Annotated in this window: 46 protein-coding genes and 3 pseudogenes; 20 read left to right on the forward strand and 29 right to left on the reverse strand. The window is 71.8% G+C overall.

All coding sequences use genetic code 11. The features are described 5' to 3' along the window. Positions 1–118 precede the first annotated feature (118 nt). The 3 genes and pseudogenes from QWM81_RS24375 to QWM81_RS24385 form a co-directional block, all read right to left on the reverse strand. A pseudogene (locus QWM81_RS24375) lies at positions 119–316 on the reverse strand (6-phospho-beta-glucosidase); the annotation flags it as partial. Positions 317–335: 19 nt separating this feature from the next. Then, positions 336–2105: a hydroxysqualene dehydroxylase gene (locus tag QWM81_RS24380; protein WP_290114478.1), complete on the reverse strand. Its 1770-nt coding sequence runs from the start codon at positions 2103–2105 to the stop codon at positions 336–338. 119 nt (positions 2106–2224) lie between these two features. Further along, complete coding sequence (locus tag QWM81_RS24385) at positions 2225–2731, reverse strand: EF-hand domain-containing protein (RefSeq protein WP_290114479.1); 507 nt, start codon at positions 2729–2731, stop codon at positions 2225–2227. Positions 2732–2890: 159 nt separating this feature from the next. Between QWM81_RS24385 and QWM81_RS24390 the strand changes: the two genes are divergently transcribed. Further along, the gene (locus QWM81_RS24390; protein WP_290114480.1) at positions 2891–3346 is read left to right on the forward strand and encodes a YchJ family protein; all 456 of its coding nucleotides are present in this window, start codon (positions 2891–2893) and stop codon (positions 3344–3346) included. On the opposite strand, the gene QWM81_RS24395 is transcribed toward QWM81_RS24390, so the two are convergent. Then, positions 3343–3603, reverse strand: a complete 261-nt coding sequence (locus QWM81_RS24395; protein WP_290114481.1) for a hypothetical protein — start codon at positions 3601–3603, stop codon at positions 3343–3345. The two genes, QWM81_RS24390 and QWM81_RS24395, sit on opposite strands and share 4 nt — an antisense overlap. Positions 3604–3820: 217 nt before the next feature. Then, positions 3821–4909, reverse strand: coding sequence for an ATP-dependent DNA ligase (locus tag QWM81_RS24400; protein WP_290114482.1), 1089 nt, complete (start codon positions 4907–4909; stop codon positions 3821–3823). A 94-nt stretch (positions 4910–5003) separates the two neighbouring features. Here QWM81_RS24400 and ligD point away from each other — a divergent pair, with 94 nt between their 5' ends. After that, complete coding sequence (ligD, locus tag QWM81_RS24405; RefSeq protein ID WP_290114483.1) at positions 5004–6014, forward strand: non-homologous end-joining DNA ligase; 1011 nt, start codon at positions 5004–5006, stop codon at positions 6012–6014. A gap of 31 nt (positions 6015–6045) precedes the next feature. On the opposite strand, the gene QWM81_RS24410 is transcribed toward ligD, so the two are convergent. Continuing rightward, a complete protein-coding gene (locus QWM81_RS24410) occupies positions 6046–8199 on the reverse strand; it encodes an OmpL47-type beta-barrel domain-containing protein (protein ID WP_290114523.1) in 2154 nt (717 codons plus the stop codon). A 47-nt stretch (positions 8200–8246) separates the two neighbouring features. Further along, the gene (locus QWM81_RS24415; protein WP_290114484.1) at positions 8247–10730 is read right to left on the reverse strand and encodes a ThuA domain-containing protein; all 2484 of its coding nucleotides are present in this window, start codon (positions 10728–10730) and stop codon (positions 8247–8249) included. 196 nt (positions 10731–10926) lie between these two features. On the opposite strand from QWM81_RS24415, the gene QWM81_RS24420 reads away from it, so the two are divergent. After that, positions 10927–11904, forward strand: coding sequence for a multicopper oxidase domain-containing protein (locus QWM81_RS24420; protein WP_290114485.1), 978 nt, complete (start codon positions 10927–10929; stop codon positions 11902–11904). A gap of 258 nt (positions 11905–12162) precedes the next feature. Then, positions 12163–12414: a WhiB family transcriptional regulator gene (locus QWM81_RS24425; protein WP_290114486.1), complete on the forward strand. Its 252-nt coding sequence runs from the start codon at positions 12163–12165 to the stop codon at positions 12412–12414. 217 nt (positions 12415–12631) lie between these two features. Here QWM81_RS24425 and QWM81_RS24430 read toward each other — a convergent pair whose 3' ends face one another. The 4 genes from QWM81_RS24430 to ssgD form a co-directional block, all read right to left on the reverse strand. Next, positions 12632–13606: an acyl-ACP desaturase gene (locus QWM81_RS24430; protein WP_290114487.1), complete on the reverse strand. Its 975-nt coding sequence runs from the start codon at positions 13604–13606 to the stop codon at positions 12632–12634. Positions 13607–13723: 117 nt separating this feature from the next. Continuing rightward, positions 13724–14497, reverse strand: coding sequence for a dimethylargininase (ddaH, locus tag QWM81_RS24435; protein ID WP_290114488.1), 774 nt, complete (start codon positions 14495–14497; stop codon positions 13724–13726). 151 nt (positions 14498–14648) lie between these two features. Beyond that, complete coding sequence (locus QWM81_RS24440) at positions 14649–16283, reverse strand: ABC-F family ATP-binding cassette domain-containing protein (RefSeq protein ID WP_290114489.1); 1635 nt, start codon at positions 16281–16283, stop codon at positions 14649–14651. Positions 16284–16607: 324 nt separating this feature from the next. Further along, positions 16608–17024 (reverse strand): spore wall synthesis regulator SsgD, encoded by a 417-nt coding sequence (gene ssgD / locus QWM81_RS24445; RefSeq protein WP_290114490.1) that lies wholly within the window; start codon positions 17022–17024, stop codon positions 16608–16610. Between the two features lie 154 nt (positions 17025–17178). On the opposite strand from ssgD, the gene QWM81_RS24450 reads away from it, so the two are divergent. The 4 genes from QWM81_RS24450 to QWM81_RS24465 all read left to right on the forward strand — a co-directional run bounded on the left by QWM81_RS24450 (position 17179) and on the right by QWM81_RS24465 (position 19982). Further along, positions 17179–18270 carry a WD40/YVTN/BNR-like repeat-containing protein gene (locus QWM81_RS24450; RefSeq protein ID WP_435372446.1) on the forward strand — a complete coding sequence of 364 codons (1092 nt, stop codon included), beginning with the start codon at positions 17179–17181 and terminating at the stop codon, positions 18268–18270. Between the two features lie 147 nt (positions 18271–18417). Next, positions 18418–18849 carry a hypothetical protein gene (locus QWM81_RS24455; protein WP_290114492.1) on the forward strand — a complete coding sequence of 144 codons (432 nt, stop codon included), beginning with the start codon at positions 18418–18420 and terminating at the stop codon, positions 18847–18849. Positions 18850–18918: 69 nt separating this feature from the next. Beyond that, positions 18919–19608, forward strand: a complete 690-nt coding sequence (locus tag QWM81_RS24460; RefSeq protein ID WP_290114493.1) for an endonuclease V — start codon at positions 18919–18921, stop codon at positions 19606–19608. Then, positions 19605–19982 (forward strand): VOC family protein, encoded by a 378-nt coding sequence (locus tag QWM81_RS24465; protein ID WP_290114494.1) that lies wholly within the window; start codon positions 19605–19607, stop codon positions 19980–19982. Before QWM81_RS24460 ends, QWM81_RS24465 begins: the two co-directional genes overlap by 4 nt. Positions 19983–20059: 77 nt before the next feature. On the opposite strand, the gene QWM81_RS24470 is transcribed toward QWM81_RS24465, so the two are convergent. Beyond that, positions 20060–21250: a saccharopine dehydrogenase family protein gene (locus QWM81_RS24470; protein WP_290114495.1), complete on the reverse strand. Its 1191-nt coding sequence runs from the start codon at positions 21248–21250 to the stop codon at positions 20060–20062. A 213-nt stretch (positions 21251–21463) separates the two neighbouring features. Between QWM81_RS24470 and QWM81_RS24475 the strand changes: the two genes are divergently transcribed. The 4 genes from QWM81_RS24475 to QWM81_RS24490 are packed head-to-tail and all read left to right on the forward strand — an operon-like array spanning position 21464 to position 27198. Then, on the forward strand, positions 21464–22606 hold the full coding sequence (locus QWM81_RS24475) for a CaiB/BaiF CoA transferase family protein (protein WP_290114496.1): 1143 nt from the start codon (positions 21464–21466) through the stop codon (positions 22604–22606). After that, positions 22603–23763 carry an acyl-CoA dehydrogenase family protein gene (locus QWM81_RS24480; protein ID WP_290114497.1) on the forward strand — a complete coding sequence of 387 codons (1161 nt, stop codon included), beginning with the start codon at positions 22603–22605 and terminating at the stop codon, positions 23761–23763. The genes QWM81_RS24475 and QWM81_RS24480 overlap by 4 nt, the downstream gene beginning before the upstream one ends. Before the next feature lie 3 nt (positions 23764–23766). Then, positions 23767–24984: an acetyl-CoA C-acetyltransferase gene (locus QWM81_RS24485; RefSeq protein ID WP_290114498.1), complete on the forward strand. Its 1218-nt coding sequence runs from the start codon at positions 23767–23769 to the stop codon at positions 24982–24984. A 33-nt stretch (positions 24985–25017) separates the two neighbouring features. After that, the gene (locus QWM81_RS24490; protein ID WP_290114499.1) at positions 25018–27198 is read left to right on the forward strand and encodes a 3-hydroxyacyl-CoA dehydrogenase NAD-binding domain-containing protein; all 2181 of its coding nucleotides are present in this window, start codon (positions 25018–25020) and stop codon (positions 27196–27198) included. On the opposite strand, the gene QWM81_RS24495 is transcribed toward QWM81_RS24490, so the two are convergent. Both QWM81_RS24495 and QWM81_RS24500 read right to left on the reverse strand, forming a co-directional pair. After that, positions 27188–27832, reverse strand: coding sequence for a gamma carbonic anhydrase family protein (locus QWM81_RS24495; RefSeq protein WP_290114500.1), 645 nt, complete (start codon positions 27830–27832; stop codon positions 27188–27190). The genes QWM81_RS24490 and QWM81_RS24495 overlap by 11 nt on opposite strands. Before the next feature lie 21 nt (positions 27833–27853). Beyond that, a complete protein-coding gene (locus QWM81_RS24500) occupies positions 27854–28657 on the reverse strand; it encodes a MerR family transcriptional regulator (protein ID WP_290114501.1) in 804 nt (267 codons plus the stop codon). Between the two features lie 183 nt (positions 28658–28840). On the opposite strand from QWM81_RS24500, the gene QWM81_RS24505 reads away from it, so the two are divergent. Further along, positions 28841–29719 carry an oxygenase MpaB family protein gene (locus QWM81_RS24505; protein WP_290114502.1) on the forward strand — a complete coding sequence of 293 codons (879 nt, stop codon included), beginning with the start codon at positions 28841–28843 and terminating at the stop codon, positions 29717–29719. On the opposite strand, the gene QWM81_RS24510 is transcribed toward QWM81_RS24505, so the two are convergent. From QWM81_RS24510 to QWM81_RS24525, 4 genes are all read right to left on the reverse strand, one after another. Further along, a complete protein-coding gene (locus tag QWM81_RS24510; protein WP_290114503.1) occupies positions 29691–31091 on the reverse strand; it encodes a GH1 family beta-glucosidase in 1401 nt (466 codons plus the stop codon). The two genes, QWM81_RS24505 and QWM81_RS24510, sit on opposite strands and share 29 nt — an antisense overlap. Before the next feature lie 66 nt (positions 31092–31157). After that, on the reverse strand, positions 31158–32066 hold the full coding sequence (locus tag QWM81_RS24515; RefSeq protein ID WP_435372443.1) for a carbohydrate ABC transporter permease: 909 nt from the start codon (positions 32064–32066) through the stop codon (positions 31158–31160). Further along, positions 32063–33013 carry a carbohydrate ABC transporter permease gene (locus tag QWM81_RS24520; protein WP_435372444.1) on the reverse strand — a complete coding sequence of 317 codons (951 nt, stop codon included), beginning with the start codon at positions 33011–33013 and terminating at the stop codon, positions 32063–32065. Before QWM81_RS24520 ends, QWM81_RS24515 begins: the two co-directional genes overlap by 4 nt. A gap of 458 nt (positions 33014–33471) precedes the next feature. After that, complete coding sequence (locus QWM81_RS24525; protein WP_290114504.1) at positions 33472–34782, reverse strand: ABC transporter substrate-binding protein; 1311 nt, start codon at positions 34780–34782, stop codon at positions 33472–33474. A gap of 251 nt (positions 34783–35033) precedes the next feature. On the opposite strand from QWM81_RS24525, the gene QWM81_RS24530 reads away from it, so the two are divergent. Beyond that, positions 35034–37805 (forward strand): glycosyl hydrolase, encoded by a 2772-nt coding sequence (locus tag QWM81_RS24530; protein WP_290114505.1) that lies wholly within the window; start codon positions 35034–35036, stop codon positions 37803–37805. 69 nt (positions 37806–37874) lie between these two features. Here QWM81_RS24530 and QWM81_RS24535 read toward each other — a convergent pair whose 3' ends face one another. Together QWM81_RS24535 and QWM81_RS24540 are read right to left on the reverse strand one after the other, a co-directional pair. Continuing rightward, a complete protein-coding gene (locus tag QWM81_RS24535) occupies positions 37875–38915 on the reverse strand; it encodes a LacI family DNA-binding transcriptional regulator (protein WP_290114506.1) in 1041 nt (346 codons plus the stop codon). 150 nt (positions 38916–39065) lie between these two features. After that, positions 39066–40628, reverse strand: coding sequence for a M1 family metallopeptidase (locus QWM81_RS24540; RefSeq protein WP_290114508.1), 1563 nt, complete (start codon positions 40626–40628; stop codon positions 39066–39068). A gap of 203 nt (positions 40629–40831) precedes the next feature. Between QWM81_RS24540 and QWM81_RS24545 the strand changes: the two genes are divergently transcribed. The 4 genes from QWM81_RS24545 (at position 40832) to QWM81_RS24560 (ending at position 47848) form a co-directional block, all read left to right on the forward strand. Then, entirely contained in the window at positions 40832–42805 is a 1974-nt protein-coding gene (locus QWM81_RS24545) for a Xaa-Pro dipeptidyl-peptidase (protein ID WP_435372445.1), read from the forward strand. Further along, positions 42802–44100: a M14 family metallopeptidase gene (locus QWM81_RS24550; RefSeq protein ID WP_290114510.1), complete on the forward strand. Its 1299-nt coding sequence runs from the start codon at positions 42802–42804 to the stop codon at positions 44098–44100. The genes QWM81_RS24545 and QWM81_RS24550 overlap by 4 nt, the downstream gene beginning before the upstream one ends. 120 nt (positions 44101–44220) lie before the next feature. Beyond that, a complete protein-coding gene (locus QWM81_RS24555) occupies positions 44221–45951 on the forward strand; it encodes a BCCT family transporter (protein ID WP_290114526.1) in 1731 nt (576 codons plus the stop codon). A gap of 259 nt (positions 45952–46210) precedes the next feature. After that, positions 46211–47848, forward strand: coding sequence for an ABC-F family ATP-binding cassette domain-containing protein (locus QWM81_RS24560; RefSeq protein ID WP_290114511.1), 1638 nt, complete (start codon positions 46211–46213; stop codon positions 47846–47848). A gap of 6 nt (positions 47849–47854) precedes the next feature. Here the strand turns inward: QWM81_RS24560 and QWM81_RS24565 are convergent, their stop codons facing one another. From QWM81_RS24565 to QWM81_RS24585, 5 genes are all read right to left on the reverse strand, one after another. Beyond that, positions 47855–48028 carry a hypothetical protein gene (locus QWM81_RS24565; protein WP_290114512.1) on the reverse strand — a complete coding sequence of 58 codons (174 nt, stop codon included), beginning with the start codon at positions 48026–48028 and terminating at the stop codon, positions 47855–47857. 145 nt (positions 48029–48173) lie between these two features. Further along, positions 48174–50585 (reverse strand): Tex family protein, encoded by a 2412-nt coding sequence (locus tag QWM81_RS24570; RefSeq protein WP_290114514.1) that lies wholly within the window; start codon positions 50583–50585, stop codon positions 48174–48176. A gap of 85 nt (positions 50586–50670) precedes the next feature. Beyond that, positions 50671–50802: an LPFR motif small protein gene (locus QWM81_RS24575; protein ID WP_260604312.1), complete on the reverse strand. Its 132-nt coding sequence runs from the start codon at positions 50800–50802 to the stop codon at positions 50671–50673. A 61-nt stretch (positions 50803–50863) separates the two neighbouring features. After that, complete coding sequence (locus QWM81_RS24580; protein ID WP_290114515.1) at positions 50864–51727, reverse strand: SCO6745 family protein; 864 nt, start codon at positions 51725–51727, stop codon at positions 50864–50866. A gap of 106 nt (positions 51728–51833) precedes the next feature. Then, a complete protein-coding gene (locus tag QWM81_RS24585; protein WP_290114516.1) occupies positions 51834–52580 on the reverse strand; it encodes an enoyl-CoA hydratase/isomerase family protein in 747 nt (248 codons plus the stop codon). 356 nt (positions 52581–52936) lie between these two features. On the opposite strand from QWM81_RS24585, the gene QWM81_RS24590 reads away from it, so the two are divergent. Together QWM81_RS24590 and QWM81_RS24595 are read left to right on the forward strand one after the other, a co-directional pair. Beyond that, the gene (locus QWM81_RS24590; protein WP_290114528.1) at positions 52937–53482 is read left to right on the forward strand and encodes an HdeD family acid-resistance protein; all 546 of its coding nucleotides are present in this window, start codon (positions 52937–52939) and stop codon (positions 53480–53482) included. Positions 53483–53613: 131 nt separating this feature from the next. After that, positions 53614–54072, forward strand: a pseudogene (locus QWM81_RS24595) (ATP-binding protein); the annotation flags it as partial. 100 nt (positions 54073–54172) lie between these two features. Here QWM81_RS24595 and idi read toward each other — a convergent pair. From idi to galE, 4 genes and pseudogenes are all read right to left on the reverse strand, one after another. After that, positions 54173–54784 carry an isopentenyl-diphosphate Delta-isomerase gene (idi, locus tag QWM81_RS24600; RefSeq protein WP_290114518.1) on the reverse strand — a complete coding sequence of 204 codons (612 nt, stop codon included), beginning with the start codon at positions 54782–54784 and terminating at the stop codon, positions 54173–54175. A 124-nt stretch (positions 54785–54908) separates the two neighbouring features. Continuing rightward, positions 54909–55424, reverse strand: a pseudogene (locus tag QWM81_RS24605) (GNAT family N-acetyltransferase); the annotation flags it as partial. A gap of 78 nt (positions 55425–55502) precedes the next feature. Then, positions 55503–56444, reverse strand: a complete 942-nt coding sequence (locus QWM81_RS24610) for a cation diffusion facilitator family transporter (protein WP_290114520.1) — start codon at positions 56442–56444, stop codon at positions 55503–55505. A 139-nt stretch (positions 56445–56583) separates the two neighbouring features. Continuing rightward, entirely contained in the window at positions 56584–57561 is a 978-nt protein-coding gene (gene galE, locus QWM81_RS24615) for a UDP-glucose 4-epimerase GalE (RefSeq protein WP_290114521.1), read from the reverse strand. Positions 57562–57671 lie beyond the last annotated feature (110 nt).

The following is a 57671-nucleotide window of genomic DNA, read 5'->3' on the forward strand; positions in this document are numbered from 1 at the left end:
TCGACGAGGCGCTGCGCGGCGCCGACTTCGTGTTCTCGGCGATCCGCGTCGGCGGCCTCGCGGGCCGGGCGGCGGACGAGCGGGTGGCGCTCGCCGAGGGCGTGCTCGGCCAGGAGACGGTGGGCGCCGTCACCACCGGCGCGTCCGCCGCCCCCGCCGCCTGCTCGGCCAGCACCCTGCCGATCGCCCCGAGCCGCCCGGCGTCCACGTCGTGCAGCGTGACATGGGTGACCCGCCCCTCCGCACGGTCCGCGAGCAGCGCCCGGTACACCAGCGGTACGCGGAATCCGCCACCGCCCAGAATCGTCAGCCTCATGGCGGCAACGCTACTCGGATCACCCCACGTCGAGGGCGTTGCGCAGACCCAGCCGGTAGCGGGTGCGGTCGTGGCGCTTGAGGGCCTCCATCTCCGGGGCGCGGAACAGCGGCGTGACCGCGCAGCGGGGGGCGTTCGAACCCATGCGGTCCAGCAGGGCGTTGACGGCCTGGCGGGCGGCCGCGTTGGCGCCCTCCATGGTGGCCAGGTCGATGTCGACCGACACATAGTCGCCGGCCAGGAAGAAGTTGGGGATCTTCGTGCCGGCCGAGGGGCGCTGGTGGAAGGTGCCGACCGGGTGGATCAGCAGCTCGTCCTCGTTGGTGGGGTTCGGGGTGCCGAGGCCGGACACACCCGGGTCGAGGAACCACGAGTGCAGCGCGCTGTCCTTGAGCGCCGGGTGACCCGTGTCGTTGAGGGCCGCCTTGAGCTGGGCCCACACCTCACGCGCCACCTGCTCGCGGGTGCACTGCTTCGCCGTCTTCCCGTAAAGGATGCCCGGCTTGTCCCACTCCGAGATGTCCACGGACAGGCAGTCCACGGCCACCCCGTCCCCGTACAGGGCGGGGAAGTCGCGCTCCGGCCAGTGCTCGGCCTGGGCGATGGCGGTGAGCGACCAGGGCGAGTCGACGCAGTTCAGATGGCCGTGCACCAGCGGCGGCCGCTCCGTCAGATAGAACTGGATGCCCGTCATCCAGTCCGTCTGGAGCTTGTCGCACCGCGCCAGCTGCGGGTCGGCCGCGCGCAGCGCCGCGCCCCAGGTACGGCGGGCGTGCTCGACGGGCAGCGCGCAGACGTAGTGGTCGGCGGTGACGGTCCGGCGTACGCCGCCGGGGTCCTCGACCAGCGCGCCGGTGACCCTGCCGTCGCCGTACAGCACCTCACGCAGCGTCCAGCCGACGCGGAACTCCACGCCGAGGGACGTCAGGTGGTCCACCCACGGGTCGATCCACGCCTCGTTGGTGGGCGCGTTGAGGATCCGGTCGGGCGGGCCGTCCGCGCCGCGGCCGAGCGCGTTGAAGACGAACGCCTCGCCCAGTGTGCCGACCGTGCGGGTGCTGGCCTCCTCGGCCTTGGTGGCGACGATGTTGCGGGTGATGCCGACGGCCAGGAGGCGCTGGTAGTTCTCGGACATCTGCGCGGCCCGGGTGAAGTCCCACCACGGCGTGTGCTCCCACACCTCGTCGCGTCGCTCGTCGCAGCTGGTCAGGAACACCAGGGCGCGGTTGACGAAGTACGCGACCTCGTGGAGCGGGAGGCCCCCGACCGTTTCCAGCAGGGCCGTCAGGGCGCGGCCGATCTCGTCGAGGGTGAGCCGCTCCGGCCGGTGGCCGGGCCAGGGGATGGGCAGGCGGATGTCCTCGCGGCCGGTGCGGGCGAACATCATCTCGCGCGGGGCGACGAGGTTGTCGAAGACCCCGCGGGGGTTGCCCGGGAACGGGATGCGCCGCATCGTGTCCGGGAGGTTGTGGTAGATGCCGGGGATGAAGCGGAAGCCGTGCTCGCCCGGCAGCGGGCCGCGCCCGCCCTTCGCGCTGCCGGGTACGCCCATGCTGCGCGCCTTGCCGCCGAGCGCCCGCCGCTCGTAGACGTTCACCGCGAACCCGCGCTCGGCCAGCTCGTGCGCGGCGGTGAGCCCGGCGACGCCGCCCCCGAGCACGGCGACGGTGGGGCGGGGCGTTGCGGTGGCGGCCGTGGTCGTCATGGGGAGGGCGCTCACCCCGATGGCCCCGGTGACGGCGGCGGCGCCCGCCATGAAGGTGCGTCGCGTCCTGCCCGTACGGTCCATGAGCCCACCCCTTACCCGCGGTAACTGTCACGTCGGTCGCAGGAGCATAGGGCCGCCCCCGCCGTCCCCGGAACCACCATGAGCGCCCCTCCGCACAATGGCCGGATCGCTCCGGCGGGTCAGCTCGTGTAGAAGCGCTTGACGGCCTTCAGGAACTCCTGCGCGTCGAGCCGTCCGCTCGCGTCGGCGTCGAGCCGCGCGAAGAACTCACCGGCCTCCTCGGCGGACATGCCCAGGAAGTCGGCCGCGCGCAGGAACTCGTCCCGGTCGATCGAGCCGTCGTCGTCGGCGTCGAGCACCGCGAACAGCGTCCCGGACACATCCCCCCTGCCCTGGCGCTCGGGTGAGCGGAAGGCGGGGGAAGTGCGGGCGGCCGCGTACTCCTCCACGGACAGGATCCCGTCGTTGTCGGCGTCGCCGATCGAGAGCACGAAGTCCCACTGCTTCTCGTTGGCTTCCAGGAGGGCGCGGCCCTTCGGCGAATCCTCCGCGACGCCCAGTTCGGCCAGGAGCCTGCGCGGAGCCCGAAGGAAGTCGTTCCGGTCGACGGAGCCGTCCTCGTCCGCGTCCATGCGCTGGAACTCCTGGACGGCCGAGAGCCGGGCCTTGTTCGTCATGTCGGTCATGCTCCGAAAGCGTGCCATCCGCGGGACCGGCGGCCGGCGAGCCCGCGATCATTTCGCTCTGACGAGTGATGGCGTGCGATGCGGCGCGGGCCGGGGAGCCGCCGGCCCCCGCGGGGCCGGCCGGGCGGGCGAACGCCGCTTCGCGGCAGAATGGACGCCATGTCCCGACGCACCGCCCGCCGTACCGCCGGTCCGCGCCCCCGCCCCCGGCCGGCTCCTGCCCTCCAGGCCGACTCGCCCTGCCCCTGCGGGCTGGACGCCCGGTACGCGGCCTGCTGCGGACGCTTCCACTCCGGGCAGGCGGCCGCCCCCACCGCCGAGCTGCTGATGCGCTCGCGCTACAGCGCCTTCGTCGTCCGCGACGCGCCGTACCTGCTGCGCACCTGGGCACCCGCCACTCGCCCCCGGAGCGTCGACTTCGACCCGGACATGCGCTGGACCGGCCTGGAGATCCTCGGCACCAGCGACGGCACCCTGTTCCACACCACCGGCACGGTCACCTTCGTCGCCCGCTACACCCACCGGGGCGACCCCGGTGAACTCCGCGAACACAGCCGGTTCGAGAGGTCCGGGGGCGCCTGGGTGTACGTGGCCGGCACCTTCACCGACGGCTAGCGCCAGGCCCCGCCCGGCCGCAGGAGCAGGCCCGGGTTGTACGCGCCGAGCACCTTGTTCGCCCGGGCCAGCACCGCCAGGGCGTGCTCCCGGTCCGCCTGGTCCTCCGGGCACAGGGGCGCCCGGAACCGGCGCACCTCACGCGCCGCGCACTCGGCGTCGAGCTCCGCCTGGAGGATGCCGAGCGGCATGCACGACCCGATGAGGGCGGCGACCCGATCGGGGATCGGGACGGGGACGAGGGGCGACGCGGTCACGTGGAGTCCTTCGCTGCTGTGCGCTGCTTGTGGCAGCAGTCCGTTTGCTGTGCTCCCTCCATGGGTACAGCATCAGGTTCGCGATTTCCCCAAGGGTTTGTATCTGTGCTGCAACCGTTTGCCCAGAGGCCGTTGTTTTTACCGATGGCCCGTACGACGACAAGGGACCCGTTCCTCAACCCCGGGGGCGGGCCGACGAGGGCGCGCGGGCGACGGGTCAGCGCCCCGCACCGCCACTGCCGCTGCCGCTTGACAGCACCTCGGCCAGGTCGTACGAGACGGGCTCCTCCAGCTGCTCGTAGCCGCAGCTCTCCGGCGTGCGGTCCGGGCGCCACCTGCGGAACTGGGCCGTGTGCCGGAACCGGTTGCCCTCCATGTGGTCGTACCCCACCTCGCACACCCGCTCGGGCCGCAGGGGCACCCACGACAGGTCCTTCTTGCCGGACCAGCGGCTCGGCGCGCCGGGCAGCCGGGCGGTCTCGTGGGCGGCCTCGTCCGCCCAGGCCGCCCAGGGGTGGCCATCGGGGGAGTCCATGCGGAGCGGCTCCAGCTCGTCGACCAGCTCCGCGCGCCGCCTGTCGGAGAACGCGGCGCAGACCCCGACGTGCTGGAGGGCGCCCTGCTCGTCGTACAGGCCGAGCAGCAGCGAACCGACGACCGGGCCCGTCTTGTGGAAACGGTATCCGGCCACGACGACATCGGCGGTCCGCTCGTGCTTGATCTTGTACATCAGCCGGGCGTCGGGCCGGTAGGCCAGGTCCAGGGGCTTGGCGATCACCCCGTCGAGCCCCGCGCCCTCGTACTGCTCGAACCAGTGCCGCGCCACCTCGATGTCGGTGGTGGACGGCGCCAGGTGGACCGGGGCGCCGACGCCCTCCAGGGCCTGGGCCAGCTTCGCCCGGCGCTCGGTCAGCGGGGTGTTCATCAGCGACTCGTCGCCGAGCGCCAGCAGGTCGAAGGCGATGAAACTGGCGGGCGTCTTCTCGGCGAGCATCTTCACCCGGGAGGCCGCCGGATGGATGCGCTCGGTGAGCTTGTCGAAGTCCAGGCGCCCCTCGTGGGCGATCACGATCTCGCCGTCGACGACACAGCGCTCGGGCAGGCGTTCCAGCAGGGCGGTGGCCAGCTCAGGGAAGTACCGGGTCAGCGGCTTGCCGGTGCGGCTGCCGATCACCAGCTCGGGTCCGTCCCGGTGGACGATGGCACGGAAGCCGTCCCACTTGGCCTCGTAGTGCATGCCCGGCGGGATCTTCTTCACGGACTTGGCCAGCATCGGCTTCACGGGCGGCATCACCGGCAGATCCATGGCTCGATTCTGCCCGAGAAGCACCAGGTGTGCCCGGTTGTGTTCCTCTGAGTCCGATATGCGTGCTTCATTCGCGCGTCCTACTGTGGCGCGTATGGGAAACGCGGTGGAGCTGGAGGCCGGCGGGCGGACCGTACGCCTGTCCAACCCGGACAAGATCTACTTCCCGGAGCGCGGCTTCACGAAGCTGGACGTGGCACGGTACTTCCTCGCCGTGGGGGAGGGCATCACCCGCGCCCTGCGCGACCGGCCCACCACCCTCGAACGCTTCGTCGACGGCGTGGAGGGCGAGTCCTTCTTCCAGAAACGCGCCCCCAAGAACCTGCCCGACTGGATCCCCACCGCCCACATCACCTTCCCCAGCGGCCGCTTCGCCGACGAGATCCGGCCCACCGAGATCGCCACCGTCATCTGGGCGGCCAACCTCGGCACGCTGACCTTCCACCCCTGGCCGGTACGCGGTGACCGCACCGACCACCCCGACGAACTGCGCATCGACCTCGACCCGCAGCCGGGCACCGGTTTCCCCGAGGCCGTGCGTGCCGCCCACGAGCTGCGCGGCCTGCTGGAGGAGTACGGCCTGCGCGGCTGGCCCAAGACCTCCGGGGGCCGGGGCGTGCACGTCTTCGTCCCGATCGAACCGCGCTGGGAGTTCACCGGCGTCCGCCGCGCGGCCATCGCGCTCGGCCGGGAACTGGAGCGGCGTATGCCGGGGCGGGTGACCACCGCCTGGTGGAAGGAGGAGCGGGGCGAGAAGATCTTCTTCGACTACAACCAGACCGCCAGGGACCGCACCATCGCCTCCGCCTACTCGATCCGCCCCAAGCCGCACGCCCCCGTGTCCGCGCCGCTGCGCTGGGAAGAGCTCGACGACGTCGACCCCCGCGACTTCGACCTGGCCACCATGCCCGTCCGCTACGCCGACCACGGCGACGTCCACGCCGACCTGGACGACCACGCCTTCTCCCTGGACAGCGTGCTGGAGCTGGCCGCCCGCGACGAACGCGACCACGGCCTGGCCGACCTGCCGTACCCGCCGGACTACCCCAAGATGCCGGGGGAGCCCAAGCGGGTACAGCCGAGCCGCGCCAAGAAGGCGGACTAGGACCTGAGGAAGGCGGACCAGGGCCTGCCGGTCACAGCTCCTTGATCCGGATGTCGCGGTAGGAGATCACATCCGTCGTGCCGTGCACCTGGAGCCCGACGTAGCCGGTGGCGTACCGCCGGCCGTCCGTGCCCGGGTCACCGTCACGCGGAGGGGAGAACTCCTGGCCGCCGTTGTTGTCGAACTCGTTGATCAGCACGCCGTTGCGGAAGACCGAGTAGTGCTGGCCCACCACCCGGATCTCGTAGTCGTTCCAGGTGCCCTTCGGGGTGACGCCCGCGCCACCCAGACCCACCCGGTCGAACCCGTAGATCGAGCCGGTCTTGTACATGTCGCCGTCCGGCCGGTCCAGTACCTGCACCTCGTGCCCGAACGTGATGGCCACCCACTCCGGCCGTGGCTCCTCCGGGTGGTCATGGACGTTGGGGAAGCGGACGAAGACACCGGAGTTGGCGTTCCCGGAGCCCGGCGCGTCGTCCCGCCACTGGAGCTTCAGCGAGAAGTCCCCGTACTGCCGCTGCGGGAACCACAGCATGCCCATGCCCGGAACCGTGGTGCTGCTGGTCATCGAGCCGTCGCCGTTCAGCGCGAACCTGCCGCCGCCCACGTGCTGCCACATGGCGAAGGTCTCCGCCGAGCCGTCGAACAGGGTGCGGTACCCGGATGTCCGGCCGGGCTTTCCTATGCCGGACTCCCTGGCAGCGCGGTAGATCACCTTGTGCTCGCGGGCGTCGATCACACCGTCGGCCAGCAGCTTGTCCAGGACCGCGTCCACGTGCTTGAGGAACAGCGCGTGCGACGACCAGTCCTTCTCGTCCTCGATCAGCTCATTGATGGTGCACCGGCCGCTGGTCATCCGGTTCGGCACGCCGGTGTCGACCGTGCCCACGATGACGGTGAGCCGCTCGTCGTACTCGGGGCAGTTGGGTGCCGGCACGCCACCGCCCTCCGCGACGCTGAAGCTGACCCGCTGCGCCGCCGAGGTGTTGCCCGCCTTGTCGGTGGCCCGGTGCAGCACGGTGTGGTAGCCCACCCGGTCCACGACGACCGGCGCCGTGTACGCGAGGTACGGTCCGCCGTCGAGGGAGAACTCGACCTTCTCCACGCCCGAGCCGGCGTCGGTCGCCGTGAGTGTCACCGTGGCGCTGCCGACGTACGCGCCGTCCGCGTTCTTGCTCCCGGTCACCATGGCCGTCGTCTCGGGCGGGGCCGTGTCGTCCGTGGGCGGTACGACCACCGTGAACCGCACGGACTTCTCCGCGGCCACGTTTCCGGCCCGGTCCGTGGCCCGGTAGCGGACCGTGTGGGTGCCGGTCTCGTGGACCATCACCGGGGCGGTGTACGCCTGCCAGGCGCCGTCCGCCCCGCGGGCGTACTCGATGGTGTTGACGCCCGAGCCGGTGTCGGACGCGGTGACGGTGACCGTCGCCATGTCCAGGTACTGGCCCTGCTCGTTCGTCTCACCACTGACCGTCGCCGAGGTCTCGGGCGGGGCCGTGTCGTCGGTCGGCGGGGCGACGACGGTGAAGTCGACGGCCTTCTCGGCGGAGGTGTTGCCCGCCTTGTCGGTGGCCCGGTAGCGGACCGTGTGGGTGCCGGCCTCGTGGACCATCACCGGGGCGGTGTACGCCTGCCAGGCGCCGTCCGCCCCCCGCGCGTACTCGATCCGCTGCACGCCCGACCCCGAGTCGGTCGCCGAGACGGTGACGTTCGCGTGGCCGATGTACGCGCCATCGGCGTTCCGCTCGCCCTCGACCTTCGCCGACGTCTCGGGTGCGGTGGTGTCCTCGCCGCCGCCCGCCTCGGTGACGGTGAGGATGCCCTGCATCGAGCCGTGGCCGGGGATCGTGCAGAAGAAGCGGTACCGGCCGGGGGCCAGCGTCACCTGGGCGGTGTGCTTGCCGCCCCGGTCGTCAGTGGGGCTGGCCAGGATGTTCAGCGGGACGTCGTTGTTGTACTCCGGGTCCGAGACGTCGAACGTGAGCGTGTGCGGCATCCCGGTGGTGTTGCCGGTGGCCGCGCTGTTCTCGAAGACGATCGTCGTCGGCCCCGCCACCGCGGTGGTGGGGAAGGTCAGATAGCGGTCGATGGGGTCACCGGCGGTCCAGGTGAGCACCTGTTCCGCAGCGGCCGCCCCGTTGTCGGGCCGCCCGTGCGCCGCGGTCGACGTCAGTCCCAGGACCATCAGCAGCGACCCGAGCAGGGCCGTCCACAGCCGCAGGGATCGGTGCCTCACTGTGCTGCCGCCTTCCTCGCCAGGCCATCGGCGGCGGGCGTCGCCTCGCCACCCCGGTACGTCACGCGCCACAGCGCGGACGTGGAGTGGGAGGTGAAGAAACCGCGCCCGTAGTCCAGGACGTACAGCGAACCGTCCGGCGCGAACTTCCAGTCCATCAGGTTGCGGATGCCGTCCGCCCCGACCGGGACGATCTTCTTCAGCGACTCGGCGTGCACGGGCAGACCTCCCTTGCCGACCGTCCTCGGGTCGGTCAACACCGCGTGCCGCGGCTGGTCACCGTCGTAGAAGTCACCGACGAACCACTTGCCGTCCCAGTACGAGGGCCACTTGACCGTGCTCGTGCTCGTCGCGTCGTACCGGTACACCGGGCCGTTCATCGTGGCCTGGCCACCGCCCTTGAGCCACGGCAGGAGCAGCTTCTGCTCCTCCGTGCGGTAGCTGGGGACGCCGTTGGCGTCGCGCGGATAGTCCACGCCACCGCCCTGCGGCGAGTACCAGATGGTGTTGGGCGTGACGGGCGGCAGGTTCACCAGGCCGTCGTTGTGGGGGGACTCGTTCTTCGGCCTGGCGCAGTCGTACCAGCCGAGCGGCTTGCTCGGGTCGGGCAGATTGCGGTCCCGGTACGGCTGGTTGTTGCCCATGCAGTAGGGCCAGCCGTGGTTGCCGGCCTTGGTGATCGCGGCGAACGTGTCGTACTTGGCCGGGCCCCATGTGGTGGACGGGGCACCGGCGTCGGGTCCGACCCACCCCGCGTACAGGATGTCGGTCTGCTGGTCGACGAAGATCCGGGCCGGGTTGCGCACGCCCATCACATAGATCTCGCCGCGCGTCTTGCCGCCGCCCTCGTCCGGTTCCTTGCCGGTGAAGAGATTGCCCCCCGGAATCGTGTACGTCCCGTCGTCCTCCGGGTGGATACGCAGGATCTTGCCGTTGAGGTTGTTGGTGTTGCCCGAGGTGCGGCGCGCGTCGGCGAACGAGACGCCCTTGAAGTGCGGCTCCGGATTGTTTCCCGCATAGCCCCCGCTGAAGCCGCTGGAGTTGTTGTCACCGGTGGCGATGTACAGGTTCTCCTGGGAGTCCCAGGCCATGCCGCCGCCCGCGTGGCAGCAACTGTGGATCTGCACCGGCCACTTCAGCAGGACCTTCTCGCTCGCCAGGTCCAGCTTGTCGGTGGCGAGGTCGAGGGTGAAGCGGGAGACGTACCGCTCCGCCATATGGGTGTCGCGGTTGATCCTGGAGTGCGGCGTGTAGTGCAGGTACACCCAGCCGTTGGACAGAAAGTCCGGGTCCAGTTCGATGCCGAGAAGCCCCTCCTCGTTCTTGGTGAGCTCACCGCCGCCGCCCTTGTTGCCGAACACGGTCAGCTCGCCCGCCAGCTGCACCTTCCCGGTCTTCGGGTCGTAGACGTGGATCTCGCCCTTGCCCTTGCCGATGCCGGGGTCGTCCCAGTCGGTGACCACGGGCAGGGAGGAGTCGGCGCCGCCGCGCCCGATGTACAGGATGCGGCCGTCCGGGGCCGCGACCAGACCGTGCGGTTCGCCGATCTGGTCGTTCCGGCCCGGCTGGTTGGGCCGGGTGACCCGCTCGGCGGTGTAGTGGGCGTTGATGGTGGCCTTGCAGTCGGCGCGGGCCAGCCGGGTCGTCCACATCAGGGCGCCGCGCAGATGGTCGCGGAAGTCGGTCTCGGCGAACGACTCGGCCGTACCGCCCATGCCGGTGTAGAAGGACCGGCCGCCGTCGTAGTCACGGCACCAGGAGACCGGGTGGTCCCAGCCGTTGGCGCTCGTGCCCGGCCGGTACGTGCTCTCCTTGACGCGGGCCACCGTGTGCACGCGGCCCGATGGGTTGACCGTCCAGTTGAGCCACTTGTCCGGCCGCTTCCAGTTGAGCGGCAGCTGCCTGGTCGCGGGGTGCTGACGGTCGCCCACCTCGACGGTCGCGCGCTGGACGGTGGTCGGGCCGCCCGGCGCGGGGCGGGCGCCGACCAGGCCGGTGAACCAGTCCGAGTACGGTTCGGTGCGCGCCGCGTCATGGATGCCGAGGAAGCCGCCGCCGGCCTCCATATAGGCCTCCAGGCCCGCTTCCTGCTCAGGGTCGAGCACATCGCCGCCGCCGGTGAGGAACACGATCGCGTTGTAGCGCCCGAGCTTGCGGGCGTTGGTGAAGACGGAGGCGTCGTCCGTGGCCTCGGTGGCGAACTGCTGGGCCGCCGGGCCCGATTGGCCGATCGTCTCGATGGCCGCGATACCCGCGTTGACGGTCGGCGACTCGGCGGTGGCCGAGGCGTGGAAGACCAGCACCCGCACATGGGCGCCGCCGGGCGGCGACGGGATGGACAACGTTGTCCGCGGCTCGCCCGGCTGGGGCTCGGCGGTGGCCGCCGTACCGCCGAGCAGGGACGCGGCCATGGTGACGGCGGCGAGCGCCGCGGCCGCCCCTCGGCGGGATCTTGACCGGTGATGTGGTGCACGGTGCATGTGTTCACCCACCCCTCTGTGGTCACAGCAAACGACGACGAAGCTAGACCTCTTTCCGTGACACGCCAATAGCTTGACACCAATCACGCGAACTTTGTCCTGGCTGTGGATAAACCTCGCTTCCCCCGGTTACGGTGTGGCCGTTCCCGGGGGCACCTCGCCCCGTCAGCCTCCGCACCGCACTGGGGAGTTCGGCATGGACAGACGGAGCTTCAATCGGCGCCTGCTGACCGGGGGAGCGGTTGCCGCGACCGGCGTGACATCGTTGTCCCTCGCTTCCGCGCCCGACGCGGTATCGGCCGAGACACCACCGCCGACCGCCCCGGCGGGCGGTCAGGTACGTCATCTCAAGCTGTACGCCGAGAAGCTGGCGGACGGTCAGATGGGCTATGGGCTGCGGAAGGGCAAGGCCACCATCCCCGGGCCGCTGATCGAACTGAACGAGGGGGACACGCTCCACATCGAGTTCGAGAACACCATGGACGTCCCGGCCAGCCTGCACGTCCACGGCGTCGACTACGACGTGGCGAGCGACGGCACGAAACTCAACCGCAGCCACGTGGAGCCCGGCGGCACCCGCACCTACACCTGGCGCACCCACGCCCCCGGCCGCCGCAAGGACGGCACCTGGCGGGCCGGCAGCGCGGGCTACTGGCACTACCACGACCACGTCGTGGGCACCGATCACGGCACGGGCGGCATCCGCAAGGGCCTGTACGGGCCGGTCGTCGTGCGGCGCAAGGGCGACATCCTGCCCGACAAGCAGTTCACGATCGTCTTCAACGACATGACGATCAACAACAAGCCCGGCCACCAGAGCCCCAACTTCCAGGCGACGGTGGGGGAGCGCGTCGAGATCATCTCGATCACGCACGGCGAGTTCTACCACACCTTCCACATCCACGGTCACCGCTGGGCGGACAACCGCACGGGCATGCTCACCGGCCCCGACGACCCGAGCCGTATCGTCGACAACAAGATCACCGGCCCCGCCGACTCCTTCGGCTTCCAGGTCATCGCGGGCGAACACGTGGGCGCCGGGGCCTGGATGTACCACTGCCATGTGCAGAGCCACTCGGACATGGGCATGGCCGGCCTCTTCCTGGTCGCCAAACCGGACGGCACGATCCCCGGCTACGAACCGCACCACCCGACGACACCGACCGCCCACTGACCCCGCGCCTGGTCCGCCCGACCGCCATACGGGGCGCACCACCCCCGGCGCATCCTGTCTCCGGTGTCCCACAGCCGGCCCGCCGAGCGGGGCGGCCGGGTCCCGGGCACTCGGCCGGGTTCCGGACACTCCGGTCGAACGCCTTGCCGATCACCTGTCGGCGGCCCATGCTTGACCGGAGCGAGCCCCGCGTCGCCCGCCCCGGTCGTTGATCGTTCATTGACGACCCGTTTATCGGGGCGAGGCAGCGTGTCCGGTATGCCGATCAACCGCACCACTGCGACCGCCCACGAACTGTCCTGGCGGGAGAACGCCCTGTGCGCCCAGACGGGCCCGGACTTCTTCTTCCCCGACCCGGGCTCCTCCACCCGCGAGGCCAAACGCCTCTGTGCCGCCTGTGACGGCCGGGAAGCCTGCCTGGAGTACGCCCTCAGCCACGACGAACGCTTCGGCGTCTGGGGCGGCCTCTCGGAGAAGGAGCGGTACCGCCTCCGGCGCGAGGGCCGTTGAGTCACGGAGCCGGTACGCGGCTCCGGTGCGAGGGCCATCGAGTCACGGAGCCGGTACGCGCGGCCGCGGAAACGCCGCCCCCGCTCTGGGCGGCGCGGCCCGCGCTCACGACCCGGGCGTGCGGGGTGAGGCGGGCGCGCCGGCCACCACGGTGTTGCTCAAGGACCACCGGCCGGCCGCGTGGTGTTACGGCGGCCGGGCGGGTTCCCGGCTGGGGTCAGCGGGCCTCGCGCGCCAGCAGTCGGGCCTTGCGCGCCGCGAGCTTCTCGTCGAACTTGCTCGCCTCCGAGTCCAGCCCGTCCATGTACAGGCCCAGCTCCTCCTGCGCCTTCAGGCCCTCCGGGCCCAGCCCGTCGATCTCCAGGACCTTCAGGAAGCGCAGCACGGGCTGCAGTACGTCGTCGTGGTGGATGCGCAGGTTGTAGATCTCGCCGATCGCCATCTGCGCCGCCGCCCGCTCGAAGCCGGGCATGCCGTGTCCGGGCATCCGGAAGTTGACGACCACGTCCCGCACCGCCTGCATGGTGAGGTCGGGGGCGAGCTCGAAGGCCGCGCCCAGCAGGTTCCGGTAGAAGACCATGTGGAGGTTCTCGTCGGTGGCGATGCGCGCCAGCATCCGGTCGCAGACCGGGTCACCCGACTGGTGGCCGGTGTTGCGGTGGGAGATGCGCGTCGCGAGCTCCTGGAAGGCGACGTACGCGACCGAGTGCAGCATCGAGTGCCGGTTGTCCGACTCGAAGCCCTCGCTCATGTGCGCCATCCGGAACTGCTCCAGCTTGTCCGGGTCCACCGCGCGCGAGGCGAGCAGGTAGTCACGCATCACGATGCCGTGCCGGCCCTCCTCGGCGGTCCAGCGGTGGACCCAGGTGCCCCAGGCGCCGTCGCGCCCGAACAGGGTGGCGATCTCATGGTGGTAGCTCGGCAGGTTGTCCTCGGTCAGCAGGTTGACGACCAGCGCGATCCTGCCGATGTCGGTGACCTTGGACTGCTGGGGATCCCAGGCCTCGCCGTCCTCGAAGAAGCCGGGGAAATTGCGGCCGTCCGACCACGGGACGTACTCGTGGGGCATCCAGTCCTTGACGACCTTCAGATGGCGGTTGAGCTCCTTCTCGACCACCTCTTCCAGTGCGTACAGCAGCCGGGCGTCGGTCCACGCGTCCGAACTGCCGAGGTGGGGAGAGGTGAGGGTCATGCGTGTGCTCCTGGGGACGGGAGAATTACTTACGGCTTCGTAGGTTACGAGACCGTAGGTTAAGGGTCCCGTAAGCCTTAGCCAAGCCCGGGTCCGGGGATGGACGGTTACGTTCCGTTATGCGTGGAGGTCACGGAGGCGAACAGAGAGGCAGGTCACGCAGCCTTCGAGCTTTTCGAACTCGCCGATGTTGACCGGGACGGGCGAGTACCCGAGGTCCGTGAACAGCTCCGCCGACCTCGGCGCGCTCGCCGCCATCAGCAGCTTCCCGCCGCCCAGCAGCACCACATGCGCCCCCTGCTCCTCGGGGACCGGCAGGAACCGCGGGAACAGCGACGGCCGGTCGACCAGCGGCTCGCAGCCGATCACCGTGCCGTCCGGAAGCGCCGTCACCGCCGACTTCAGGTGCAGCACCCTGCTGACCGGCACGGCGACCACCCGCGCGCCCAGCGGCTCGAAGGCGGCCCGCAACTGCCGCACGCCCGCCGCGTTGGTCCGGCCGCCCCGCCCCACGTACACGGTGTCGCCGATCTTGAGGACATCGCCGCCGTCGAGGGTGCCCGGCTCCCGGATCCGGTTCACCGAGCAGCCGAGCCGCGCCACGCTCTCCTCGACCGCCGCCGTCTCCGGGCGGCGCGAGGGGGCGCCGGAACGGGCGATCAGCGCCACGTTCCGGAACATCACCACCGTGTCCTCGACGAAGACCCCGTCCGGGCAGTCGTCGGCCGGATCGACCTCCACGGTCTCCCAGTCGTGCTCGCGCAGCGCCCCGACGTACCCCTCCCACTGCTCCAGCGCCCGCCCGGGGTCGACGGGCGTGCGCTCGACATGCGTGACCAGGCCCTCCGCGAGGCGCGGGCTCGGGCGGCGGACCAGGGCTGTTCTGGGCACGGAAGCCTCCAGCCTCCAAAGGGAACGGACGCTCGCCGTCCCCTACCCCGTACGCCACGAGCTACGCGGGGTACGAGCCCCAGGGCGCCCGCCCAGCCGCTCCCCAGCCCCCCCGCCCAGCCTCCCGTCCAGGCGCCCGCCCAGGCGTCCTCTAGACGTCCGCCGCCGTCACCTCCTGCGCCGTCGTCGGGCGCAGTTCGCCGTCCAGCCGCAGCCACCTCGTGATGCCGATCGACTCCAGGAACGGCACATCGTGGCTCGCCACGATCAGCGCGCCCTCGTACGCCTCCAGTGCCGCCGTCAGCTTCCGTACGCTCGCCATGTCCAGGTTGTTCGTCGGCTCGTCCAGCATCAGCAGCTGGGGGGCCGGCTCGGCGAGGAGCAGGGCGGCGAGTGTCGCCCGGAAGCGCTCCCCGCCCGAGAGCGTCCCGGCCGGCTGGTCCGCCCGCGCGCCCCGGAACAGGAAGCGCGCCAGCCGGGCGCGGATCTGATTGTTCGTCGCCTCGGGCGCGAGCCGGGCGACGTTCTCCACCACGCTCAGGCGGTCGTCGAGGACGTCGAGCCGCTGCGGCAGGAAGCGCAGCGGGACGTGCGCCACCGCCTCGCCCGCCACCGGCTCCAGCTCACCGGCGATGGTGCGCAGCAGCGTCGTCTTGCCCGCGCCGTTCCGCCCGACGAGCGCGACACGCTCCGGGCCGCGCAGCTCCAGCTCGCCGCCGGCCCGCGCCCCGTGGCGCAGCTCAAGGTCGCGCAGCAGGAGCACGTCCCGGCCCGGCGGGACCGCGGTGTACGGCAGCTCGATACGGACCTCGTCGTCGTCCCGTACCGCCTCGACCGCCTCGTCGAGCCGCTCCTTGGCCTCGGCGAGCTTCTGGGCGTGCAGGACGCGGTGTTTGCCGGCCGACTCCTGGGCCGCCCGCTTCCGCGCGCCCATCACGATCTTCGGCTCCCGTTTGTCGTCAAACATCTTCTGCCCGTAGCGCTTGCGCCGCGCCAGTTTGACGTGTGCGTCCGCCAGTTCGCGCTTCTGGCGCTGTACGTCGGCCTCGGCGACCCGCACCATGCGTTCGGCCGCCTCCTGTTCGGCCGCGAGGGCCTCCTCGTACGCCGAGTAGGCGCCGCCGTACCACGTCACCTCCCCGTCGCGCAGATCGGCGATCCGGTCGACCAGCTCCAGCAGTTGGCGGTCGTGACTCACCACGACGAGCACGCCGGACCAGGCCTCGACGGCCGCGTACAGGCGGCGGCGCGCGTACAGGTCGAGGTTGTTGGTCGGCTCGTCGAGCAGCAGCACATCGGGCTCGGCCAGCAGGAGGGCCGCGAGGCGCAGCAGCACGCACTCGCCGCCCGACACCTCGCCGATGGTGCGGTCCAGGCCGATGTGGCCGAGCCCGAGCTGATCGAGCGTGGCGCGGGCGCGCTCCTCCACGTCCCAGTCGTCCCCGATGGCGGTGAAGTGCTCCTCGCTCGCGTCACCCGCCTCCAGGGCGCGCAGCGCACTGCGCGCGGCGGCGATACCGAGGGCCTGGTCGACGCGGAGAGCGGTGTCGAGCGTGGCGTTCTGCGGCAGGTAGCCGACCTCGCCCGCCGTGCGGACGGTGCCCTCCGTCGGGGTCAGCGCACCCGCGATCAGCTTGAGCAGGGTCGACTTGCCGGAGCCGTTGAGGCCGATGAGGCCGGTCCTGCCGGGTCCGATCGTGAGGTGGAAACCATCGAGTACGTCGGTGCCGTCCGGCCAGGAGAAGGAGAGGTCGGTGCAGGTGATGTACGGGGGAAAGGCAGACATACGGGTCTCCCGGTTGCGTGAGAAAGAAAAGGGGGCAACGGGTGAGACACCGGGACGGCTCGCGGGCCGAGGTCGCACACAACTGCGCGCACAGCGCTGCGGAACGCGGCTGTGCGACACGGTGTCTCGAGACCTCAGACGAGCAACGTCCTACTCCGTTCGACGACGACAAGAGCCGGGAACGACGCTACGGGCGGACCGCTCGGACGGGCAACGGAATTATGGGCGGGTGCGGGTGCGGGTGCGGGTGCGGGAACGGGTGCGGGAGCGGGCGCGAGAAGCGGGTGCCGGCTGACGCCCTGCTCAGTCCGGTGCGGTCGCCGGTCAGCAGGCGTCCCGCAGCAGGTCCGTCAGGTCCCGGTCCAGGTCCAGGAACTGGTGCTCGCACCCGGCCGGTACCAGGGCCTCGGCGCGGGTGAGGAAACGGCGCACGTCCGAGGTCCGGACGTGGACCATGGCGACGCCCTCGGGGGCGTGGAACTCCATGACCGTCCGGTCATGGCCGAAGGGCCGTACGCGCACGTCGCCGACCCCGGCCGGCTCGTCGACGCCCGTGGCGAGCAGCTCCCGCGAGAACGCCCAGGCAACCTCGACGCCCTCCAAGGTCGCGGGGGCCGGGAAGGTGATCTGTACGGCGAAGGGGTCGTCGCGGTCGTAGCGCAATGTCGCGGGCACGGTCTCCATGTGGGGCGCTGACGCGACCAGGCGGGCCTGCACGGCCTGCTCGATGACGGTGGACAAGGCCTTGCTCCCTCACACGCGGCTGCGGCGCTCTTACACCCGGAAGGACGACGAATTCCGCCGAGGCGTGCATTGGCCGGAAGCGTGAGCTGTGTCACTCGGGCGCCCTGGACGCCGGTGGCGGGGTGGGCTAGGTTCCCGCGCCATGGCGTCCATGGGGAAGACGAGACGAGCGCTGTCGGCGGGGCTCTGCGGGGCGGCGCTGGCGACCGCGCCGGCCGCCCCCGCTCATGCCGCCCCCGCTCAGGCGGCCACGGCCACCACGGCCACGGCGGGAGCCGTCTGGGCGGTGAAGCCGACCGGGACGGAGGTACGGCTGCGGGGCCTGGCGGCCGTCAGCCGCTCCACCGCCTGGGTGGCCGGCTCCCAGGGCACCGTGCTGTTGACGTCGGACGGGGGCCGCGGCTGGCGGAACGTATCCCCTCCCGGCGCCGGCGAGCTGGAGTTCCGCGACATCGAGGCGTTCGACCGGCGCCGCGCGGTGGTGCTGGCGATCGGCGAGGGCGAAGCGTCCAGGATCCTCCGTACCGATGACGGCGGCGCGACCTGGACCGAGTCGTTCCGCAACACCGACCCCCGGGCCTTCTACGACTGCGTGACCTTCTTCGACCGCCGCCACGGGCTCGCCATGAGCGATCCGGTCGACGGCAGGTTCCGGATCCTGTCCACCGCGGACGGCGGCGAGAGCTGGAAGGTGCTGCCGACCGCCGGGATGCCTGCCGCACTGCCCGGCGAGGCCGGCTTCGCGGCCAGTGGCCAGTGCCTGGTCAGCTCGGGGCCCAGGGACGTCTGGCTGGCCACGGGGGGCGGCGCCACCGCGCGCGTGCTGCACTCCTCGGACCGGGGCCTGAACTGGACGGCGGCCGATTCCACGGTCCCGGCCGGGGACCCCGCGCGGGGCGTCTTCGCCCTCGCGTTCCGCGACCGCGCGCACGGCCTCGCCGTGGGCGGCGACTACCGGACGGGCCGGCCGTCACCACGGGCGGCGGCCGTCAGCCGGGACGGCGGGCGCACCTGGCGGCAGGCGCGGACCCCGCCGCCCGCCTACCGCTCGGGCGTGGCCTGGCTGCCGCACAGCCGGTCCGCCGCGCTCGCGGTCGGCCCGGGCGGAACGGACCTGACGGCGGACGGCGGGCGCACCTGGCGGACGGTCGACACCGGCTCGTACGACACGGTCGACTGCGCGTCCGGCTCCGGCTGCTGGGCCTCGGGCGAGAAGGGCCGGGTGGCCCGGCTGGAGCCCTGACCTGACGTCAGCGCGTCGGTCGCGGCACGAGGGGACTGTGGCACGGATGCGCGCTTGCGGAGTCCATGATTCCTGGTGCGCGATGGTGCCGTCCGGTCTTACTGTGGGCGCGCCTTGACCCCTCATCACCGTCCGAAAAGGGAGACCATGCAGCGCCGACTCCTGAAGACCACGCTGGCCGCCGCGGGCGCCGCCCTCGCCGTCGTCCTCACGCCCTTCACGGCCCAGGCCGCCTCCTACAGTGGCGGAAACTACGGTGCCTACGCGTATGAGGGCTCCTACCCGACGATTTCCGGCTGCTCGGGCACCTTCGCGCAGAAGCACGCGGCCTCCGCCTCGGGCATCACGCTCAAGTACTTCTACTCGTCCCGGTGCGGCTCCTTCGCCCGGATCGAGAACGCGCCGCAGGGCTGCGTCGCGGTCGCCCAGCGCGCCGACGGTGGTGGCTGGGTCTCCGAGAGCGTCGACCCGGGCATCAACTACGCCTACACGAAGATCGCCAACAACCTCAACGGCCGCCTGTCCCGCGCGATCCTGTCCTGCAACGGCCACGACCTGGCGTGGACCCCCTGGTACTGATCCGCACCCGGCGGTACACCGGCGCCCGCGGTCCGGCTGTCACTGTGGCGATCTAGGCTGAGCGTCACTATGACGATCATCGAAACGCCCGCCGGCTGGCCGGCGAACGAGGCCGAGGCGCTGGCCGTCCAGGACGAGCTGCGCGGCCGCGTCGTCCTGGACGAGCCGGGTCCCGCGCCCGGCACGGGCCTGGTCACCGGCGTGGACGTGGCCTACGACGACGCCCGCGACCTCGTCGCCGCCGCGGCCGTCGTCCTCGACGCCCGTACGCTCACGGTCGTCGAGGAGGCCACCGCGGTCGGCCGGGTCTCCTTCCCGTACGTCCCCGGACTCCTCGCCTTCCGCGAGATACCGGCCGTGCTGGCCGCGCTCGGCGCACTGGGCGAGGCGCCCGGACTGGTGGTCTGCGACGGCTACGGCCAGGCCCACCCGCGCCGCTTCGGGCTCGCCAGCCACCTCGGCGTCCTCACCGGCCTGCCGGTCATCGGCGTCGCCAAGAACCCCTTCACGTTCACCTTTGAGGAGCCGGCCGAGGAGCGCGGCGCGTCCAGCCCGCTGCTCGCGGACGGCGAGGAGGTCGGCCGCGCGCTGCGTACCCGGACGGCCGTCAAGCCGGTCTTCGTCTCGACGGGCCACCGCGTCACCCTGGACAACGCCTGCGCCCACACGCTGCACCTGACGCCCCGCTACCGCGTTCCGGAGACCACCCGGCACGCCGACGCCCTGTGCCGGCGCGCGCTGAAGGAGGCGATGGCATGATCGGCCGGCTCCAGTGCACGGTTCTGGACTGCCCTGACGTCCTGGAACTGGCCCGCTTCTACCAGGGCCTGCTGGGCGGGGAGGTGAACCGCCCCGACCCCCGCTGGAGCGTCGACTCCGCGTGGGCGACCCTCCACCTGGGCGACGGCCACGTGCTGTGCTTCCAGCGGGCCGACCCGTACCGGCCGCCGGCGTGGCCCGACCCCGCACGGCCCCAGCAGTTCCACCTGGACGTCGGCGTGCCCGACCTGGCGCGGGCGCGGGAGCAGGTCCTCGCGCTCGGGGCCGAGCCGCTCGACGACGGCGACCCGGCCCGCGGCTGGCACGTCTACGCCGACCCGGCCGGGCACCCTTTCTGCCTCGTACGCCAGTGACCGGTACGGCAGTGAGCGCTACGCCACTGACCGGTACGCCCGCTGACCGGCTGACGTACGACCGCCCGAGCGGCGCGTCAGCGCGAGTCGGCGATCCGGAACCGGATCCCCGCCCGCGTCAGCCGTTCCAGGAGCGCGTCGCCCATCGCGACGGCCGTGGTGACCTGCCCGGCCGTCTTCGGCAGCGGGTCGAAGGCCACGCACAGGGCCGACTCGGCGAGGATCTTCGCCGTCTCGTCATAGCCCGGGTCACCGCCCGACACCTCCGTGAACACCCGCCGCCCGCCGCCCTCGCCGACGAACCGCACCGAGAACCAGCTGCGCGCGCGGCGCTCGGCGTCGGGCCCGCGCCCCGGCTCGTAACGCTCCATCAGCCACCGCCGCACCGCGGGCACCTGAGCCAGTGCGACACCCGCGCCGGCGGCCGCCGCGCCGCCGAGCGCCATCGGCAGGGTGCGGACGGCCGCGTACTGGCGGTAGCGGAAGTCCGGGCCGTACTGGGGCAGGGCCGCCGCCGAGCGCCGCACGATCCGCGCGTCCAGCGTGGGCAGCGGCAGGGCCCACGCCCCCGTCTCCCGGCTGAAGCGCGGCGCCCCGAGCGGCGCCCGCGCCCGCCGCCCCACGAGCCGGGGCTCATGCAGCCGCCGCTCCTGGGCCGCCCGCACCATCTGCCGCCCGCGCCCCATCGCGGTAAGGGCCGAGGCGAACGTACCGCCGGAGAAGAAGGCGTTCGAGCGCACGAACCCGTCGATGCGCAGCGGCACGTCCCTGGGCAGCTGCCGCACCGTGAAGTACACGCCCAGGTCGTGCGGGACCGAGTCGAAGCCACACGCGTGCACGATCCGCGCCCCCGTCTCGCGGGCCCGCGCGTCATGGCGTACGTACATCAGGTCCGCGAACTCGGGCTCGCCGCACAGGTCCAGATAGTCCGTCCCGGCCTCGGCGCAGGCGGCCACCAGCGGCTCGCCGTACCAGGTGTACGGCCCCACGGTGGTCGCCACGACCCGGGCCGACTCGGCGAGTTCCCGCATCGCCTCCGGGTCGGCGGCGTCGGCGGGCAGCAGCGGCAGCCCGGCGCAGCGCGGCTCGACGGCGGCCAGCCGCTCGCGCAGCCGCTCCAGCTTGTCCAGGCTGCGCCCGGCCAGTGCCCAGCGGCAGGTGGCGGGGGCGTGCGCGGCGAGGTACCGGGCGGTCAGCTCCCCGACGAAGCCGGTCGCCCCGAAGAGCACCATGTCGTATGCCCGGTCTGTGCCGTCCCGTCTGTCCATCCAGCCCTCCGCCGTCCCATGAGTCCCGTGCGTGCCCGTGCGTGCACTGCGTAGCGCGCTGTTGTCGGAGGCAGAGGCTAGCGTGCGAGGTGAGGACGGATCTTCCGGGTCGGCTTCCACGCGCTCGCTTGTCCACAGGCCTTGTGCGGAGTGGAACGCGTTCTTAGCATCAGTGCTGTTACAGCAGTTGTGTCACATCATGTTGGGGGTTCGATGGCAGCGACAGGCAACGGCCCGCTCGCCGGGGTGCGGGTGGTCGAGCTGGCGGGCATCGGCCCCGGCCCGTTCGCCGCCATGCTCCTGGCCGATCTGGGCGCCGATGTCGTACGGGTGGACCGGCCCGGCGGCGCGGGGCTCGCGATCGACCCGGCGCATGACCTCACCAACCGCAACAAACGCTCCGTGCTCATCGACCTCAAGGCGGACGGGGGCGCCGCACGGGTCCTGGACCTGGCCGGGCGCGCCGACATCCTCATCGAGGGATACCGGCCGGGCGTCGCCGAACGGCTCGGGGTGGGACCGGAGCCGTGTCTCGGCCGCAACCCGAAGCTGGTCTACGGGCGGATGACCGGCTGGGGACAGCAGGGGCCACTCGCACAGCGCGCCGGGCACGACATCGCGTACATCGCCATCACCGGCACCCTCTCCATGATCGGCAAAGCGGAGGAGCCACCGACCGTGCCCGCCAACCTCCTCGGCGACTACGCGGGCGGCTCGCTCTATCTCGTCGCCGGCGTTCTCGCGGCGCTCCACCACGCGCGCGGGGAGGGCGGCAGCGGCCAGATCGTGGACGCCGCCATCACGGACGGAGCGGCACACCTGGCCACGATGATCCACGGCATGATGGCCGCCGGCGGCTGGCAGGACCGGCGCGGCGCCAACCTCCTGGACGGCGGCTGCCCCTTCTACGGCACCTACGAGACGGCCGATGGCCAGTACATGGCGGTGGGCGCGCTGGAACAGCGGTTCTACGACGAGTTCACCGAGCTTCTGGGCATCGCGGACCACGCCCCGGCCCGCAAGGACTTCGACCGCTGGGGCGAACTGCGCGCCGCCGTCGCCGCACGCTTCAGGACCAGGACCCGGGCCGAATGGACGGCCGTCTTCGAGGGCTCCGACGCGTGCGTGGCGCCCGTCCTGTCGCTGCGGGAGGCACCCGGCCACCCGCACCTCGCGGCCCGCGGCACCTTCACCGACCACGGCGGGATCACCCAGCCCGCCCCCGCGCCCCGCTTCTCCGCCACGCCCGGCGCCGTGACCCGGCCGCCCGCCCGGCCGGGAGCCCACACCGACGAGGTCGCCCGCGACTGGGACGTACCGAGCATCCGTACCGACGACACCAGGGGGACCGGGTGAAGCGCCGCATCTACAGCGCCGAGCACGAGGCGTTCCGCGAGACCGTCCGCACCTTCCTCGCCAAGGAGGTCCTCCCGCACTACGAGCAGTGGGAGAAGGACGGCATCGTCTCGCGCGACGCCTGGCGCGCGGCCGGCCGGCAGGGGCTGCTCGGCATCGCCGTCCCCGAGGAGTACGGAGGCGGCGGCGACCCCGACTTCCGCTACAGCGCCGTCCTCGCCGAGGAATTCACCCGGGCCGGCACCCCGGGCTTCGCGCTCGGCCTGCACAACGACATCATCGGCCCCTACCTGACCGGGCTGGCGACGGACGAGCAGAAGCGGCGCTGGCTGCCCGGCTTCTGCACCGGCGAGACCATCACCGCCATCGCCATGACGGAGCCGGGCGCCGGCTCCGACCTCCAGGGTATCCGCACCACCGCCGAGGACAGGGGCGACCACTGGCTCCTCAACGGGTCCAAGACCTTCATCTCCAACGGCATCCTCGCCGACCTGGTCATCGTCGTCGCGAAGACCACCCCCGAGGGCGGCGCCCACGGCCTGTCCCTCCTGGTGGTCGAGCGCGGTATGCGGGGCTTCGAACGGGGCCGCAACCTCGACAAGATCGGCCAGAAGTCCCAGGACACCGCCGAGCTGTTCTTCCACGACGTACGCGTCCCCAAGGAGAACCTGCTCGGTGAGCCGAACGGTGCCTTCATCCACCTGATGACCAACCTCGCGCAGGAGCGCATGGCCATCGCGGTCGCCGCCATCGCCGCCGCCGAGCACCTGCTGGAGATCACCACGGTGTACGTCAAGGAGCGCGAGGCGTTCGGGCGGCCGCTCGCCAGGCTCCAGCACATCCGCTTCGAGATCGCGGAGATGGCCACCGAGTGCGCCGTCACGCGCGCGTTCCTGGACCGCTGCATCACCGACCACGCCGACGGGGAACTGGACGCGGTCCACGCCTCGATGGCGAAGTGGTGGGCCACCGAGCTCCAGAAGCGGGTCGCCGACCGCTGCCTGCAACTGCACGGCGGCTACGGCTACATGGCCGAATATCCGGTGGCCAGGGCCTTCACCGACGGCCGGATCCAGACCATATACGGCGGTACGACCGAAATCATGAAGGAAATCATCGGCCGTTCCCTGCTCGACCAACCCTCCCGAAAGGCCTGACCCGTGAGCACCGAAGCGTATGTGTACGACGCGATCCGCACCCCGCGCGGGCGCGGAAAGGCCAGTGGCGCCCTGCACGGCACCAAGCCGATCGACCTGGTGATCGGCCTCATCCACGAGCTGCGCGGCCGCTTCCCGGGGCTGGACCCGGCCGCCGTCGACGACATCGTGCTCGGCGTCGTCGGCCCGGTCGGTGACCAGGGCTCCGACATCGCCCGCATCGCGGCCATCGCCGCCGGACTGCCCGACACGGTCGCCGGCGTCCAGGAGAACCGCTTCTGTGCCTCCGGCCTCGAAGCCGTCAACCTGGCGGCGATGAAGGTCCGCTCGGGCTGGGAGGACCTTGTCCTGGCGGGTGGCGTCGAGTCCATGTCGCGCGTCCCGATGGCCTCGGACGGCGGCGCCTGGTTCAACGACCCGATGACCAACTGGGACACCAACTTCGTCCCGCAGGGCATCGGCGCCGACCTCATCGCCACGATCGAGGGCTACTCACGGCGTGATGTGGACGAGTACGCCGCGATGTCCCAGGAACGGGCCGCCACGGCCTGGAAGGACGGCCGCTTCGAACGGTCGGTCGTGCCCGTCAAGGACCGCCGCAGCGGCCTCGTCGTCCTCGACCACGACGAGCACATGCGGCCCGGCACCACCGCCGACACGCTCGCCTCCCTCAAGCCGTCCTTCGCGGACATCGGCGAGATGGGCGGCTTCGACGCCGTGGCGCTGCAGAAGTACCACTGGATCGAGAAGATCGACCACGTCCACCACGCCGGCAACTCCTCCGGCATCGTGGACGGCGCCGCGCTCGTCGCCATCGGCACGAAGGAGGTCGGCGAGCGGTACGGGCTCACCCCCCGCGCCCGTATCGTCTCGGCGGCCGTCTCCGGCTCCGAGCCGACCATCATGCTCACCGGCCCCGCGCCCGCGACCCACAAGGCCCTCGCCAAGGCCGGGCTCACCATCGACGACATCGACCTGGTCGAGATCAACGAGGCGTTCGCGGCGGTCGTGCTGCGCTTCGTCAAGGACATGGGCCTGTCGCTGGACAAGGTCAACGTCAACGGCGGCGCCATCGCCATGGGCCACCCGCTCGGCGCGACCGGCGCGATGATCCTGGGCACCCTCGTGGACGAACTGGAGCGCCAGGACAAGCGGTACGGCCTCGCCACCCTCTGCGTGGGCGGCGGCATGGGCATCGCCACCGTCGTCGAGCGCGTCTGACCGTCCCGTCCGAACCCCCTACGGAGAGCAGCAATGTCAGTGACCCCGACGAGTTCCACCATCCGCTGGGAACAGGACGAGACCGGCGTCGTCACCCTCGTCCTCGACGACCCCGACCAGTCCGCCAACACCATGAACCAGGCCTTCAGGGCCTCGATCGCGGCAATCGCCGACCGCGCGGAGGCCGAGAAGGACTCCATTCGCGGGATCGTCTACACCTCCGCCAAGAAGACCTTCTTCGCGGGCGGCGACCTCAAGGACATGAGGAAGGTCGGTCCCGAGGACGCCCAGCGGGTCTTCGACACCGCCACGGACATCAAGAGCTCCCTGCGCCGCATCGAAACCCTCGGCAAGCCCGTCGTCGCCGCCATCAACGGCGCGGCACTGGGCGGTGGTTACGAGATCGCGCTCGCCTGCCACCACCGCATCGCCCTCGACGCGCCCGGCTCCAAGATCGGCCTGCCGGAGGTCACCCTCGGCCTCCTCCCCGCGGGCGGCGGCGTCGCCCGTACCGTACGGCTGATGGGCATCGCCGACGCGCTGCTGAAGGTGCTGCTGCAAGGCACCCAGTACCCGCCGCGGCGGGCCCTGGAGAACGGCTTGGTCCACGAGGTCGCCGCCACGCGGGAGGAGATGCTCGCCAAGGCGCGCGCGTTCATCGACGCGCACCCCGAGTCGCGGCAGCCCTGGGACGTGCCCGGCTACAAGATCCCCGGCGGTACGCCGTCCCACCCGAAGTTCGCCGCCAACCTCCCCGCCTTCCCCGCCAGCCTCAAGAAGCAGCTGAACGGCGCTCCCTACCCCGCGCCGCGCGACATCCTCGCGGCCGCCGTCGAGGGCTCACAGGTCGACTTCGAGACCGCGATGACGATCGAGACCCGGTACTTCACCGAGCTGGTGACCGGACAGACCGCCAAGAACATGATCCAGGCGTTCTTCTTCGACCTCCAGGCGGTCAATTCCGGCGCCGGCCGCCCCCAGGGCATCGAGCCGCGCACCGTCCGCAAGGTCGCCGTCCTCGGCGCCGGCATGATGGGCGCCGGGATCGCCTACTCCTGCGCCAAGGCCGGCATCGACGTCGTCCTCAAGGACGTGTCGCCCGAAGCGGCCGAGAAGGGCAAGGGGTACTCGGTCAAGCTCCTCGACAAGGCGCTGTCCCGGGGCCGTACGACCGAGGCGAAGCGCGACGAACTGCTCGCCCGCATCACCCCGTCCGCCGACCCGGCCGACCTGGCCGGCTGCGACGCCGTCATCGAGGCGGTCTTCGAGGACACCGCGCTCAAGCACAAGGTGTTCCAGGAGATCCAGGACATCGTCGAGCCGGACGCGCTGCTGTGCTCCAACACCTCCACGCTGCCGATCACGGTGCTCGCCGAGGGTGTCGAGCGCCCGGCCGACTTCATCGGCCTGCACTTCTTCTCACCGGTCGACAAGATGCCGCTGGTGGAGATCATCAAGGGCGAGCGCACGGGAGACGAGGCGCTGGCGCGCGCCTTCGACCTCGTGCGGCAGATCAACAAGACCCCCATCGTCGTCAACGACTCGCGTGGCTTCTTCACCTCGCGCGTCATCGGCCAGTTCATCAACGAGGGCGTGGCGATGGTCGGCGAGGGCGTGGAGCCCGCCTCCATCGAGCAGGCCGCGGCGCAGGCGGGCTACCCGGCGAAGGTGCTGGCCCTGATGGACGAGCTGACGCTGACCCTCCCGCGCAAGATCCGCGACGAGACGCGGCGAGCCATCGAGGAGGCGGGCGGCGCCTGGACCGGGCACCCGTCGGACGCGGTGGTCGACAGGATGGTCGACGAGTTCGGCCGCACCGGCCGCAGCGGGGGAGGCGGCTTCTACGACTACGACGAGGACGGCAGGCGTACGCGCCTGTGGCCGGGGCTGCGTGAGCACTTCACCCGCGCGGACACGGCCGTCCCGTTCGAGGACATGAAGGAGCGGATGCTCTTCTCGGAGGCGCTGGACACGGTCCGCTGCCTGGAGGAGGGCGTGCTGACGTCGGTCGCCGACGCCAACATCGGCTCCATCATGGGCATCGGCTTCCCCGCGTGGACCGGCGGTGTGCTCCAGTACATCAATGGCTACGAGGGCGGCCTGCCCGGCTTCGTGGCGCGGGCGCGCGAGCTCACGGAGCGGTACGGGGAGCGGTTCCAGCCCCCCGCGCTGCTGGTGGCGAAGGCGGAGCGGGGCGAGACGTTCAGCGACTGACGTCCCCGCCGGGTCGGCCGTCCGGGTCCACCGGACGGTCGTCCCGGTGCCGCCCCAGCGCCCGCCCGTAGCGGCGGGAGATCTCCGGCATGAGCGACTCGCCCCGCGCCGGCCGCGCCAGGCCGAACACGTACCCGGGGAAGTCCAGTTCGCGCTGCACCGCCCAGATCTCGCCATGGTCCTCGGGCGGGAACAGCTGGCCGGGGTCACCGACGGCGACCCAGCCGATCGGCACGGTGGTGTCCTCGGGCAGAACCGTCCTGAGGTGGACGACGGCGTTGACACGGACCTCCGAACGGGCGCCGACGCGCGCCCCGTTGAACACCCGGCAGCCCGTCGCGAGGAACACCTCCTCGGCCACCGCGCACCCGACGAGGTACGCCCCCGGGCCGACGAGCACATGCCGCCCCAGCCGCAGCGGGTCCTGGCGCGTGCCGCGCAGCACCGCGTTCTCCATCACGATGCAGCCCTCACCGAGCTCGACGGGCCCGCCTTCGGCGGTCAGGACGGCACCGAACAGGACCCGGCAGTCGGGCCCCACCCGCACATCGCCGCTGAGCGTGGCATTGGGCGCGACATAGGCGGTGGGGTCGACCGTGGGCGTGCGACCGTCGTGTTCGAGCAGCAGGGCCATGGCCGCATCGTGCCACCCGGCTCACTCCGCGCGGAACGCGGCGCGCAGTTCCTGCTTCAGGGAGCGCTGGAAGGCGGTGACGAGCGCCTGGAGCACCAGCGGCTGCATATGGGCGGACAGCGACTTCATCGCCGCGACGTGCTCCGGGTCCGACTCGCGCTCGCGGTACGGGCTCCACACCTCGTCCCGGAACAGCCGCGTCAGCTCCTGCGCGGCCGAGCGGGTGTGCTCCAGCAGGACCGTGCGCGCGGCCAGGATCGTCTCGTGCGCGATGGGCACGTCCAGCAGCTGCACGCCCAGCCGCAGCAGGCCCGGGTCCACCCGGAAGGTGTCCTCGGCCTCCGTGCGGGCCAGCACCTCCATCGCGGCGAGCCGGTCCAGGTCCTCGTCCGCGAGCGCCCGGCCGGCACGCCGCTCCAGCTCCGCCCGGGACACCTCCTGCGCCGAGTCGGGGGCCCAGGTCGCCACGAGCGCCCGGTGGATGGCCAGATCGTGGGCGCTGAGGTCGGGCGGGAGCTGCTCCAGGTACCGTTCGATGGCGGCCAGGGTCATGCCCTGGTGCTGGAGCTCCTCGATGAGCGCCAGCCGGGACAGGTGCTCGGGCCCGTAACGCCCGACCCGGCGCGGACCGATCACCGGGGGCGGCAGCAGGCCACGAGTGCTGTAGAAGCGGACGGTCCGCACGGTGACGCCCGCCCGGGCGGCCAGCTCGTCCACGGTGAGCGCCGGCTGCTCGCGCTCCTGCGCCGGCTGCCGCGTCTGCTCCTGCGTCTGCTCCTGCGCCGGCTGCCGCGTCTGCTCCTGCGCCTCGGTTTCGGTCGCCATGGCGGGGCCTCACTTCCGGTGGTGCGGTGCGTCGGTGCAACAGTATTGCTGTCTCACCATTGATGTGAAAGCCGGATGATGCGAAAGCCCGGACCGGCGAGCCGGGGGCTGGTCCATCCCACGGCACATCAGTCGTGCGGACCCGGACCTCCACGCCGGCTTTCCCGCTCGCATACTGGAACCATGAGCACGTCACCCGCGCACGATCCCGCGCCGCCCCCGCCCGGCGGGGTGCTGTGGAGCCTCGCGGGCGACATCCGGGGCCTGCTCATGCTGCCCGCAGCGCTCGCGCTCCAGGTGGCCCACCCCGCCGTCGGCGCCGGTGTCGACGCGCACTCCGTCTTCCGTACCGACCCCTGGGGCCGCGGAGAGCGGTCTCTGCGCTCGCTCCAGCTGTGGGTGTACGGGGGCGAGACCGCCGCCGAGGAAGGCCGCAGGCTCCGCGCGTTCCACCGCACCATCCAGGGCACCGACACCCGAGGCCGCCGCTACCACGCCCTCGCCCCGGCCACCTACGCCTGGGTCCACGCCACCGGCTTCCCCGTCTTCCACCACGCCTACCGCTACCTCGTCCGGCCGATGACCGAGGCCCAGGAGCGCGAGCTGTACGCCGAGTGGCTCCAGGTCGGCCGCGTCCTCGGCATCCACGACCGGGACATGCCGCAGACGATCGAGGAATTCTGGCCGTACTACCGCAAGGTCCTCGCCGACGAGATCGAGGCCACCGCCGTCGTACGGGAACTCATCGCCACCGACAGCCCCGTCCCCCCGCCCGACCGGGGACCCCTGCCGCTGCGGCTCCTCCTCAGGCTCCTGTGGCCCGTGCTGCTCCCGCCGCTCGCCCGCTTCCGCCGCTTCCTCACCATCGGCCTGATGCCGCCCGACGCGCGCGAGGCGATCGGCCTGGAGTGGACGGACGAGCAGGAGCGGAGGCTGCGCCGCTTCGGAAGGGTCGTACGGGCCGTCGTGCCCGTACTCCCCGAGCGCCTGCGCTACCTCCCGCTCGCCCGGGAGGCGCGCAGGCACCACCGGCTCACTGGGGCAGCCCGCCGCGCGCGATGACGTCCGCGTACCAGCGCGCGCTGTCTTTGGGCGTACGGCGCTGCGACGCGAAGTCCACGTGCACGATCCCGAACCGCTTGCCGTAGCCGTACGCCCACTCGAAGTTGTCGAGCAGCGACCACAGGAAGTAGCCGCGCACGTCCACGCCGTCCGCCAGCGCCCGGTGCACCGCCGCCAGGTGGGCGTGCAGATACGCGACCCGCTCCGGATCGTGCACGTCGCCCGACGGGTCGGCGTAGTCGTCGTACGCCGCGCCGTTCTCGGTGATGACCAGCGGCACCTCGGGCAGCTCGTCGCGCAGCCGGGTCAGCAGCTCGTACAGGCCCTGTGCGTCCACCGGCCAGTCCATCGCGGTGCGGGGACCGGGCGCCGGGACGAAGCGGACGTGCCGGTCCGCGCCCGGCCAGGGCGAGGGGGACGCGGACGTACCGGCCGCGACAACGGTGGGGGAGTAGTAGTTGATGCCCAGCGAGTCGATGGGCGTGGCCGCCACCTCCAGGTCGCCGTCCCGCACGAACGACCAGTCCGTGAGCGCGGCCGTGTCCTCCACCAGGTCGGCGGGCAGCCGGCCGTGGAAGACCGGGTCCAAAAACACCCGGTTGCCCAGCGCGTCGATACGGCGGGCCGCGTCGCGGTCCGCCTCCGAGTCCGACAACGCGCGAACCGCGTGCAGGTTGAGCGTCAGGGAGATCTCCGCGGACGCCGGGAGCGCCGCCCGCAGCACCCGCACGGCGCGCCCGTGCGCCAGGTTCAGGTGGTGCGCGGCGCGCAGCGCGGCGACCGGGTCGGTACGGCCCGGGGCGTGCACCCCGGAGGCGTACCCGAGGAACGCGGCGCACCAGGGCTCGTTGAGCGTGGTCCACATGGCGACCCGGTCACCCAGGGCGCCGGCCACGAGCGCCGCGTACTCGGCGAACCGTTCCGCCGTGTCCCGGTGCGGCCAGCCGCCCGCGTCCTCCAGTTCCTGGGGCAGGTCCCAGTGGTAGAGGGTCGCGACCGGCCGGATGCCCGCCTCCCGCAACTCGTCGGTGAGCCGCCGGTAGAAGTCCAGGCCCTTCTGTTCGCCCGGGCCGCGCCCGGTCGGCTGGACCCTCGGCCACGAGACGGAGAACCGGTAGTCCGTCACCCCCAGGTCCCTCATCAGGGCCACGTCCTCGCGCAGCCGGTGGTAGTGGTCGGCGGCGATGTCACCGGTGTCGCCGTTGCGGACCTTGCCCGGCGTACGGCTGAAGGTGTCCCAGATCGACGGCGTCCGGCCGTCCTCGCCGGCCGCGCCCTCGATCTGGTACGCGGCCGTGGCCGTGCCCCAGCGGAAGCCCGCCGGGAAGGTCAGCTCCGTCGTCGGGTGGAGGCGTGCGTCGACAGCGGTCATGAGGAAACGTACTCCCAACAGAGGGGCCCAACAGTGGGGCCAACGGAGGTGGATGAGGCGTGCGCGTCAGCCCTTGACGGCGCCCTGCATGATGCCGCCGACGATCTGCCGGCCCAGCAGGCCGAAGACCAGCAGCACGGGCAGCGTGCCGAGCAGCGTGCCCGCCATGATCACCGACTGGTCGTGGACGTAACCGCCGCCGAGCTGGCGCAGCGCGACCTGCACGGTCGGGTTCTGCGAGGACAGCGCGACGATCGGCCAGAAGAAGTCGTTCCACGCGGCCATGAAGGTCAGCAGACCCAGCACCGCCATGCCCGGCCGGGCGATCGGGACGACGACCGACCAGAAGATCCGCGCCGAGGAGGCACCGTCCACCCGCGCCGCCTCGATCAGCTCGTCCGGCAGGGCCTGCACCAGGAACTGCCGCATGAAGAAGACCCCGAAGGCCGAGACCAGGCCGGGCAGGATCACCGACTGGAGCTGGTTGACCCACTCCAGCTTCGCGATCAGCATGAACAGCGGGATGACGCCGAGCTGCGGCGGGATCATCATCGTCCCCACCGTGACCGCGAGCAGCGCGCCCCGGCCACGGAAACGCAGCTTGGCGAAGGCGAACCCGGCGAGCGTGCAGCACAGCACCGTACCGACGGTGATGGACCCCGAGACGATCAGCGAGTTGAGGAGGGCCTTGCCGATGTCGGCCTCCTCCATCACCGCCTCGACGTTCCGCATCAGGTTCGGGCCGGGCAGGAGGGACGGCGGCACCTTCGCGAGGTCGGCGTTGGAGCGACTGGCCGCGACGATCGTCCAGTAGAACGGGAACGCCGACACCAGCACGGCCAGGATCAGCAGCGCGTACGCGAGCCGGCCGCCGTGCATGGTGCGACCGGCGCGCGACCTCTTCCTCCGTACGGGTACGGGGTCGTCCTCGACGGTGCCGGAACCGGACGGCGGGGCGGCGAGCGCGGCGGTCATCGGCTGGCCTCCTTGCGGGAACGGCGGCGCGCGATCAGGGCGTTGACCCCGACCAGCACCAGGATCAGCAGGAACATCACCCAGGCGATGGCGGCGGCCCGGCCCAGGTGGAAGAAGCCCCAGCCCTGCTCGTACATATAGAGACCGAGCGTCTGGTACTGGTGCGAGATGCCGCCCGAGATGGACCCCTCGAAGAGCAGCGGCTCACCGAAGAGCTGCGTCGCGCCGATCGTGGACACGACCGTGGTGAAGACGATCGTCGGACGCAGGCCGGGCAGCGTCACGTGGATGAACTGCCGCCAGCGCGACGCCCCGTCCATCTCGGCGGCCTCGTACAGCTCACTGGGGATGGACTGCATGCCCGCCAGGTAGATCAGCGCGTTGTAGCCGGTCCAGCGCCAGATGACGATGGTCGAGACGGCGATCTGGGAAGCGACGGTGCCGGTCTGCCAGTCGACCGGGCCGAACCCGACCAGCCCCAGGACGTAGTTGATGAGCCCGAAGTCCCGGCCGAAGAGCTGCGCGAACACCAGCGTCGCGGCGGCGACGGAGGTGGCGTACGGGAGCAGCATCGCCGTACGGAAGAACGTGCGCCCGCGCAGCCTGTAGTTGAGGAGGTGGGCCAGGCCGAGCGCCATCACCAGCTGCGGAACGGTGGAGATGACACCGATGGTGAAGGTGTTGCGCAGCGAGAGCCAGAAGTAGTCGTCGGTGAAGACCGCGGCGTAGTTGCCCAGACCGCGCCACTCCATGTCACCGGGGGTCTGGAGCTCGACCCGGTAGAGCGAGACGAAGGCCGTGTAGAGCAGCGGGAAGAGGCCGAAGGCGGCGAAGAGGGTGAAGAACGGGGCGAGGTACGCGTACGGCGAGACGGTGCGCCACGCGCGGCGCGCCGACGACGGCCGGGCGGCGGCCACGGCTTTCCCTGCCGGGGCGGTGAGGGTCACGGTTCGGCCCTTCGGGTGTGGGTACGGGTGCGGGTTGTTCCGGCCCGGCCCGGTGGGCGGAGGCCGGCCGGGTGTTGCGGTGGGGCCCCGCCCCGGGGGAGAGGCGCGGTGGGTGGTGTGCCGGGCGCGAAGCGACTGAGCGGGCGGAGCTGAGCCGGCGTCACTCTCCGCCGGAGCGGCGCCCCCGACGGTGCCCGTCCACGGACGGGCACCGTCGGCATGGGGGCCGCCGGCCGGGCCGCCCCGGGTGGGGCGGCCCGGGCTTGGTCGCCTTAGGGCGTGGAATCTCCGGACTTGGGGGCGCGGGCCCTGCGGCGCGGCGCCGCCACCCGAGCGGCGACCCCAGCGGGCTCGCCCGGTCATGGGCGCCTCCCGGCGGGCCCCCGGGCGGGGCGCCTCCGGGCTTGAGCGCCCTCGGTCGCGGACGCCCACTCCCACCCCGGCCGCCGGAGCCGGGGTCAGCCCGTCACGTTGGCCACGCCCTTCTTCGCGTTCGACCACGCCTCGGCCGGGGACGTCCCCTTCCGTTCCACCTCGCTCAGCGCGTTGGTGATCTGGTCGGCGACGCTCTTGTCGTGGATGCCGAGCACCTGCACCGGGGCCGCCTTGGCCGCGTCGCCGAAGATCCGGCCGATCGGGGCGTTGGAGAAGTACGGGTCCTTGGCGTCCGCGATCTTCGCGATGGCGCCCGTGGAGGACGGGAAGTTGCCCTGCGCGCGGAACAGCTTGGCCTGCTGCTCCGGAGCCGTGAGCCACTGGATCAGCTCGTACGCCTCCTTCTTGTGCTTGGCCGCGCGCGGCACGCTCAGGTACGAGCCGCCCCAGTTCCCCGCGCCGCCCGGCAGCTTGGCGATGTCCCACTTGCCCTTGCCGGCCTCACCGGCCTGGCCCTTGATGTAGCCGAGCATCCACGCGGGGCACGGGATCGTCGCGAAGGACCCGGCCGCGAACGCCTGGTTCCAATGCGGGGACCACTGGTCCAGCTTGGCGCTGAGCCCGGCGGCCGCGGCCTCGGTCGCGGTGTCCCACGCGGCCTTGACGGCCGGGTTGTCCTCGTAGATCAGCTTGCCCGAGGCGTCGTAGTACCGCTCCTCCTCCTGGCCGATCATGATCGTGAACAGGCTGCCCACGCTGTCCAGCCAGGCGCTCTTGGCCGGGGCCTTCGCCTTGTACTGCTTGCCGAGCGCCAGGTAGCCCTCCCACGTGGCCCACTTCTTCGCCAGCTCGGCCCGGTCGGTCGGCAGCCCCGCCTGCTTCAACAGGTCCGCGCGGTAGCACATCGCCTCCGGCCCGACGTCCGTGCCGAGCCCGAGCACCCCGCCGTCCTCGGTGGTCGCCGCCGACCACTTGGCCTCGGCGAACTGGCCCTTCAGGGTGTCCGCCCCGTACTTCCTCAAGTCCTCGAACTTGTCCGCCTGCTGCTGTGTGACGGACGCGATCCGGCCCACTTCGACGGCCTGTACGTCGGCGAGTCCGCCGCCACCGGCCAGCCGGGTCTGCAGGGACTTCCAGTAGTCCTGCTCGTCCTCGGTGTCGGTCTGCTTGATGGTGACGTCCGGGTGGAGCTTCTCGTACTCGGCGTAGAGCCCGGCCTCCTTGTAGCCGAACGAACCGAACAGGTCGACCGTGATCGTGGTCTTGCCGTCCTCGCTGCCGGACGTCCCGTCCGAGTCGCCGGATCCGCAGGCGGCGAGCAATACCCCGGAGAGCGCGACCGCACCGAGTCGGACGGCGGCCCTCCTGGCGGTGGCGGCTCGGGCGATGGGCATGGGAAGCCTCCCTTGGCTTCGGCGGGGGAGCGAGAGCGCGTCGCCGGGTGAGAGCGCTCTCAAGTGGTGCGTCTGGAGCGTGCCCCGCGCACCCGCTTCCCGTCAAGACTCGAACACATAACAGCTATGCCGCATCGCCAACTCTTGCGCGCCTCCTCTGTATTGACAGTCACGTTTCAGGAGTTTTACGTTCCTGGGCATCTGAGAGCGCTCTCGAATCGCTCTCCCGCCACCACTTCGAGGTGCCGTCCATGCCAACCCCCCGCACCCGACCAGCCGTACTGCTCCTCGCCACCGCCCTGGCCGCCGCCGGCCTCACCGCGACCGCCGCCACCCCCGCCGCGGCGGCCACCGTCCCCGTGGGAGCGGGCAGCTACTCCGACTCCCGGCCCGCCGGAACCTCCGGTCCCACCACCAACACCGGCACCCCCGTCAGCCCCAAGCTCACCCCGGCCGCCCAGGGCCAGCCCGTCCCCACCAACGACTGGTGGTCCTCGCTGGCCTTCCAGCGCTACGGGGACAATCCCTGGTCCACCCCCATGTACGGCCATCCCCTCACCTACCAGGCCACCGCCGCCGGCCTCGACATCGGCTACCCGACCGCCCCCGCGATCGTCGGCGACGGCCGCCAGTACGAGTACGCCCACAAGCGCGACCTCACCCTCGGGCTGACCGGCCTCAACTCGCCCGACACCAAGGCCGACGCCTGGTCCGACTGGACCGTCACCCCCTACTGGTCGGACGGCGCCCGCACCCTCCGTACGACCATCGGCCACGGCTCGCCGTTCGTATACGCCAAGGGCACCGGCGGCAGCGCGCGGGTCACCACCGCCACCGCCCCCACCGTCTTCGCCGACCAGGGCAACGTCCTCGGCATCACCGTCGCGGGCCACCACTACGCCCTCTTCGCCCCCACGGGCACTGACTGGACCGTCTCGGGCTCCACCCTGACGGCGGCCCTGGGCGCGAAGGACTACTTCTCGCTCGCGGTCCTGCCCTCGACCGACGCGCTGGCCACGTACCGGAAGTACGCCTTCAGCTTCGTGACCGGCTCCAAGGTCGCCTGGAGTTACAGCGGCGGCACCGTGCGGGCCACGTACAGCGTCACCACCCAGCCGCAGGAGGGCACCGAAGCCGGCACCCTCCAGGCGCTCTACCGCCACCAGTGGCTCAACACCACGGACCCGCTCACCCCGTACACGTACGTCTCACCGCGCGGCACCATGAAGGTCCGCGAGAGCCGCACCTTCACGACCAGCCAGCGGGCCGCCGCCGTACTGCCGGGGCTGCCGAAGTCGTCCGGTGTCGACCCGGCCCGGCTGCGCGGCTACCTCAACGAGGCCGCGAACGCCGCCGACCCCTTCTCCGGCGCCACCGACACCTACTGGACCGGCAAGGCACTCGGCCGCCTCGCCCAGCTGGTGCCGCTCGCCGACCAGACCGGCGAGAGCGCCACCCGCGACAAGCTGCTCGGCCTGCTCAAGGGCCGCCTCCAGGACTGGTTCACGGCGGGCGGCGCCAATGAGTTCTCGTACGACAAGAGCTGGAAGACCCTCACCGGCTACCCCGCCTCGTACGGCAGCGACACCGAGCTGAACGACCACCACTTCCACTACTCGTACTACGTCTACGCGGCCGCGATCGTCGCCCAGTACGACCCGGCGTGGGCCGCCGACTCCGCCTGGGGCGGCATGGTCAAGACCCTCGTACGTGACGCGGCCAACCCCAGCCGCACGGACACCGCCTTCCCCTTCCTGCGGGGCTTCGACGTGTACGCCGGCCACAGCTGGGCCTCCGGTCACCAGGGCTTCGCGGCCGGCAACAACCAGGAGTCGTCCTCGGAGTCGACCAACCTCAGCGCGGGCCTGATCCTGTGGGGCTCGGCCACCGGCGACACGGCCCTGCGGGACCTGGGTGTCTACCTGCTGACCACCGAGTCGGAGGCGATCGCCCAGTACTGGTTCGACGCCGACCAGCAGGTCTTCCCGGCCTCCTTCGGGCACGACACGGCCGGCATGGTGTGGGGGAGCGGCGCCGCCTACGCGACCTGGTGGACGGCCAACCCCGAGGAGATCCACGGCATCAACGTCCTGCCCGTGACCGGCGGTTCGCTGCACCTGGGCGGCGAGAAGGCGGCCATCCGCCGCAACATCGCCGAGATGGAGCGGGAGAACGGCGGCCCCGCCGTCGAATGGCGCGACATCCTCTGGGAGTTCCAGTCGCTCGCCGACCCGGCGGCCGCCAAGGCGAAGTGGGACGCGGGCCACGCCTCGTACACCCCGGAAGCGGGCGAGTCGAAGGCGCACACCTATCACTGGATCGCCACGCTGGACACCCTCGGCGCGCCGGACGCGACCGTGACCGGCGACATCCCGGCCTCGGCCGTCTTCACCAAGGGCACGGTACGGACGTACGCGGCGCACAACCACGGCGGCACCGCCCGCACCGTCACCTTCTCCGACGGCGCCAAGCTCACCGTCCCGGCCCGGTCCACCGCCACGGGCACCGGCTCGGGTGGCAGCGATCCGGGCCCGGCTCCCTCCACCGGCGACACCTTCCAGCTCCGCACCGGCGGCACCCTCACCACCGCCACCGGCGCGACGGCGGGGGCCGACACCATCGCCTCGGCGGGCGGCGCCAACCACGACGGCACCCCCCACCAGCCGCTGGTGTACGAGGCGAAGGGCGTGACCGGCACGCTGAAGCCGGGCGGCGCCACCGCCTTCCGCCTCCAGGTGGACGCGGGCACCACGGTCGGCCTCGGCCAGCAGGCGCGGATCAGCTACGACCTCACGGGTGACGGCACGTTCGAGCGGACGGAGACGTACCACTACTTCGCCACCGACCCGGTGGCCGGGTGGGAGGAGTACGGCCAGGCGCGTGGCCTGAAGGCGGCGACCGGCACGCTGGGCGACCTTCGCGGCGGCACCGTGCGCCTGGAGGTGTGGCACGCCATCGGCAACGGCACGGCGAGGCTCCAGACCGGCACGGATCGGTCAGTCCTGGTCATCCCGTACGGCTGAGCCGACTGCCGTACGGCTGAGTTCCCGTACGGCTGTGCCCGACTCCCGTACGGCTGAGTTCCCGTACGGCTAAGCCGATGCCCGCCGCACCAGTTCGGTCGGCGTGATCACCGAGCCCGGGGCGCCCGCCCCGGGCTCGGCCTGGTTCAGCACGCGCATCAGCAGCCGCACCATCAGGCGGCCCATGCCCTCGATGTCCTGGCGTACCGTCGTCAGCGCCGGCTCGGTCGCCGCCACGACCGAGGCCATGTCGTCGAAGCCCACCAGCGCCACGTCCTCGGGCACCCGCAGCCCGCGCTCGCGCAGCACGCGCAGCGCTCCCGAGGCCATCAGGTCGTTGGCGGCGAACACGGCGTCCAGGTCCGGCCGGCGCTCCAGCAGCTCCGCCATCGCCCGCGCCCCGCTCTCCACGGTGAAGTCGCCCTGCGCGATCAGCCCGGCGTCCGCGTCCAGCAGGACGTCCCGGTAGCCGTCGATCCGGTCGATCGCGGAGGTCTGGTCGCGCGGACCGGCGATGTGCGCGATGCGCTCACGCCCCAGCGACAGCAGGTGCCGCACGGCTTCCCTGGCGCCGCCCCGGTTGTCGCAGTCGACGTACGGGAACGCCGGCTCGGCGGCCGCGCCCGGCCAGCCCGGCCGCCCGCCGAACACCGCCGGCACCTGCACCCGCCGGATGACCGAGGGCAGTTCGTCGTCGTTGTGCACCGAGAAGGCGAGCGCGCCGTCGACATGGCCGCCGCCCAGGTAACGGGAGATCCGGTCGTAGTCACCGGGCCCCTCCACCCAGAGCAGCACCAGCTGGGAGTCGTGCGCGGTCAGCTCGCGGCTGATGCCACGCACCTGCTGCTCGAAGAACGGGTCGGAGAAGACCCGGAACTCCGGCTCGGCGATGATCACCGCGACGGCGCCGTTGCGCCGGGTGACCAGGGTCCGTGCCGCGTGGTTCGGGATGTAGCCGAGCTCCTCGACCGCCCGGCGCACCTTGTCCACCAGGGGCTGACGGACACCCGCCCCGCCGTTCACCACACGCGAGACGGTCGCCCGGGACACCCCGGCGCGGGCCGCGACGGCCTCCAGGGTGGGGCGGGAGCCGGGGGCCGGATCGGGCATGGGGGACAAGGGTGCTCCTCGGCGGCGCGGCGAAACCGTGTGTACAGGAGCAGGGTAACCGGTCGGCCGATGCTCTGAGAGCGCTCTCTCGCGGAGTGGACGGGCCGCCACCCCGCACAAGGGGGCGGCGGCTCCGCGGTGGCGCGTGCCTCAGTGGTCGTGACGGTGACCGCGGTCCTGACCGTGACCGTGACCGTGACCGTGGTCGTGGATCGTGTTGGTCGCGGCGATCTTCTGCCACGACTTCGGCTGCGCGGGCGCCGCGCCGGCCGCCCGCGACCGCGCCGCGATCCCGGACTCGGCCGCGGCGGGGGCCACCGCCGGGGCCGCCGGCTTCGACGGCTGGTAGAGCCACGTGTCGAAGAGCCCGGTGAGCGGCTTGCCGGAGACCCGCTCGGCGTACGCCACGAAGTCGCTCACCTTGGCGTTGCCGTAGGCGTGCTCGGCCGGCCAGCCCTCGAGGATCGCGAAGAAGTCCTCGTCGCCGACCTCGTTGCGCAGCGCCTGGAGGGCGAGGGCGCCCCGGTCGTACACGGCGAGGTCGAACTGTTTGTCCGGGCCCGGGTCGCCCGGCTTGACCGTCCAGAACGGGTCGTCGGCCGCGTGCTGCGCGTACACGTAGTCCGCCAGCTCCTGCGCCGTGCCCTCGCCCTCCTTCTCCGACCACAGCCACTGGCTGTAGCGGGCGAAGCCCTCGTTGACCCAGATGTCCTTCCAGCCGTGGACCGACACGCTGTCGCCGTACCACTGGTGCGCCAGCTCGTGCACGACCACCGACACGTTCGCCCCGCCCGCGAACTGGCGCGGGCTGTAGAAGGGCCGGGTCTGGGTCTCCAGCGCGTATCCGCTGGTCACATTGGGGACGTAGCCGCCGAGCGCGTTGAAGGGGTACGGTCCGAAGACCTCCTCCAGCCACTCCGCGACCTCCGCCGTGCGCTCGACGCTGGCCCGCGCCGCTCCCGCGTTGTCACCGAGGTCCTTGCTGTACGCGTTGAGGACGGGCAGCCCCTTGGCGGTCTTGTCGGTCGTGATGTCGAACGTGCCGACCGCGAGCGTGGCGAGGTAGGTCGCCTGCGGCTTGTTGGAGCGCCAGTTGAAGCGCGTCCAGCCGAGCCGGGACGACTGCGAGGTCAGGACGCCGTTGCTGATGGCCTGCGTCCCGTCCGGCACGGAGACCGAGATGTCGTACGTCGCCTTGTCCAGCGGATGGTCGTTGGACGGGAACCACCACACGGCCGAGTCCGGCTCCTGCGCGGCGACGCCGCCGTCCGGTGTGCGGTGCCAGGCCGTCCAGCCGCCTATCCTCAGCTCGGACGGCTTGCCCGCGTACCGTACGACGACCGATATGGCCCGGTTCTTCGCCAGCGGCGCGGCGGGAGTGACCTCCAGCTCATGGTCGCCGGAGGTGGTGAACCGCGCCTTCTTCCCGTTCACCCGCACCTCGCTGACCTTCAGTCCGAGGTCGAGGTTGAAGCGGGACAGGTTCTGTGTGGTGGTGGCGAGGATCGTCGCCGTACCTTCCAGCAGGTCCGTCTTCGGCTGGTACTTCAGGCGCAGGTCGTAGTGCGACACGTCGTAGCCGCCGTTGCCGCTGGCCGGGTAGTAGGCGTCGCCGATGCCCGGGGCGCCCGGCTTGTAGTCGGCGGCCGATGCCGGGATCGCCAGCAGCAGCGAGGCCGCGAGTGCGCTCGGGACGATCAGTCTGCGGTGCACGTCAAGCTCTCCAAGTCGTATGGACGGAGGTTTTCGTGAAACCCATTCAGCCTCTTGCGGCACAGTCATGTCCATGGTCGCCCCTGTCACATGATCGCCATCCGGACGACATGAAACACCACCGTCCGTACCGTCCCTTCCGACCGCTTTCGCCCGCCTACTGTCCCCTTTTATGCGCCAGTTGACCCGTGTACCTTCCGCCCATGCCGATACGTGCGCGGAGAACCCCCATGTCGAGCAGCGCCCTGGTGGTGGCCACAGCCGCCCTGACGACCGCACTGATGCCGCCGGGGAGCGCGCAGAGCGCGCCCGCCCGGGAATCGCAGCCCATCTACTCGTACGACAACGCCATCCGCGAGTCCGTGTGGGTGGACACCGGCCTGGACGGCGACCGCGACGGGAAGAGCGACCGGGTCGCCGTCGACATCATCCGGCCGCGCGAGACGGCCCAGCAGGGCCGCAAGATCCCCGTCATCATGGACGCCAGCCCCTACTACTCCTGCTGCGGGCGCGGCAACGAGAGCCAGAAGAAGACGTACGGCCCAAGCGGCGACCCCGTCCAGTTCCCGCTCTTCTACGACAACTACTTCGTCCCGCGCGGCTACGCCTTCGCCGCCGTCGACCTGGCCGGAACCAGCCGCTCGGACGGCTGCGACGACGTCGGCGGCCGCTCCGACGTCCAGTCCGCCAAGGCCGTCGTCGACTGGCTGAACGGCCGGGCCCGCGGCTACACCACCCGTACCGGCACCGAACGCGCCCACGCGACCGGCTGGTCCACCGGTGACACCGGCATGATCGGCAAGAGCTGGGACGGCACCATCGCCAACGGCGTCGCCGCCACCGGCGTCGAGGGCCTGAAGACCATCGTCCCGATCGGCGCCATCTCCTCCTGGTACGACTACTACTTCGCCAAGGGCGCCCCGCTGTACGACTCCGGGCCCGACTGGCTCTCGAACTACGTCAACAGCCCCGACGCCCGCGCCCGCTGCGGCCACGTCCAGCAACGCCTCGTGGACGGCGCGCCGCGCACCGGCGACTGGACCCGGCTGTGGGAGGACCGTGACTACGTCAAGGACGCGCACAAGGTGAAGGCCAGCGTCTTCGTCGTGCACGGGCAGCAGGACCTCAACGTCCGCGCCAAGCACTTCGGGCAGTGGTGGGACGCCCTCGCCGAGCAGGGTGTCGAGCGCAAGATCTGGCTCTCGCAGACCGGGCACGTCGACCCCTTCGACTTCCGCCGCGCCGACTGGGTACGCACCCTGCACCGCTGGTTCGACCACCAACTGCTCGGCTACCGGAACGGCGCTCAGAGCGAGCCGATGGCGGACATCGAGCGGGCCCCCGGGCAGTGGTCCACCGACCGCGTCTGGCCGCCACGCGCCACCGCCACCACCACGCTCCGCCCCGGCAAGGGAGCGGCGCCCGGTGTCGGCACCCTGGGCCTGGTGCCGCCCCGGCCCGGAGCCACCGAGACGTTCACCGACGACCCCGCGCTCGGCGAACTGGACTGGGCCGCGCACATCGACAGCTCCACGCCCTCCAAGGCCGGCTTCGTCTCCCGCCCGCTCGCCAAGGACCTGCGCCTGTCCGGCGCCTCCTCCGTCACCGTCACGGCCACCCCGAACACCACGAGCGCCCACCTGTCCGCCGTCCTCGTGGACCTCGGGCCCGACACCATCCGCGACTACACGGCTCGCGGCGAAGGCATCACCACCCTGCCCGAACGCACCTGCTGGGGCGCGAGCACGACCGGTGACAGCGCCTGCTTCAAGGAGACGGCGGCGAAGACCGCGGACGTCGGCTTCACCGTCTTCAGCCGTGGCTGGGCCGACCTCGGCAACTGGGCCGACGAGCACGAAGGCCGCCCCCTGACCCCCGGCAAGGCCCACACCATCACGCTCGACCTGGCCTCCGCCGACCATGTCATCCCGGCCGGACACCGCCTCGCGCTCATCATCGGCGGCACCGACAAGGACCTCATCGACCCTCCCGCGTCCACCCCCACCCTCACCCTCGACCTCGCCCGCACCACCGCGAGGCTCCCCATCGTCGGCGGCGCCGGGGCCTATCTGCGCGCCACCTCCGGCACGATGCGCCAGGCGCCGCACCAGACCCCCCTGGCCGGCGTCACCACCCCGCGCCCCATCCCGCCGATCCCCGGAGGCAGCACCCGATGACCCCACGCGCCGCACGCGTCCGCGCCCTCGCCGTGACCGTCACCGCCGCCGCCCTCGCCCTCCCGCTGATCACCGCCCCAGCCCAGGCCTCGCCCACCCCGCCGCCCCGCACCGGCTTCGAGACCAGCCACGGCGCCCGCTGGACCACCCAGCCCGAGGAGCAGCGCTTCCTCACCGCCGTCGACCGGGCGAGCGACCGCGTGTCGATGACGCGCATCGGCACCACCCGGCAGGGCCGTCCCCTCCAGCTCGTACGGATCTCCACCGCCCCCACCACCAACACCGTGCTCCTCATCTGTGCCCAGCACGGCGATGAGCCGTCCGGCCGCGAGGCCTGCCTGACCACGGTCCGCGACCTCGCGTACGCCGAGGACCGTGAGACCCGGCGCTTCCTCGCCCGTACGACCGTCCTCGTCATCCCCACCGCCAACCCCGACGGCCGCGCGGCCGGCACCCGCACCAACGCCGAGGGGGCCGACATCAACCGCGACCACATCGCGCTCAGGACCGCCGAGGGCCGCGCCATGGCCGCCGTGATCCGCGACCACAAGCCCGATGTCGTCTACGACTTGCACGAGTACGGCGCCACCCCGCCGTACTACGACAAGGACCTGCTCGCGCTGTGGCCGCGCAACCTCAACACCGACGCCCACGTCCACGACGAGGCGCACACCCTGTCCGAGTCGTACGTCCGCCCGACCGCCGAACGGGCCGGGTTCACCAGCGGGGTCTACGGCATCTGGACCGACCCCGTCACCGGAGAGCCCGTCAAGCAGGTCGCGGGCGACGGCCAGGAGCGCATCCTGCGCAACGCGGCGGGCGTCAAGCACGCCATCGGGCTGCTCGTGGAGACCCGCGTCGACCCCCTTGACGACGCGGAGCAGAAGAACCCGGCCCTCAACAACCGACGCCGCGTCGACACCCAACTGGCCGCCCTGGACGGGCTCTTCGCGTACGTGGACGACCGGCGGCCCGCCATCGAGGCGGCCACCACGACGGCCCGGCTGGCGGGCTTGCGCGACCGGGGCCCGGTCCACCTGGGCGGGGCCGACAACGACCCGGCGGAGCCCTCGGAAACCCTCCAGGACCCGCCCTGCGGCTACCGGCTCAGCCCCGCCCAGTACGCCGACGTCGGCGACGAACTGGCCCTCCACGGCGTCAGCGCCAGGGCCGGCGGCGACGGTGCCGGGGCGTTCGTACCCCTGCGGCAGTCCCGGCGCGCCCTGGTGCCGCTGCTGCTCGACACCCGCGCGGCCTACCACCTCACCGCCGGGCAACCAGTCGCCGCCTGTTGATGCCGGGAGGTGTGGGACCTGTGTGGTAGGGGGTACCGGAGAGCGAAAACAGGCTCCATGAACTGCTGAAAGGTGCCGCTTGTGTCGCACGACGAACAGAAACCGGGGCAACGGAGGCGGCTGCCCGTGAAGGCGGCCCTCCCGGGCCGCCACCCCCACGAGGACAGGCCCCCCGTCACCGACCGGGTGGTGTTCGGCGTGACGGCCGTGCTCACCCTCGCCTTCGTGGCCTGGGGATCCGTCGCCACCAAGTCGCTGGAGAACATCTCCGACACGATGCTGAGCGGCCTGATGCACCACGGCGGCTGGGCCTTCGTCCTGGCCGCCTCCGGCTTCGTGGTCTTCGCTCTCTGGCTCGCCGTCAGCCGCTACGGCAGGATCCAGCTCGGCCAGGAGCACGAGGAGCCCGAGTTCCGTACGGTCTCATGGGTCGCGATGATGTTCAGCGCGGGCATGGGCATCGGCCTGATGTTCTACGGGGTCAGCGAGCCCCTCGCGCACTACACCACCCCGCCCCCGGGCACCGACCCCGCCGACTCGGCGGACGCCATGCAGACGGCGCTGGCCACGACCCTCTTCCACTGGACCCTCCACCCCTGGGCGATCTACGCGGTCGTGGGCCTCGCCATCGCGTACAGCACCTTCCGGCGCCGCAGGCGGCAGACGATCAGCGCCGTCTTCGAGCCGCTGATCGGCAAGAAGCGCGCCAACGGGGCACCGGGCCGGGTCATCGACATCCTCGCGATCTTCGCCACGCTCTTCGGCTCCGCCACCTCCCTCGGCCTCGGCGCCCTGCAGATCGGCAGCGGATTCCGGGAACTGGGCTGGATGGAGAAGGCGGGCACCGGGCTGCTCGTCTCCATCATCGGCGTGCTGACGGTGTGCTTCGTCTTCTCCGCCGTCTCCGGGGTCGAGCGGGGCATCCAGTGGCTGTCCAACACCAACATGGTGCTGGCCGTGGTGCTCGCCCTGTTCGTGTTCCTCGCGGGCCCCACCATCCTCATCCTCGACCTGATCCCCACCTCCCTCGCCTCCTACGTCGGTGAGCTGCCGCAGCTCGCCGGCCGTACCGAGGCGGCGGCCGGCGGCGGCGACGTCGCCGACTGGCTGAGCAGCTGGACGGTCTTCTACTGGGCCTGGTGGATCTCCTGGACCCCGTTCGTCGGCATGTTCATCGCCCGGATCAGCCGTGGCCGGACGATCCGCCAGTTCATCGGCGGCGTGATCCTGGTGCCCAGCGCGGTGAGCCTGGTCTGGTTCGCCATCTTCGGCGGTACGTCCATGCGCCTCCAGGAGCAGGGACGGCTCGGCGACGAGGCGACACCCGAGGGCCAGCTCTTCGGCGTGCTCCAGGAGTTCCCGATCGCCGGCGTGATGAGCCTGCTCGTGATGGTCCTGGTCGGGATCTTCTTCATCTCCGGAGCCGACGCCGCCTCGATCGTGATGGGCACGCTCTCGCAGGGCGGCACCTTCGAACCCGCCCGGCTGGTGGTCATCTTCTGGGGCGTGGTGACCGGTGGCGTGGCGGCCGTGATGCTGCTCGTCGGCCAGGGCAAGGGCGACGCCCTCGCCGGACTGCAACATCTCACGATCCTCGTCGCGGCCCCGTTCGTGCTGGTGATGGTGGGCATGTGCCTGTCCCTGATGCGGGACCTGCGCCAGGACCCGCTGATCGTGCGGGGCGAGCTCGCCGAGGAGGCCGTGGAGGAGGCGGTGATCGCGGGCCACGAGAAGTACGCGGGCGACTTCGAGATCCGCATCGGCCCCGGCACGACGACACCGAGGGGCGACCAGCCCCCGGCCCCCGGCCGCGACCGGAACCGCGACCGCGACGGGGGCGAGCCCACCTGACGCGCCGCCCCCTCTCCCTGTGCCGCCGTGCCGGGGGAGGGGGCTCCTCGCGCTGGACCGCGATGGCGTCCGGGGCGAGCCCACCTGACGCGCCGCCCCGCCTCCCGTGCGCCACCGCGCCGGGAGGCGGGGACCTCGCCCGGACGGAGGCGCACTGCGGCTCCCTGGCCGCGCGCCGCCCTCGGCGACGGCGGCGCAATCCGGCTCCTGGCGCCCTCGGCGAACTCGCCGGATCGCTCTGGCTAGGATTTACGCCCTGATGACTGCAACCCTCGTCGCCAAGGACCTCGCCGCCGGCCACGGCGAACGCTCCCTCTTCTCCGGCCTCGACCTCGTCGTCGCGCCCGGCGACGTGATCGGCCTGGTCGGCGCCAACGGCGCCGGCAAATCGACCCTGCTGCGGCTCCTGGCCCGGCTCGACACGCCCGAGCACGGGGAGCTGCGCCTCTCGCCGCCCACCGCCACCGTGGGCCACCTCCCGCAGGAGCCCGAGCGCCGCGCGGGCGAGACCGTACGGGACTTCCTCGCCCGCCGTACCGGTGTCGCCGCCGCCCAGATCGCGATGGAGGAGGCCACCCAGGGTCTGGTCAACGGCACGCCCGGCGCCGACGACGCGTACGCCGTCAGCCTGGAGCGCTGGCTGGACCTGGGCGGCGCCGACCTCGATGAGCGGGCCGAGGAAGTGGCCGCCTCCCTCGGTCTGACGGTCGGGCTCGACCAGCCGATGACCTCCCTCTCCGGCGGCCAGGCCGCCCGCGCCGGACTCGCCTCGCTGCTCCTCTCCCGGTACGACGTCTTCCTGCTGGACGAGCCGACCAACGACCTCGACCTCGACGGCCTGGAGCGGCTGGAACGCTTCGTCCAGGGCCTGCGCGCCGGGACGGTCGTCATCAGCCACGACCGCGAATTCCTCACCCGCACCGTCACCAAGGTCCTCGAACTGGACCTGGCGCAGCAGGAGATCACACTGTACGGAGGCGGTTACGAGGCGTACCTGGAGGAGCGGGAGACCGCCCGTCGGCACGCCCGCGAGGAGTTCGAGGAGTACGCCGACAAGAAGGCCGCCCTCGAAGGCCGCGCCCAGACGCAGCGTTCCTGGATGGACAAGGGCGTCAAGAACGCCCGCCGCAAGGCGACCGACAACGACAAGATCGGCCGCAAGTTCCGCAGCGAGGCAAGCGAGAAGCAGGCGGCCAAGGCGCGCCAGACACAGCGCATGATCGAGCGCCTCGACACCGTCGACGAGCCCCGCAAGGAGTGGGAGCTGCGGATGGAGATCGCCGCCGCCCCGCGCTCCGGCTCGGTCGTGGCGACCCTGCGCGACGCCGAAGTGGACCGCGGCGACTTCCACTTCGGCCCGGCCTCGCTCCAGATCGACTGGGCCGACCGGGTCGCCATCACCGGCGCCAACGGCGCGGGCAAGTCGACCCTGCTCGCCGCCCTCCTGGGCCGCCTCCCGCTGGACGCGGGCCATGCCTCACTGGGCGCGGGCGTCGTCGTCGGCGAGGTCGACCAGGCCCGCAGGCTCTTCCACGGCTCCGAGTCCCTGCTCGACGCGTTCTGCGCCGCCGTACCCGACACGGAACCGGCCGAAGTGCGCACGCTGCTCGCCAAGTTCGGGCTGAAGGCGGCCCACGTACTGCGCCCCGCGACCACCCTGTCGCCCGGCGAACGCACCCGTGCCGCCCTCGCCCTGCTCCAGGGCCGTGGCGTCAACCTGCTGGTCCTGGACGAGCCGACCAACCACCTCGACCTGCCGGCCATCGAACAGCTGGAGTCGGCCCTCGACTCGTACGAGGGAACCCTGCTCCTGGTCACGCACGACCGGCGCATGCTGGACGCGGTCCGTACGACACGCCGGATCGAGGTGGCGGCCGGCAAGGTCACCGAGGAGTGAGGACCGCTACGGGCGGTCCTCCGGCTCCTCGTACACGTCGTCCTCCGACAGCACCCCCTCGGGCTCACGCGGCTGCGCGGCCCGGTCGCCGGGCTTGCGCTCCTGCTGCCGCTCCGCCTCCCGCTTCTCCTCCTCGAGACGCTTGCGGACCTCTTCGGGCTTGTCTCCGACCTGGTTCATGACCGTCTCCGTCCTCTCCGTCGTCCTCCGTCGTCTTCCGCCGCTGGATGGTCCTGCGACGCGGCCAGGGTCACACAGCCGGAACGCGCCCGCACGCCGGCCGGGGTGGGCAGGAGCCCCCTGCCCACCCCGGCCCACGCCCCTCTCAGCGGCGGCCCTTGCCGCCTGCGCCGCCTCCGCCCAGCAGCCCCGCCTTGCGCAGGGCGTCCGCCATCGCACTGTTCGCCGGCGCGGGCGCCGGGGCCTGCGCCGGGCGGCCGCCACCGCCACCGCCGCCGCCCCCGCGCCGATCCCGGTCACGGCCACCGCCGCCGCCCTGGCGCTGCTGCGGCGGCCGCGGTCCGCCGCGCTCCCGCTTCGGCGCGCCCGAGTCCGTGGTCTCGTCGTCCAGCCGCAGCGTCAGGGAGATCCGCTTGCGCGGAATGTCCACGTCCAGCACCTTCACCTTCACCACGTCACCCGGCTTCACCACCTCGCGCGGGTCCTTGACGAAGTTCCGCGACATCGCCGAGACGTGGACCAGCCCGTCCTGGTGCACACCGACGTCCACGAAGGCGCCGAAGGCCGCCACGTTCGTGACGACACCCTCCAGCACCATCCCCGGCGCCAGGTCGCCGATCTTCTCGACGCCCTCCTTGAAGGTGGCCGTCCTGAACGCGGGCCGCGGGTCACGCCCCGGCTTCTCCAGCTCCCGCAGGATGTCGGTGACCGTCGGCAGACCGAACGTCTCGTCCACGAAGTCGTCCGGCCGCAGCGACCGCAGCACCGGCGTGTTGCCGATCAGCGACGCGACCTCACCGCCCGTCGTCTTCACCATCCGCCGCACCACCGGGTACGCCTCCGGGTGCACGCTGGACGCGTCCAGCGGGTCGTCGCCGCCCCGGATCCGCAGGAAGCCCGCGCACTGCTCGTACGCCTTCGGGCCGAGCCGCGCCACGTCCTTGAGTGCCTTGCGCGACCGGAAGGGGCCGTTGGCGTCCCGGTGCGCCACGATGTTCTCGGCGAGCCCCGCGCCGATGCCGGACACGCGCGACAGCAGCGGCGCGGAGGCGGTGTTGACGTCGACGCCGACACCGTTCACACAGTCCTCGACCACCGCGTCCAGCGAGCGCGACAGCTTCACCTCGGACAGGTCGTGCTGGTACTGGCCGACGCCGATCGACTTCGGGTCGATCTTCACCAGCTCGGCCAGCGGGTCCTGGAGCCGGCGCGCGATCGAGACGGCGCCGCGCAGCGACACATCCAGCTCCGGCAGCTCCTGCGAGGCGAACGCGGAGGCCGAGTACACCGACGCGCCCGCCTCCGACACCATCACCTTGGTGAGGTTCAACTCCGGGTGTTTGGCGATCAGTTCACCGGCGAGCTTGTCGGTCTCGCGGGACGCGGTGCCGTTGCCGATGGCGATCAGCTCGACCGCGTGCTCCTTCGCGAGCCGCGCCAGGGTCACCAGCGACTGGTCCCACTTGTTGGCGGGCACGTGCGGGTAGATCGTGTCGGTGGCGACGACCTTGCCGGTCGCGTCCACGACGGCGACCTTCACGCCCGTACGGAAGCCGGGGTCGAGCCCGAGGGTCGCGCGCGTCCCGGCGGGCGCCGCGAGCAGCAGGTCGCGCAGGTTCGCGGCGAAGACCCGGACCGCCTCGTCCTCCGCCGCCGTACGCAGCCGCAGCCTGAGGTCGATCCCGAGGTGGACGAGGATGCGGGTGCGCCACGCCCAGCGGACCGTGTCGGCGAGCCACTTGTCGCCCGGCCGCCCCTGCTGGGAGATCCCGAACCGGGAGGCGATGATCCCCTCGTACGACGAAGGCCCCTCGACCGGCTCCTCCGGCTCCAGGGTCAGGTCGAGGACTTCTTCCTTCTCGCCCCGGAACATCGCCAGCACCCGGTGCGAGGGCAGCTCGGTGAACGGCTCGGTGAAGTCGAAGTAGTCGGCGAACTTCGCGCCCGGCCCCTCTGTGGCGTCGCCTTTGCCCGCCCGCACCTTCGCCACCAGCCGCCCGCGCGTCCACATCCGCTCGCGCAGCTCGCCGATCAGGTCGGCGTCCTCCGAGAACCGCTCGGTGAGGATGGCGCGGGCGCCCTCCAGCGCGGCGGCCGGGTCCGCGACGCCCTTGTCGGGGTCGACGAACGCGGCGGCCGCGGCGAGGGGCTCCACCGACGGGTCGGCAAGCAGGCCCTCGGCCAGCGGCTCAAGACCGGCCTCCCGCGCGATCTGCGCCTTGGTGCGCCGCTTGGGCTTGAACGGCAGGTAGATGTCCTCCAGCCGCGCCTTGGTGTCGGCGGCGAGGATCCGCGCCTGAAGCTCCTCGGTCAGCTTGCCCTGCTCGCGTACGGAGTCGAGGACGGCGGCCCGCCGGTCCTCCAGCTCCCGCAGATAGCGCAGCCGCTCCTCCAGCGTGCGCAGCTGCGCGTCGTCGAGCATCTCGGTCGCTTCCTTGCGGTAGCGCGCGATGAACGGAACGGTCGACCCGCCGTCGAGCAGCTCGACGGCCGCCCTCACCTGCCGCTCGCGTACGCCGAGCTCCTCGGCGATCCTGCCTTCGATGGACGTCGTCACGGTGTCCCGACTCGCCTTCTCGTGCCTAGCCAGCTTGAGGTTGCATTCTGCCGGGTCACCGTGCGACGTGTCCGCGCGCCCTGTCTCAGGCGCGCCGCGCCCTGCCCCCGCCCCGCGAGGCCCCGCCGAACAGCCGGGCCAGCAGCCGGAACGGCAGGGTCACCACGGTGGCGACGGCCGATCCGATCATGCGGAAGAAATCTGCGATGGTACGCAAGGGGCACCTCCAGTGCTTGTGGCCTCCCTGTGCGGGTTGCCGCCGCGTATCCGCCGAAACGTCACGCCTTCCCGGTGAGGTCCTGCGGGAACGCGCCCGCCGCCACCGCGGTGCCCACGAAGCCGCGCGCCAGTTCGGTGAGCCGTTCGACGCCGGCCGCTCCGAGGTGCTCGTACGGAGCCGCGTCGAGGCGGTCCGTGTGGCCCTCCAGCTCGGCGCGCAGGGCGGAGCCCCGACTTGTCAGCTCGCCCCGCTCGTCCAGCAGCCCGCGCTCGCGCAGCCGCCCGGCCGCCGCGTCCCAGTCCGCGCGCCGCCAGCCCCGGGTGGCGAGGATCCAGCGGGGCGCCATGCCCTTGCCGGTCGCCGTGTGGCTGACCAGTGCCTCCAGCGGGTCGAGCCCGGCGGCGAGCAGCGCGGCCAGGTGCGCGTCGCCCCGGTGCTCACGCAGCAGGGTCGCCGCGTGCCAGTACGCCAGGTGGGGCTCCTCGGGCACCGGCAGGTCGGCGTGTGCCGCGTACAGCGGGCGGGCGTGCCGGGTACACGCCTCGGTGGCGCGCAGGGCGAGACCGGCGGCCTCCGCCATCGCGTCGGAGGTGACCGTCTCGTCACCGAGCAGGCGCCGCAGTGTGGCGTCGGCGGCCCGCAGCCGCGCCGCCAGGACGGCTTCCGGGGAGGCGACGTCCCAGACGGCCGGGAGGTGCCGGGCTATCAGCTCGTGGTCGAAGTTGTAGAAGGTCGCCGCGACGACACCCGGACCGACCGCTCCCATGGCGGCGGCGCGGCCGGCGAAGTACGCGGCGTTGGAATCCGTGACACCGAGCGCCGCCAGCTCCTTGGCGAAGTCCGGCGAGAAGTAGATCGTCGAGTGGAGCGGGTTCACGGCGTTGTGGCAGCGGCGCCCGGCGCCCGGCGGGAGAGTCGTCATGCGCTCACGTTACCGACTGGTTGGTACGTGGGGGAGGGGGCAGTGAAGCGCCGTCTTGCGTTGCCGTACCTGGAGCGCCGCTCCGACCCCGTCCCTGGAGCGCCGCTCAGACCCCGTACGTGAAGCGTGGAGCCCGCCGCTCCAGGAAGGCGGCGACGCCCTCCTCCGCCTCGCGGCTGCCGCGCGCCTGCTCCGCCCAGTACGCCTCCCGGCCGGTCCGCCCCGACGCGAACTCCTTGGCCGCCGCCTGCGTCAGCTGCGAGCGGGACACCAGGACCCGCGTGAACTCGGCGACCCGCTTGTCGAGTTCGCCCGCCGGCAGCACCTCGTCCACCAGACCGGTGCGCAGCGCCCGCCCCGTATCGATCAACTCGCCGGAGAACAGCAGGTACTTGGCGGCCGAAGGGCCCACCAGGGACACCAGCCGCCGCGTGGACGAGGCGGGATACACGATGCCGAGCTTCGCCGGGGTGATCCCGAAGAGCGCGCCCTCCTCCGCGAACCGCAGGTCACAGGCGGCCGCCAGCTGGCTGCCGCCGCCCACGCAGTAGCCGCGTACCGCTGCCAGCGTCGGCTTGGGGAAGGCGGCCACCGCCTCCTCGGCGCGCACGGCGAGGGATTGCTGTTCGTCCCCGGGCCCACCCAGCGACGAGATGTCGGCCCCGGCGCAGAACGTCGCCCCCGCGCCCGTCAGTACCAGTGCGCGGACGCTCCGGTCGGTCGCCAGGGCGGCGAGCAGCTCGGGCAGGGCGCGCCACATCGCGGCCGTCATGGCGTTGCGCTTGGCCGGGTTGCTGATGACGACGGTGGCCACCCCGTCCGCGACGGACTGCTCCAGCTGCGGCTGCTCCATGGGCGGGATGCTATCCGGCCCCGCCGAACGTACGATCAACAAGGGGTGCCGAACGCTGTGCTGGTGCTGCGAGAAAGCGAGGCGCGTTGATGGCCGATACCGCCCCCGACCCCGGCAGGCGCCCGGAACCGGGCCGAGCCCCCGACCCCGGTACGCACCACGATTCCGGTACGCCCCCGGACCCCGGTACGCCCCCGGAAGGCCGCACGCCCCCGGACCTCGGTGCGCCCCAGGGTTCCGGTACGCCCCCGGAAGGCCCTGCCGCCCCGGACGTCCGCGCCTCTCGCCCCTCGCGCCGGGCGGCGCCCAGCGCGGCCGCCCGTGAGGGCAGGAAGCTCCGCCGCAGTTTCGGCCGGCTGGCGCTGCTGGGGGCGGTCCTGGTCATCGCCGGCCTGGTCGGGCTCGTCTACACCGGTGTGGCCACCCTCACCTCGATGCTGCTCTTCGGCTGGCTGCTGCTGATCGGCGGCGCGGTAGGGCTGCTGCACGCCGTCCAGTCGCGCGGCGAGGGCTATTTCTGGCTCGCCGTGGTCGTCGCCGCGCTGAATATCGCCGCCGGTGTCGTGGTCATCCGCCACCCGGTGGAGTCGGCCGAGGCGCTCACCATGTTCGCCGCCCTGCTGTTCCTCACGGGCGGGGTCTTCCGGCTGGTGGGCAGCGTGGTGGTGCGTGGCCCGCAGTTCGGCTGGACGCTGCTGCAAGGGGCCTTCGGCCTGCTGCTGGGCCTGCTGGTCCTGTTCGGCTGGCCGCGCAGCAGTCTGTACGTCCTCGGTACGTTCTTCTCGCTGGCGCTGCTCTTCGACGGCCTCGGCCTGGTCGCCATCGGCGTGGGCGGCCGCCGGATCGTCCGTCTGGTATCGGCGAAGGTGTCAGAAGAAGGCCCGGACCGGTCCGTCACCTGACGTCGTTGTACGAACACGGGCAGAAGCCGTCGAATAGGTGGTGACTTCTGGACAGTGGCCGGGACCGGACCAGCACAGTGCCAACACTCGATGACGTGGCGAGAATCGAGCACGAGGGCGCACACCGGACCATGGAGAGCCGCGGGAGCATCCAGGCCCGGCCGCCCTCGTACGAAGGGGTCTGGCGATTCACCGCTCCCGCGGTCGACGTCTCCGTGCCGCAGGCCAGGCGCGCCGTACGGGATCTGCTGAAACGTCAAGGCGTGCCGATCCACGAGGATGTCGCGGACGCCCTGCTGCTGATCGTGTCCGAGCTGGTGACCAACGCCGTCCGGCACGCGGCCCTGCTGTCGCCCGAGCTCTCGGTGGAGGTCGCGATCGGCGCGGAGTGGATCCGGGTGTCGGTGGAGGACAGCCACCCCTACCGCCCCAAGGCGCTGGAGGCGGACTACGGGCGGACGGGAGGGCGCGGGCTGCTGCTCGTACGGGAAATGACCCGGGAGGCGGGCGGGGAGTGCGACGTCGAGCACACCGCGAGCGGCGGGAAGATCATCTGGGCCGCCCTGCCTCTGAAACCCGGCGTGCCCGGCGGACAGCCGGGCCCCGTGGACTCCGCAGGACTCCCCGCGCCGGCCGCGCCCGCGTACACGGCCCTGCCACCCGGCCCGGAGAGACCCTCCGGCCCCACCGTCACCAGCCCCCGGTCTCCCCTGTCAGCTCCTTGATCGCCGGGCGCGCGGCGTCCAGCACGGTCATGAACCAGGCGGAGAACGGCGCCGAGGCGTGCCGCTCCATCAGCTCACGCGCCGTCACGAACGCCGTCTCCCCGACCTCCAGCGGGTCCGGTCGCAGCGGAGCCTGCACCATGCCCACGAAGAGGTGGTTGTACTCCTGCTCGACGAGACCCGACTCGGGATCCGGGTGGTTGTAGCGCACCGTGCCCGCCTCGGCGAGCAGCGAGGGCGAGACCCCCAGTTCCTCGAAGGTGCGCCGGGCGGCCGCCGTGAACGGCGCCTCACCCGGGTACGGGTGGCCGCAGCAGGTGTTCGACCAGACGCCGGCGGAGTGGTACTTGCCCAGCGCCCGGCGCTGCAGCAGCAGCCGCCCCTCCTCGTCGAAGAGGAAGACCGAGAACGCCCGGTGCAATTGCCCGGGCGCCTGGTGAGCGGCCAGCTTCTCCGCGGTGCCGATGGTGCTGCCGGTCTCGTCGACGAGTTCCAGCATGATCGACGGCTGGGTTCCGTTCGACGCGTCCGATCCGTTCGACGAGTTGTTCGCCGCGGTGGCTGGTGTGGTCGGCATAACCATCCTTCGCTTCTGTCATCGGCCCTGTGGGGGCAACCCTCAGTCTGCCGTACAAAAGCCGCTTGTCGGCACACGACGGCACGCGCCCGTTATGCCCCATCCGCGAAATCAGCCGGTGGATTCAGACGCCGAAGGCGGGTGGATAGCGGATCGTGCCCGCGGGCACAGGACCGGAACAGTCCAGGTCGAGCGCCATCATCGCCTCGTCCGGCGCCTCGAAGGACGGCCGGATCCCGTAGCGCGAAGCCGGCACGAAACCGAAGCGGGGGTAGTACTCCGGATGACCGAGCACCAGCACCAGCCGCTCTCCGCTCTGCCGCGCCGCGTCCAGTACCGCCCGCACCACCGTCTGCCCGGCGCCCTGCCGCTGGTGGGCCGGGGCTACCGCGACCGGCGCCAGGGCGGCCGCCGGCCGGTCCCCGACGCGGCAGCGGGTGATCAGCGCGTACGCGGCGACCGTGCCGTCCGGGGCCTCGGCGACGTACGACAGGCCCGGCAGCCACGCGGACGGGTCCTCGCGGAGCGCGTCCACCAGGTCCGCTTCCTCCTGCCTGCCGAACGCGGCGGCGTTGACCGCCCGTACGGTTGCGACATCCCCCTGCGTCTCCGGCCGCGTACGCCACCGGTCGCCGGCCGGCGGTCGCCGCGCGCGGTCACCGGAACCCTCGTGTGCGGCGTCGCCGGATGACATGGGAATCGCGTGGTCGAGTGGCGGTCAGTGACAGAGCTTCGCCTCGTGCGCGGCATGACCGCTCGGCTCCAGCTGGAACGTGCAGTGCTCGACGTCGAAGTGGCCCCCCAGGCACTCCTGGAGCTCATGCAGCATCTTCTCGTGCCCCACGGAGTCGAGCGCCTCCTGATGCACCACCACATGGGCCGAGAGCACCGGCATCCCCGACGTGATGGTCCAGGCGTGCAGATCGTGCACGTCCTTCACCCCCGGCAGGGCCAGTATGTGCGCGCGGACCTCGGCCATGTCCACGCCTTTGGGGGCCGCCTCCAGCAGGACGTCGAGCGTCTCGCGCAGCAGCTTCACCGTGCGCGGCACGATCATCAGGCCGATCACCAGGGACGCGATCGGGTCGGCCGCCTGCCAGCCGGTGGCCAGGATGACACCGGCCGAGATCAGCACCGTCACCGAGCCCAGCGCGTCCGCCAGCACCTCCAGGTAGGCGCCGCGCACATTGAGGCTCTCCTTCTGCCCCCGTACCAGCAGGGAGAGCGACACCATGTTGGCCACCAGGCCGAACAGGGCGAACGCGATCGCCACCCCGCCCTTGGTCTCGGCCGGCGTGATGAACCGCTGGACCGCCTCGTACAGCAGATAGCCCCCGACACCGAGCAGCAGCAGACAGTTCGCGAGCGCGGCCAGGATCTCCGCCCGCGCGAACCCGAAGGTCCGGTTCTGGTCGGCCGGGCGGCCAGCGAAGCGGATGGCCAGCAGCGCCATGGCGAGCCCCACCGCGTCGGTCGCCATGTGCGCCGCGTCGGCGATCAGGGCCAGGGAGTCGGCGATGACGCCGCCGACGACCTCGGCCACCATGACCGCGAGGGTGATCGTGAGCGCGATGCGCAGCCGCCCCTTGTACGCGGCGGCAGCGGTCCCCGTCGGCGACGGACCACCGTGTGCGTGCCCGTGGTCGTGCCCAGCCCCCATGAATGCGCCTCCTGATCGTCGGACACCCTTCCGAGGCGCAAGTGAACTACGGGTGGGGGGTATCCGCAACCCGGCACTGAACACCGTTGTCATATGCCCTGACCTGCGGTTACGTCCGCTGGTCGGGGCGGTGCGACGATCAGCGCACACATGCCTCGGGATGGCGCAGGCACCACCCCTCCCAGGCCGACTCGACCATCTCGCGCACCCCCAGCGAGGCCGTCCAGCCCAGCTCCTCGGTGATCCGCCCGACCGACGCCACCGCCCTGGCCGCGTCCCCCGGCCGCCGCGCCTCCACCACCGGCTGGTGCGTGCTGCCGGTGACCTCGGCCACGATGCCGGCCAGCTCCCGTACGGACACGCCTTCGCCGCGGCCGACGTTCAGCGTCAGGTCGCCGTTCTGACCGGCCAGGCGGCGGGCGACGGCGAGGTGGGCGTCGGCGATGTCGGCGACGTGGATGTAGTCACGGACGCAGGTGCCGTCCGGGGTCGGATAGTCGTCGCCGAAGATCCGCGGGGCCTCACCGCGCGTGATCCGGTCGAAGAACATCGGGATGATGTTGAACACGCCGGTGTCCGCCAGCTCGGGCCGTACGGATCCGGCCACGTTGAAGTAGCGCAGGCAGGCCGTCGCCATGCCGTGGGCCCGGCCGGTCGCGCGGACCAGCCACTCGCCGGTGAGCTTCGTCTCGCCGTACGGGTTGATCGGCGCCGCCGGGGTGTCCTCGTCGATCAGCTCCACGTCCGGTACGCCGTACACGGCGGCCGACGAGGAGAACAGGAACCGCCCCACCCCGGCGGCGACCACGGCCTCCAGCAGCACGGTCAGCCCGTGCACGTTCTCCCGGTAGTACCGCAGCGGCTGCTCGACCGACTCCCCGACCTGCTTCTTCGCCGCGAGGTGTACGACGCCGGTGACACCGTGCCCGGCGAGCGTCCGGCCCACCAGCTCCCGGTCGCCCAGCGAGCCCCGCACCAGGGGTATGCCGGCGGGCAGCCGCTCCGGGACGCCCGTCGAGACGTCGTCCAGGACGACGACCCGCTCGCCCGCCTCCGCCATGGCCCGGGCCACATGGGCGCCGATATATCCGGTTCCGCCGGTGATCAACCACGTCATGACGGCCAGCCTATGCCGCCACAGGACCGCGGTTTGTGGCTGAGGTACCCATCGACCATGATGATCGCGGCGGGTCGGTCGTGACCCGGCTTCTCCCGGGGGACGGCCCC

The organism is Streptomyces ficellus (assembly GCF_030406405.1).
In the GTDB taxonomy this organism is placed as follows: Bacteria; Actinomycetota; Actinomycetes; order Streptomycetales; family Streptomycetaceae; genus Streptomyces; species Streptomyces ficellus_B.

Coding starts and splice junctions, on each gene's coding strand:
- QWM81_RS24380 (WP_290114478.1), bottom strand. CDS start 2,105: ATGGACCGTACGGGCAGGACGCGACGCACCTTCATGGCGGGCGCCGCC.
- QWM81_RS24385 (WP_290114479.1), bottom strand. CDS start 2,731: ATGACCGACATGACGAACAAGGCCCGGCTCTCGGCCGTCCAGGAGTTC.
- QWM81_RS24390 (WP_290114480.1), top strand. CDS start 2,891: ATGTCCCGACGCACCGCCCGCCGTACCGCCGGTCCGCGCCCCCGCCCC.
- QWM81_RS24400 (WP_290114482.1), bottom strand. CDS start 4,909: ATGGATCTGCCGGTGATGCCGCCCGTGAAGCCGATGCTGGCCAAGTCC.
- ligD (WP_290114483.1), top strand. CDS start 5,004: ATGGGAAACGCGGTGGAGCTGGAGGCCGGCGGGCGGACCGTACGCCTG.
- QWM81_RS24410 (WP_290114523.1), bottom strand. CDS start 8,199: ATGGTCCTGGGACTGACGTCGACCGCGGCGCACGGGCGGCCCGACAAC.
- QWM81_RS24415 (WP_290114484.1), bottom strand. CDS start 10,730: ATGCACCGTGCACCACATCACCGGTCAAGATCCCGCCGAGGGGCGGCC.
- QWM81_RS24420 (WP_290114485.1), top strand. CDS start 10,927: ATGGACAGACGGAGCTTCAATCGGCGCCTGCTGACCGGGGGAGCGGTT.
- QWM81_RS24425 (WP_290114486.1), top strand. CDS start 12,163: ATGCCGATCAACCGCACCACTGCGACCGCCCACGAACTGTCCTGGCGG.
- QWM81_RS24430 (WP_290114487.1), bottom strand. CDS start 13,606: ATGACCCTCACCTCTCCCCACCTCGGCAGTTCGGACGCGTGGACCGAC.
- QWM81_RS24440 (WP_290114489.1), bottom strand. CDS start 16,283: ATGTCTGCCTTTCCCCCGTACATCACCTGCACCGACCTCTCCTTCTCC.
- QWM81_RS24450 (WP_435372446.1), top strand. CDS start 17,179: ATGGGGAAGACGAGACGAGCGCTGTCGGCGGGGCTCTGCGGGGCGGCG.
- QWM81_RS24455 (WP_290114492.1), top strand. CDS start 18,418: ATGCAGCGCCGACTCCTGAAGACCACGCTGGCCGCCGCGGGCGCCGCC.
- QWM81_RS24460 (WP_290114493.1), top strand. CDS start 18,919: ATGACGATCATCGAAACGCCCGCCGGCTGGCCGGCGAACGAGGCCGAG.
- QWM81_RS24465 (WP_290114494.1), top strand. CDS start 19,605: ATGATCGGCCGGCTCCAGTGCACGGTTCTGGACTGCCCTGACGTCCTG.
- QWM81_RS24470 (WP_290114495.1), bottom strand. CDS start 21,250: ATGGACAGACGGGACGGCACAGACCGGGCATACGACATGGTGCTCTTC.
- QWM81_RS24475 (WP_290114496.1), top strand. CDS start 21,464: ATGGCAGCGACAGGCAACGGCCCGCTCGCCGGGGTGCGGGTGGTCGAG.
- QWM81_RS24490 (WP_290114499.1), top strand. CDS start 25,018: ATGTCAGTGACCCCGACGAGTTCCACCATCCGCTGGGAACAGGACGAG.
- QWM81_RS24495 (WP_290114500.1), bottom strand. CDS start 27,832: ATGGCCCTGCTGCTCGAACACGACGGTCGCACGCCCACGGTCGACCCC.
- QWM81_RS24500 (WP_290114501.1), bottom strand. CDS start 28,657: ATGGCGACCGAAACCGAGGCGCAGGAGCAGACGCGGCAGCCGGCGCAG.
- QWM81_RS24505 (WP_290114502.1), top strand. CDS start 28,841: ATGAGCACGTCACCCGCGCACGATCCCGCGCCGCCCCCGCCCGGCGGG.
- QWM81_RS24510 (WP_290114503.1), bottom strand. CDS start 31,091: ATGACCGCTGTCGACGCACGCCTCCACCCGACGACGGAGCTGACCTTC.
- QWM81_RS24515 (WP_435372443.1), bottom strand. CDS start 32,066: ATGACCGCCGCGCTCGCCGCCCCGCCGTCCGGTTCCGGCACCGTCGAG.
- QWM81_RS24525 (WP_290114504.1), bottom strand. CDS start 34,782: ATGCCCATCGCCCGAGCCGCCACCGCCAGGAGGGCCGCCGTCCGACTC.
- QWM81_RS24530 (WP_290114505.1), top strand. CDS start 35,034: ATGCCAACCCCCCGCACCCGACCAGCCGTACTGCTCCTCGCCACCGCC.
- QWM81_RS24535 (WP_290114506.1), bottom strand. CDS start 38,915: ATGCCCGATCCGGCCCCCGGCTCCCGCCCCACCCTGGAGGCCGTCGCG.
- QWM81_RS24545 (WP_435372445.1), top strand. CDS start 40,832: ATGCCGATACGTGCGCGGAGAACCCCCATGTCGAGCAGCGCCCTGGTG.
- QWM81_RS24550 (WP_290114510.1), top strand. CDS start 42,802: ATGACCCCACGCGCCGCACGCGTCCGCGCCCTCGCCGTGACCGTCACC.
- QWM81_RS24560 (WP_290114511.1), top strand. CDS start 46,211: ATGACTGCAACCCTCGTCGCCAAGGACCTCGCCGCCGGCCACGGCGAA.
- QWM81_RS24565 (WP_290114512.1), bottom strand. CDS start 48,028: ATGAACCAGGTCGGAGACAAGCCCGAAGAGGTCCGCAAGCGTCTCGAG.
- QWM81_RS24580 (WP_290114515.1), bottom strand. CDS start 51,727: ATGACGACTCTCCCGCCGGGCGCCGGGCGCCGCTGCCACAACGCCGTG.
- QWM81_RS24585 (WP_290114516.1), bottom strand. CDS start 52,580: ATGGAGCAGCCGCAGCTGGAGCAGTCCGTCGCGGACGGGGTGGCCACC.
- idi (WP_290114518.1), bottom strand. CDS start 54,784: ATGCCGACCACACCAGCCACCGCGGCGAACAACTCGTCGAACGGATCG.
- QWM81_RS24610 (WP_290114520.1), bottom strand. CDS start 56,444: ATGGGGGCTGGGCACGACCACGGGCACGCACACGGTGGTCCGTCGCCG.
- galE (WP_290114521.1), bottom strand. CDS start 57,561: ATGACGTGGTTGATCACCGGCGGAACCGGATATATCGGCGCCCATGTG.